The sequence below is a fragment of the Balneola sp. EhC07 genome (assembly GCF_001650905.1).
Classification (GTDB): domain Bacteria; phylum Bacteroidota; class Rhodothermia; order Balneolales; family Balneolaceae; genus Balneola.
In genome coordinates this window covers 115,343-173,013 of the sequence record NZ_LXYG01000018.1, presented here as the reverse complement: position 1 = coordinate 173,013, position 57,671 = coordinate 115,343, and the positions used below count along the sequence as shown (strand labels likewise).

The following is a 57,671-nucleotide window of genomic DNA, read 5'->3' as shown; positions in this document are numbered from 1 at the left end:
TTGTGAACGGAGCTCTGAGAGTAGCTCTTATAACAGGTCATATTCCTATCAGTAAAGTTGCATCTTCTCTAAATCAGGAACTGATTATAACTAAAGCCTCAATTCTGAGTGAAAGTCTGAAGCAGGATTTCGGGATTTCCAACCCTAGAATTGCTGTCTTTGGATTGAATCCACATGCCGGTGATGGTGGGGTTTTAGGATCTGAGGAAAATGAGATCATAACTCCGGCTATCGGTAAATTAAAAGAATCTGGTATTAATGTTGACGGTCCATTCCCTGCAGATGGATTTTTCGGACAGAAAAAACATCAGCAGTACGATGCAATTCTGGCTATGTATCACGATCAGGGGCTCGCTCCTTTCAAGCTTTTATCCTTTGGTAAAGGAGTTAATTTTACTGCAGGGCTTCCTATCATCAGAACTTCACCTGACCATGGAACGGCCTTTGATATTGCAGGAAAAGGAATTGCAGACCCTTCATCTTTTATCCAGGCATACCAACTTGCAGTTGAACTTGCACAAAAGAAATCAAGGAATGAAAGAAACAGATAATTATTCCAATCTCGCTCCTCTGTATGATAAGTTGATGGAAAATGTTGATTATGAATCCTGGGCTGACTATATCGATGAAATTATACAGGTACATCATCCGGAGTGTGAAAAAGTACTGGAGTTAGCTTGCGGAACAGGATCAGTTGCTATTTCTCTCGATGAATTAGGCTATTATGATATACTTGCCAGTGACCTCTCCCCTCAAATGATCGAAGTGGCTAAGCAAAAAGCGATTGAGCAAAATGCTGATGTCAGGTTCCAAACTCTGAATTTTTTGAATATTAACATTGAAGAAAAATTTGATGTGATATTTTCAGTTTTTGATAGTGTGAATTACTTACAAACAGATTCAGAAATAATAGCAATGCTCGAAGAATGCGAAAAAGTTCTAAAGCCGGACGGGTTATTTATTTTTGATTTCTCAACACCATTGAATTCTCTTCAAGCGGTAGAATATCTGAATAATGAAGAAGCTGAAGTAAAAGATCTAAGATTTTTCAGAACAAGTGAGTATGATGCCATCAACAAAATACACACCAACACTTTTGAGATTGAACAATTATCAGAAGACAAAAAAGAAATATTATCTACGTTCAAAGAAGTTCACAAGCAACGTATTTATACTTTAGAAGAAATGTTATCAATTTTGAAACAAACGCCCTATCATTTAGTTGCAAAATATGGCGATTTTGATCTTATTGATGCCGACGAAAACAGCGCACGTATAACAATAGTACTTAAATGTCAGAAACATCTGTAATTGAATTAAGAAATGTAAGTTTAAGCTTTGAAAACCGAAGAGTTCTCAACAATATCGATTTCAAGCTTCACAATGGTGAGTTCACCTACCTTATCGGAGCTACAGGAATTGGTAAAAGTTCTTTCTTAAAACTTCTGTACAGAGATATTGTGCCGGATACCGGAACTGTTCGGGTTACAGATTACCCTGTAAATAAGATCAGCATGAAAGAAGTTCCTATGCTTCGACGCCGTTTAGGTATTGTATTTCAGGATTTCCAACTTCTTCAGGACCGGAATGTATTTGATAATGTGGCTTTCGCACTTCAGGTAACAGGTGAAAAACCCAAATTTGTTAAGCAAAGAGTTTTAGAAGTTCTCACTATGGTCGGCTTAAGTCATAGACGAAAGCATATGCCAAAAGATCTTTCAGGCGGGGAGCAACAAAGAGTGGTTATTGCCCGTGCTTTAGCAAACGAACCCAGAATACTGCTTGCAGATGAACCTACGGGAAATCTTGATCCTGGTGCAAGCAAAAGCATCATGGACCTTCTAAAGCAAATCAATAACCGTGGAATGGCCGTGCTTATGGTCACTCACGATTATGCATTGGTGAAAAAATATCCTTTCCGCACTGTTCGCATGATCGAAGGCTCATTACAAGAGCTTCAATGGAAAGGCGATAAATTGGTTCCTGTAAAATAAACTCATTATGGATTCTAAGAATCTGACTGAAGCTGTTAAAAATTACGCCTTACAGTTAGGATTCGATGCCTGTGGATTTTCAAAAGCTGAATTCCTTGAAACAGAAGCCCGTCGTTTGGAAGAATGGTTAGTTCAGCAGCGTCATGGAACAATGAGCTGGATGGAGAACAACTTTGACAAAAGAGTTGACCCCACAAAACTTGTTCCGGGTGCAAAATCTGTGGTTTCAGTTATTGGAAGTTATTATTCCCCGGAGCATGATCATCAATCATCAGGGAATCCAAAAATCGCCAAATATGCATTGGGTAGAGATTATCATAAAGTTTTTAAGAAAAAACTGAAAGATCTCTTTAACTATACAGAGTCTTTGGTTGGTAATATTGAAGGCAGGTTTTTTGTTGATTCAGCTCCTGTTTTGGACAAAGCATGGGCTGTTCGTTCAGGACTAGGTTGGATGGGTAAGAATTCAAATATTTTGAACAAGGATATCGGATCTTTCTTCTTTATTGGAGAAATGATTTTGGATGTGGAGTTCAATTATTCATCCGGAACTACCGATCATTGCGGCACTTGTACCAGATGCATCGATGCCTGCCCTACAGATGCCATTTACGAGCCTTACCGTATTGATTCGAACAAGTGCATCTCCTACCTCACGATCGAGCTTAAAGAGCAGATTCCGCAAGAACTCCAATCCTCTTTGGGAGAATGGATGTATGGCTGTGATATCTGTCAGGATGTTTGTCCATGGAATAAAGATCCTTCTTTAACTCAAATGGCAGATCTGAAACCCAGAACAAAGTTATTGAACAAGAATATAGATTTCTGGAACGAAATAGATAATCCACAATACGATGCACTTTTTGAAGGAAGTGCGATTCGCAGGGCTAAATTTGAGAAATTTAAAATGAATGCAGGGATCGTTTACAATAACTTGAAGTAATATCCCTTCTAAAGGAAATTATATTCGCTGTTCTTTTTCACAAGCTTGTCTTTTTGGATCGATACACACTCCATTTCCATTGCATTATCGGGATCAGACTTATCAACGAACTTCATATACATAGTTAAAGAATCCTTAATCTCCGAGGTATTTGAAAAGATATAAGCAATATTCTGGCCCGGTATAGCTGCATTTCCTGAAAATTTCACATCAAAATCTGATGTTACATAGATGATCATTGTAGACTCAGAAGTATCTATTTCATAACCTTTTGCTGTATATCCTAAAAACTCTTTATCAGGAAGCTCTGTTACATTAACAGCATCATTTGTACCAAGAGCATCGTTATTTTCAACTATTGAGTCGATGGGATACGAATACGACATGGCAAAAGATTTTCCCTCTTCTTCGGTATAAGATACAATTGCCTGATTTTCTGCATCAACAACTGAAAACATTTCAGGAGACTCCGGATTTGAATAAGCTATATAAGAATTCTCTGATGACAGCCAGTAATTCAAATTCATATCCTCAGAATAATTCCCGTTTGTTATCTTCATTTGATACTTCCAATCAAAGGAATATTCTTCAGGTAAATTTTCCGGCTTCGATATTTTTGTTCCGCCCCGATACGGATTTGAATCTAATTCAAATTTCTCAGTCATTTTACCCAAAATTGCTTCTGCTAATTTTTCAGATACTTTTTCAGCGACTCTATCTTCGACCTTTTGCTTAGTCTTATTTTTAATTTTCTTCCAGATTTGAGCATTTGAGCATTTGAGCTTTCAACAGGCAGAATTAGCAAGAAAGTAAAAACAGCTGAGTATTTAACGAGCTTCATAATCAAGTTTTTTGTTAATTAACTATTCAGTAGATAATACCCAAAAGAACAGATTTTAACACTGATAGTTAGCAAAACTAAGCCTTAAATGAGTGAATGGGATCTAAAAGCTTCCGCGCTTATCGATCAATGCTTTATATAAAAGCTCTCTGGCTCTGAAGATATGTGCTTTGACCGTCCCTAATGGAAGATCAAGTTCGTCTGCTATTTCATCGTATGAAAGTTCGTCCATATGACGCAATTGTATAACTGCTCTGTACTTTTCAGGAAGATTTTCGATAGCGTTTTGAACAATTTGCTTTCTCTCCTTCTTGATCACTGCTTTGTCAGTAGCGTAAGTTTCATCAGGAAGCTGGATCTCAAGTTCACCGTCTTTGGTTTTGTACGGGTCATTGATCGACAATGTCTGTAGCTTCTTCTTTCTCAGGTAATCAATGGTATGATTGGTCGCAATACGATACAACCAGGTTGAAAAAGCGTACTCATTGCTGTAAGTAGAAAGGTTCTTAAAAGCCTTCATAAATACTTCCTGAACAAGATCTTCAACAAGTTCTTTCTCTTTGATCATTTTCCGAATATGAAAATAAATCGGGCGATCGTATTTGTTCATCAGATCTTTATATGCACTTTCATCTCCTTTTAGAGCTCTTATAACAAAGCCGTCATCCTCAATACTACTTGCTGAGGCATTTTCTCTGGGTGATGAATTTTTTTCTGTACTGATATCTGACATTATCTGATTTTGTGCGAAGCTAAAATACAAAGCTTAGCGTAAATGAAAATCGGTTTTTTTGAAAAAATGATCTAAGTTTTATTTAGTTGATTCATTAATGCTCCGTGACGAATTCCTCCGGTAGAAACTCTGATCTCTTCTAAATCGAAATAATTTAGAAAACCTTCCAGAATAAGCAAACCCGCCAGAAATATATCTTCCCTTCCTTTCAGAACTTTCGGGCTTAACTCAAGTAGTTGCTGATGGGTATGTAAACTAAATATTTCGATTCCTTTTTTAAGTTTATCCCGAACTATCAAGTGCCCGTTCATATGTTCCGGATCATACTCATCAATCTGCAGATCTATAGCAGCCAAAGAAGTAAGAGTCCCTGCAACACCAACTGCTTGTACGTTCTTTTTGGGTTTGAATTTCTTAGTCTCCAGCATACTTTTTACAGCTTGTCTGCATTCTCTTATTTGTTCCTGAAAAGGCGGGTCTTGCACCAAAAATCTTTCAGTAAACCGAACACAACCCATATCAAAAGAATGAGAGTCTATAAGTTTTCCATCTCTGCCAAGAGCTATTTCTGTACTTCCTCCTCCGATATCCAATACAAAAACATCGCCGGCAACTTGCTCATCAAACACAGTTAAAGCACCTTTGTAAGTATATTCTGCTTCCTCTTCTCCTGAAAGTAACTGAACGTCAAAACCTGTTTCTTTTTTTACCAGATTGATTAGTTCATTTCTGTTTGAAGCATCCCGAACTGCACTTGTTGCGGTAACAATTACATCTGTTACTTTAGCAAACTGAGTACTCAGAATATTTTTATACTCTTTTATGGAAGTAATTACTCTTCCAATGCTTTCCTCTGAAAGAGTTTTATTAACGTCCACTCCTTTTCCAAGTCGGGGCATCCTTTGTTCTTCATGAAGCATCCTTAATCCGTCTTCATTTTCTTCGGCAATAAGCAATAAAACTGTGTTTGTACCTATATCTATAGCTGCTTTCATTTTTTTAGTAGAATTGCGATCCACTCTCCGTTTTGTCTGGTTTCAAGGTGCGTTAATCTCTTAACTGATTCTAAATTCATGATGGTTTGTTCATCACCTTCCAGTAAGCCTGAAAGTAATAAAGTACCTTCTTTCTTTAAATAAGAAAGTAATTCAGGAATTAATTCTATCAATGCGTTTCTATTTATATTTGCCAGAATTACATCAAAAACACTGTCTGCAGGAATAACTTCTGTAGATCCGAGTTTAACCTCAAATCCTTCAACATCATTTAAGGCAATATTCTCTTTTGAATTGTCTTCGCTCCATTCATCTATATCAAAGCCAAAAACTGATTCAGCGCCTAGTTTTAAAGCTGCGATTCCTAAAATTCCGGTTCCGGTTCCTGCGTCAAGAACTTTGTCTTCTTTGCTGATGATTTCCGAAAGCCAACCTAATATCAAACGTGTTGTTGCATGGTAACCTGTACCAAATGCCATCTTCGGGTCGATGAGTAATTCGGTCAAATCCGAATCTGAAGTTAACTCTTTTGCCCATGTTGGCCTCACGTAAAAACTGCCAATAGTCTGAGGTTCAATAGAATTCTCCCACTTTTCATTCCAGTTCTGGGGAGATACTAACTCTTCTTTTATTAACTCTGAATTTTCAAATGAATATAAAATTTTTGTGATCTCTTCTCTTTTAACATCATCGAATCTTGATGATGGAACCGAAGCAATTAAAAGATCACTTTCTTGTTCGAATCCTTCAAAATCCATCTCAAAAAGTTCAGCGATCAATAACTCATGCAGATCATCAGCTAACTCAATATGTAGTCGGATATAATCCATCAAATACGATTATAGATTAATTCAAGAAGTACGTTTCCAACTGCTTGAAGAGTATTCTTGTCTATAATTGGCAGATCATCCCGATGGGTATGCCAATGTGGAGCAAATTTTATATTTCCATCCGCACCTACAGAATGATTTATTATATCAATAACCGGGATTTCAGTGTTTTCATAAATGATATAATGATCATCCAAAACACCGGCTCCCCTCTGATTAGGAAAGATATCGGAATACCCTTTATCATCAGCTATTTCCCAAATTTCGTCCACAAGATTCGGAGCGTAACTTAAAGAGTAAGTTTCTTTTGGGAAAACAGCTCGTTCAGCACCAACCATATCCAATAAAATTCCAAATCTTGGATTGTACCCGGGAACCGGAGGATTATTTGACCAATGACGTGATCCTAAAAAATACTTTGCGAGATCTCCTGACGTACCATAATCTTCACCATCAAATAGAACAATATCAACACCAATTGGCGGTGGATTTTCAGAAAAGATCCTTGCCAGTTCAATCAGCACTCCTACTCCACTGCCGCCATCATCGGCTCCGGCAATGTATTCACCGGTTCTGCTAGTATCCTGATCCGCCCTCGGGCGTGTATCCCAATGAGCACATAACATTATTCTGTCGCTGGAAGAAGTATTAAAAGCCGCAATTATATTCGCCATTTCAAGAGTCTCACCATATCCTTCTTCAGTAAATTCCTGAGAGAATACTGCGTTTGCTCCTGCGTACTCTTTAAGTTTTCCTTCTAAAAACTCTCTGGTCTTAACATGTCCGTATGTGTTTGGAACTCTAGGACCGTAATTAACCTGTGTCTCTATATATTTAAAAGCTGAATCCGAAGAAAATTCAGGAACCTCTCTTCCTTTTTCAGAAAATTGAAGTCCTGCTCCTTTGTTGCAAGCTAAGACGGTAATAAAAGCAAATAGTAAAACTAGAATTTTATTCATCTCTGTAAACCATTGTTGGGGATGATTGTGAAACCGGATAGATAATAGTATCCATAATATTTACATGCTCCGGTCTGTTTGCAATAAATACTATTATTTCGGCAATATCGTCTGCTGTTAAAGGCTTAAATCCTTTGTAAACTGATTCCGCTTTTTCATTATCACCTTTGAATCGAACGTTACTAAACTCTGTTTCCACCATTCCGGGTGACACCATACTTACACGTACTTCCGATCCGTGAAGATCTTTCTTCGTAGATTCGGTGATCGCTTTAACTGCATGCTTTGTAGCACAATACACCACTCCGCCTGCATAAGCCTCGTGTCCTGCTGTAGAACCAACGTTTATAATATGCCCAACATTTCTCGCTTTCATTTGCGGCGAAATAAGTCTGGTTAGTTCCAACAGACCCTGAACATTTACAGCAAACATCTGATCAATATCAGATCGATCTAATTCATAAACAGCATCTTTACCTAAAGCCAAACCCGCATTATTGATTAAGATATCAATATCACAATTAATTGATTCGACAAAATGGTTACAGGCACTACGATCTGCTAAGTCAAAAGTGTACGTATTGATCTCTGAATCAGGATTTGTTTTTAACAGATCGCTTTTAATTTCATCTAGTCGTTCAGCCCTTCTACCGGTAAGAAACAAATTAGCTCCCAGTTCACAAAACTGATAAGCAGCCGCTCTTCCAATTCCTGACGTAGCTCCTGTTATGATGATATTTTTTCCACTTAGTCGATTCATTTATCCGATTTTCAGAACTTAACTTTTCTATTTATCCAGAAGTTCAACTAATCTTCCGGCGTTAAGAATTTTAGATTCCTGAAATGAATCCGCCAAAAATTGAATTCCAATTGGCAAACCGTTCGAATGAGAACCCGATGGAACACTTATTCCGCAAATACCTGCTAGATTCGCTGAGGTAGTATAAATATCATTAAGATACATTTGCACAGGATCGTCCAGCTTCGCTCCCTGATCAAAAGCTGTAGTTGGAGTGGTAGGACCGGCTATTACATCAACTTTTTCGAACGCTTTTTTGAAATCTTCCTGAATAAGGCGTCTAACTTTTTGCGCTTTTGCATAATAAGCGTCGTAATAACCTGAACTGAGCACATAAGTTCCTAGCATGATTCTCCGCTTTACCTCAGTGCCAAAACCTTCTGTTCGGGATTTTTTGTACAGTTTTATCAACGCACTATCCATTTTAGACAATGCCAGATCTAATTGAACCTGATCGTCTTTAAATTCTTCCCTTAAGCGACCTTCTTCTTCTTTTAACTCCTCAACAACGGAAGATTTTTCAGCCCTGTGTCCGTATCTAATCCCATCAAACCGCGCTAAATTACTGGAAGCTTCTGCTGTAGCAAGTATGTAATAAGTAGCAATTCCATATTTAGTATGTGGTAAACTGATCGGTACTAACTCAGCACCTTCTGATTCTAATTTTTTAAGAGTTTCATTAATATTAGAAGAAATCTCTGAATCCAGTCCTTCGCCAAAATACTCTTCCGGAACACCAATTCTAATATTTCTATTTGGCTGCTTAAGCTCTTCTGTATAATTCTGAACCGGTATATTTGCAGAGGTATTATCTTTTTCATCAAACCCGGAAATGGCTTGAAGTACTCTTGCAGCATCTTCTACATTATTAGCAAAAGGCCCAATACAGTCAAATGAAGATGCAAATGCGATTAGTCCCCAGCGGGAAACACGACCGTAGGTAGGTTTTACTCCAACAACCCCGCAAAATGCTGCCGGTTGACGAATTGAACCACCGGTATCTGACCCCAGAGATGCACTCACCATGTTTGATGCCACTGCAGCAGCACTACCACCTGATGAACCTCCGGATACTTTAGATGTATCAACCGGATTTTTTACAGCTCCATATCTACTGAACTGGTTTGCTGAACCCATGGCAAATTCATCCATATTGGTTCTTCCGATTAAAATTGCATCTTCGGCTTTCAAGCGCTCGATGACAGTAGCATCATATACACTCTCAAAATCACCAAGAATTTCAGACGCACAAGTAGCTTGGCGTCCTCGCTCACAAATCAGATCTTTTATACCCAGAACAGCACCCGCGAGAGAGCCCGCGGTTCCGTTTTTTATCTTTTTTTCAATTTTTTCTGCTTCAGAAAGAGCCTCTTCGAAATAAGTTGAGACAAATGCATTGATCTCCGAATCTTGATCTTCAATCGTGGCAATATAGTCAGTAACAATGTCTTTCAGGGAGAGGTTTTCGTTGAGAATTTGTTCTCTTATCTCAGCGATGCTGTTTGTAGACAATCTTCTATTATTTTGAGTTAGACTTTGTTTCTTTTGAATTTACAGCATCATCAATATCACGAGAACTGTCTTCAATTTCTTTTTTGATATCACTGGATGCTTTTCTGAATTCTTTAATTCCCTGACCTAATCCTTTAGCTAACTCGGGAATTCTTTTAGCCCCAAAAAGCACTAAAACAAGAATAGCGATGATAATAATTTCGGTTGTTCCAAAACTTCCCATAAAAAATAATCCTCTTTGGATTTAGTTGATGTAATTGTGCTAAGATAACAATATTTTCGGCACGATTTAAGATCAAAAATTATTTGGAACGATACTTGGAAAATTCAAGTAGAATTGTATCATTCACTCACTTAATTAACACAAAAAATTATATATGATTTGGACAGTAGAGTTAGCCGCGGCATTAGATGAAGCACCATTTCCTGCAAATAGAGAAGAACTCATAGAATGGGCAGAAAGAAATGGACTACCAACTCAGGTTATCACTAATCTTGAAGAGTTGGAAGAACTGGACGAAGGGGAAAATACTATCTATGAAAGCATAGAAGATATTTGGCCTGATTACATCCAGAAAGAAGACTTCTTCCATAATGAAGAAGATGAAGGTTTTGATTACGACGACGTTTAGTCTAAAAAAAGATTGGTTACGCACTTGGTCGTAACCTCCCCCATTGAGAAATACCTTATCCACAATATCATTTATTATAACATCTTTCCTATTCGTGATGCTTTTAATGGGCGTCACACAGGATAAGGTACTGGCTCAGAATTCTGCTGTATTAACCGACAGTACTTCTGAAAATGTTGTTAGAAGAATCAGGTTTTCAGGGAATAGAAACGTCAAAGACAGAACACTCGAAACTCTTATCAGAACTAAAACTAACCGGGAATTTTTAGGAATTCCCCGATTTACACCCTGGTATTATTTCTGGGAGCTGAGTAACGGGCGCTTTGGGGAAGATCCTATCTATCTTGACCGTGCAGTTGTTGCCAATGATATGGAGCGAATACGGCTCTACTACGAGTCTCTGGGATATTTAAGAGTCCAAGTAGACACTACTATCGTTGAATATAAGTCTGACAAAGTTGAAGTGTCTTTTATCGTAAATGAAGGTACCCCATCAAGAGTTGAAACAATTTCCTACCGTGGGCTTCCCTTTTTTGCAGATCAGGAAAAGCGAATCGACTTTTTGAGAAGTAGTCCTTTAACAAAAAACAGGATCGACGATTCAACATATACTGTAAACCGACAATACAATACCCAGGAACTTGGTACAGAACAGCAAAGGATCATTACTTTTTTGAAAAATAACGGGTATGCAGCTATTCAAAAAGATTCTGTTATTGCATTAGTAAAAACCCAGAAACCTGATCCAACTAAACTGGATATTCAATTCAGAATAAAATCAGGAAAAATATATCGCTTTGGAGATGTTCATGTAGATCTTGCAGACGGTACTCCACCTGATGACTATACTGAACAGGACACTCTGGCTAATAATGAATCCGTTTTAGATTCATCTAAGATCTATCTCAAAAAAGAACCTGCTACTCAGACAAAGTTCTCATTACTTACTGATCAGATCCTTTTTAAGCCCGGTGACATCTATAATCATGAACTGTATCTGAATACCATCCGTGAATACCAAAACCTTGGAATGCTTTTTATTCGCAGATTTGGGCAAAATCAAAGCGGTACCCTTCCGGACTTTTCCAATGATTATATTCCAACATACTTAGACCTGCAATCCATTACTAAGCATAGTGTTGGAGCAGAGATCTTTGGAATGAAGAGATATGGATTTGGTACCGGTTTAGGAGTTGATTACACCAATAATAACGCGTTCGGAAAAGCTGAAAATTTCTCACTTTCTGCCAATGTAAGTTTCGAATTTGTAAGCGAAAGTGTACTTGAAGAAATAGCTGACACCTCTACTCAATCTTCTATTTTCAGAAGTTATGAATTAAGAGGTGATTACACCGTTCCTCGTTTGAATTTCCCATTCGCTTTCCTTGATAACACGCGCTTCTTTACAAGTGGTTTAACACGATACTCTCTTTCTTACAGCAGATCAGATCAGCTGTTTTTTGACATTAATAGTGATGTGCAGTTCAACCTCAGATATGAAGTGCAGCATAACCCAAGATTTTCAAGTTTCCTTGACCTTATTGAATTTGATATAGTTGACCCTTCCCCTACTGATGAGTTTATTAATAACCTAAGAAATGACTTTGGATCAGATACTTTAAACGATGGAACCATTGTTGATCCAATTGAACTTACCAGAATATTAGAAGATTTCAGACCTCAGATATCATCGGTGATCAGATATACATTTCGAAGTCAGAATACCGACCTTATAAAGAGAAACAGAGGTTATTTCAGTGAATATTCATTGTCAGCCGGTGGTAATATTCCCTATGTATTGGATAAATTTGTAATTACCCCTGATACATTAGAACAAAGTCTTCCATCGTTATTCAGAGTTAGTGAAAATGAATTGAGCTACAGCAGATATATTAAAGCTACTGCAGATTATCGGAAGTACATTCCCATTTCAAATTCAGCTGTATTTGCCTGGAGATTGTATGCAGGGATTGCACAGCCTTATGGAAACAGTACCACAATCCCATTGAACCGACGTTTTTTTGCAGGAGGAAGTAATGATATACGAGGTTGGGGCCCATTTCAATTAGGTCCGGGTTCCATAAAACCAGATGACGTAAGAATTAACGGTGGAGAAATAAAATTAGCAGCTTTTACTGAAGCTCGTCAGATCTTTATTCGAGATCTATTAGGCGCCAATTGGCATGCAGCCTGGTATACTGATGCAGGAAACGTTTGGTATGGCCCTAAAAATGATGCTGCTCGTGACTCAGAGCTTGAAAAAGGACGTTTTTATATCGATGATTTCTATAATCAGATCGCAGTTGGTACCGGATTGGGATTACGGTTGGATTGGGAATATATAGTTGCTCGTTTTGATTTTACTTTCAGAGCTCACGATTTGGAAACAGGCTGGTTCAACAATAAAAAATTATACTTTAGTTTTGGTATAGGTCATTCTTTTTAACGTTATTTAGTCATGGGAAAATTCACAAATATAAAACAGCAATTGAGCATTGTATTCGGCTCCAAATTCTTAAAGAATCTCTCGACTTCTGAACGTTATGAGTTTCTGCAACTTTGCCATAAGCGCAACTATAAAGAGGGCGAGTATGTGTTTTACAGAAATGATCCAGGTACAGGAATGTATTTTATTCAGGATGGAAAAATTGAGCTTATGCTGAATGCAAATAATGAAGAAACTGAACATCCTGACGACACAAATAAGTTTATTCTAGACGCTCCTGACAGCTTTGGAGCACTTTCCATAGGATACAATCTACGAAGAAAAGCAACTGCACAATGTGTTACTGATTGCCAGCTTCTTGGTTTTTTTCAACCCGACTTTGAAGTTTTAAGAGATCGTCACCCACAAATAGCTGTTAAATTTCTTCAGTCACTGACCAACATTGCTCTGCGGCAACTGGAACGAGCGACTTATATAATTGAAGAGGTTGCCGGACAGGAAAAAGCTCTTCAAATACAATTTGATACTTACTACGAAAATTCTGAAGATTAATAATGGCATTAAAGAAAGGCGAAGAAGTCACCTTAGAAATTGAAAGTGCGGCTTTTAGAGGAAAAGGTGTGGCCAAAGTTGATGGGCTAGCAGTTTTCGTTTATGGAACAGCACCCGGCGATGTCGTAAAAGCCCGCATCATCAAAAAGAAGAAGAATTACAGAGAGGCTAAACTTTTAGAAGTTTTAGAACCCAGTAAAGATCGTATCGAACCAAAATGCCAGCATGCAAATGTATGTGGCGGATGTAGCTGGCAGCATGTTCCCTATGCCAAACAACTTGAGTATAAAGGGCAACAAGTAGCTGATCATATTACAAGACTTGGCGGTTTATCAGATACCATCATCCACCCTGCAATGGGTAGTGAATCTGAATTCTATTATCGAAATAAAATGGAATACAGTTTCAGTAACCGAAGATGGCTTACACGTGAGGAGATCAACAGAGATGAATTTGTTGACGATTCAGGTTTTGCAGCTGGAATGCATGCACCCGGTAGATTTGATAAGATCCTGAATTTGAACGAATGCCATCTTCAACGGAAAGAGTCTTTTGAAATCCTGGACTTTGTAAGAAACTACTGCATTCAACATGACATCCCTCCTTTTGATGCTATGAAACACGAGGGTTTTATGCGGCATCTGATGATCCGGAATTCATTCCATACCGATGACTTTATGGTTAATTTAGTTACTTATCAGGATGATCAGGAACTAATTAAGAAACTATCCGATGAGTTACTTGAGAAATTTCCGATCATCACAACTATTGTCAATAACATCAACGATACAAAAAGCCCTACTTCTATAGGTAGAATTGAAAAAGTGATTCACGGTCCGGGCTATATAGTCGATAAAATCGGGGATCATACGTTCAAAATTCATCCCAATGCCTTCTTCCAAACCAACACGGCTCAGGCAGAACGACTATATGAAACTGCGAGAGAATTTGCTGATCTGAAAGATGGAGAAATCGTTTATGATCTGTATTGTGGAGTAGGAACTTTGAGTTTATTCATGAGCCAAAAAGCTGAAAAGGTGTTGGGAATTGAACTTGTGGATGTAGCCGTTCAAAATGCCAAGTTCAATGCAAAAGAAAATAATATCGGAAATGTTTCCTTTATCAAAGGCGATATGAAAGATGTATTTACGCAAGAAATGGTTGATAAATTTGGCGCTCCTGATGTGTTGATCACCGATCCTCCAAGAGCGGGAATGCATCCTGATGTAGTTAAAAGATTAAAAGAGCTGAAAGTCCCAAAATTGGTTTATGTGAGTTGCGACAGTTCTACCATGGCAAGAGATCTGAAAGAGCTCGCGGAGGTATATGATGTACAGGAAGTACAACCTGTGGATATGTTTCCTCAAACGTACCATGTAGAAGCCGTGGCAAAGCTTCGGTTAAAATAATCCTAGAATTTTAGAGTAATTAAAAGATGAAGATCTTAGTTATAGGTGGAAACGGAACTATTGGTAAACCGGTAGTAAGTCATTTTATGGAAACTGATGATGTGATCATAGCCGGACGTAATAGTGGTGATATTAAGCTTGATATCGCAGATACTAGCTCCATTAAAGAAGCTTTAGAACAAACCGGAAAAGTAGATGCGATCGTTTGTATTGCCGGTGAAGCTAAATGGGACGATTTCCAAAACTTATCAGAACAGGATTACTATATCGGTATTAAAAGTAAGTTAATGGGACAGGTAAACCTGGTCCGGATCGGCCAAGATTATATTAACGATAATGGCTCTATAACACTTTCAACAGGTATTTTAGCAGATGATCCTGTCATCAAAACAACAAGTGCTGCAATGGTTAATGGAGCAATACATAGTTTTGTACAAGCCGTTGCTTTAGAATTGAAAGGCTTTCCCAGAGTAAACGCAGTATCTTTAGGCATGGTCGAAGACGCCTATGAAAAGTATAAAGGTTATTTCCCCGGACATAATCCCGTTCCTATGACCAAGGTAGTTAAAGCGTACGAACGCAGCGTAAAAGGACAAGGAAACGGCGAGATCATTCGTAACTATGAGTGATCATTGCTGAGAACCATTCTAGTTCTACCGTCTCGCTTGGACCAGTACCTTTCTAGTTCAAAAGTATAGTTTGGACGAGCGCTTTCCCGGAAATAAGTATCTACTTCTTTTCAGACTTTGAAGATCCTTCGTCCCGAAACTTCGGGATCAGAATTGTAGATGTCATGTAATTCGTTGACAGTTTTTGAACAGTAAAATATATAGGGTCATCCCGTCCGCCAGCTGGCGGATCGGGATGACCTGCTTGCAAAATTGAGGTTGGTATAAAGAAATTTTGTCAACGAATTATCTAACATCTGAAAGGATGACGTTAAATAGAAACCCATTCTACTTCAAGCGTTTCGCATGGACGACCTAAACCCTTTCACACCAAATTGCTCTTAAACCAACTGCTTCGGTCTCACAAAAGATCATAAATTCTTCTCCACCGTCTTTTAAACCGATTTTCTTTTTGATCTCATTTGCGCCCATGGGGAAATTTCTAACGATCACATTTGCAGTTCCGTTCTTAACTCTTTTCTTGATTTCCTTTTTCGCAGGACTTAACACTTCTTTGATCACTAATTTCTTTCCGGGAAAGCTTTCTATAAGTTCATCAGAAGTATATAAATGTGTATTCGGATGAAGTTTCTGAATTCCGAATTTTGAAGCGATCAATTTATAAGCTCCGGCTTTCATTAGTGCAGCATTTGGTTCATAGAGATATTTTTGAGGTTCTTCTATATCAAAACCACAAGATTCTTCATATGAATATTTGAAAGAGAATAGTTCCTCTTCCCTTTTATCTGAAATATTCCAGGCTTCAATGTCAGCTTCTTCATCATTGTCTTTGCGGAGATACAGTAATAACTCCCTCACTTCATTGTCTACGGCAACTATCTGTACTTTATAGCAGGAACTAAACTGTTGTAATGTCTTCTTGATGTCCAGCATTGGCGACGCTTTGATCAACACATTCTTCGCTGAATTCAACAACCGTTCTTCCAACACAATCACATTTGGCACACAATCTTCCAGTGCATACACTCTGTTTTCCGCATTATCGCGTCTGGAAGGATCTATAAATATCCAATCAGACTGAACAAGATTATGATTCAGTATCTCTTCAGCTGTAGAGTTTTGAACTTCTATATTTGCCCCAAGAACTTCGAAATTGTGTTTTGATACTGCGCAAAGCTCCTCGCTCGGTTCTACATAAACCGTCGATCCCATTTTCCGTGACAGATAACAAGTATCGACTCCGGTTCCTCCGGTCAGATCAACAAGCGAATCCCCTTCCACAAAACGAGCTTTAAACTTTGCCGTGATCTCCGAAGAAGCCTGTTCCAGATTTTGTTTAGGAGGTAATATCAGTTCATAATTACCAAACCATTCCGGTAATTTATTCTTCGCTTTTTGTCGTGATGCGATCTGAACTACAATATCTCTCATCGGCAGCTCCGGAAACTTCCGGGATTGAAGCATAATCTCAGCAGGATCATCATTAATATGATCTTTTATGAAATCAATACTTTCTTCAGAGAATTTATTTTTCATCGCTATCTTATTAAATAGGTAAACAGCTTATATATTTGGGCGGATGGCAATCCGCCGCTACATAGTCGGCAATTTTGTACGGACGGATCATGATCCGCCCCTACCGTCGACTGTTTTGTATAGGGCGGATGGCTATTCGCCTACGTTTTTTCGTACGGCAGAAATATCCACAACACCATTTGTACGGGCAAATTGAAATACGCCAAATAAAATTTTAATCGCATGAATATAATCATAATCGGAGCAGGAATCGGAGGATTATCCGCAGGTTGTTTGCTTGCCAAACAAGGTCATTCAGTAACCATTCTGGAAAAGAACGACAGCGTGGGCGGCAAGATGAATGAGATCACGGCAAATGGATTTCGATTTGATACCGGTCCTTCCCTGTTTACCATGCCTTATATTCTGGACGGATTGCTGCAGGATTGTGGCACTTCCCTCTCAAAAGAGCTTAAAATGGTTCCACTGGATATAAACTGCCGGTATTTCTTTCAGGATGGAATGCAGTTCGATAATTACAGCGACCGTGCGCAGATGTTGAGAGAGATCCGCAGAATGGCTCCTGCTGATGAGAAGTCCTACATCAAATTTTTGGAATATGCTGAGTCCCTGGACAAAAAGACTCGGAATGCCTTTGTATTGAATCCACTATACAACTTTTCGGATCTGAAAAACCTCAATCTGTTTTCTTTTTTAGGGATCGACGCCTTTACAACGGTCAGTAAACGTGTCGACTCCTATTTCGAATCTCCATACCTGCAACAGTTCTTTAAACGCTTTACTACCTACAACGGCTCTTCTCCTTATCAGGCTCCGGCTACGCTGAATGTGATTCCCCATATCGAACTGAATGAAGGCGGCTATTACATCAAAGGCGGATTATACAGAGTTGCAGAATGTTTACGTGATCTGGCGATCTCTTTGGGTGCTTCTATTGAATACAATGCAAAAGTAGACCGTATTCATGTTTTGGAAGGCAAAATTAAAGGAGTGGAAACCGAATCCGGAGAGTTGATGGAATGTGATCTTGTGGTTGCCAACAGTGATGCTTCAGAAACCATTCTGAATTTAATTGACGAGTTCAGTATTTCAGCGAAACGAAAAGAGAAACAAAAAGAATTAGAACCCTCCTGTTCCGGTTTTGTGATGCTATTGGGTATCGACAAAAAATACGAGCAGCTCATTCATCACAACATTTTCTTTTCCGCTGATTATGAACTGGAATTCAAACAGATCTTTGAAAATAAGATCATGCCCGACGATCCGACCATTTACATCGCTAATACTTCTTTCACTGATAAAGATCACGCTCCCGAAGATGGCTCCAATTTATTTGTATTGGTGAATGCTCCTTATTTGAGTGATTCTTATGATTGGAGTGATATTAATTATGGAGATAAGGTGATAAGGGAATTAGAAAACCGAGGTTTGGCCGATCTTTCGCAGCATATTAAATTCCGTTCAGAGATCACCCCAAAGAATTTTTATGAAAAATACCTTTCCAACAAAGGCAGTATTTATGGAACTTCATCCAACGATAAATTCTCTGCTTTTCTTCGACCCAGAAACAAATCCCGTGAAATTGAAGGTTTGTACTTTACAGGCGGCTCCACTCATCCCGGTGGCGGCATTCCATTGGTGATACAAAGTGCGGTTAATGCGGTGGAGTTGATAGAAAGATTCGAGTGAGTTTGGGACTTATTCAGGAATTTTAGAAACCATTTTCATCATGATAAAATCCTGACTTCATTGTTTACTAGTATTTTAGAGTCAATTTTTAGATTTTATCGGGACAAGCAAGGAAAATCCTTGTTTGGATAATATCATGTTATATGTTACAACTATGAAATATGATGATGCAGAATGGCATTCTGGAGGAGAATTTCCAAAAGATTCACCCTCTGAATATGGAGCAACTCATATAGCTCTATTCTTAAAATGGTGCTTTCTTAAAGGATGGATTGGAGAACTACATAAAGATGAAAGACAATCTGAAGATCTAGAACTTTTATTAAATGATAAGCTTTCAGCAACTGAATTTTTCTTAAAGTACTGTGACGGAAAGCTAACTGATGAGGACTTCGATGAATTTGGTAATGACTTCGCTAGTCAATATTACGGTGATGATGGATTATATTTTGATGATTATGTAAAACACTTTGGACATTTAATTTACGTAGCACCGGAAAGTGAACATGATTTTAAAGAATATTCTGCTGTACTTGAAGATCGATACCAAACTGGGATTTTAACTAAGACCCAAAGAAAAGCTGAAAAACCTTGGTGGAAATTCTGGTAACATATAACAAGCGTTTCAAGCGGACTCGAACGCGGTTCGGGTCTTTAATTTTAAACCCCAGACTCGCCGCTTAAACGCGGGGTCGTTATGTGCAAAGTCATACTTCAGATGTTGAGATTCAAATTTATTGCTTTTGTTTTTTTAGTTCCTGTTTCGGCTTTTGCTCAAATTGATAGTCTTTCTGTTTTACCAGGGAGAGGTTTGGTTATCAAATCAGATACAATATTCATTAATAAGACAACCATTGAAGAAACAATGAATCTTTTGGAAATTAATGAACTTCCTCCGTTAGGCTATGCCACGGTAAGCGGAGTAAATTTAGATACAGGTGAATTTTTTTGCGAAGCTTTTGTTACGAGAGAGTTGAAGTTTTTGGGTATCAATTTTGACTACGAAGGAGAAACAGAAAAAGATTTAAAACTAAAATGGATTCGAATTTCAGTTTCAGATAGCTATTTCGCAAAATTCTCAGAAACTTTATTTCTTGGGCAGTTCAATCCAAAGATAGATTCATTCTTTCCTGAGGTTTCTAAGTATGATTATGTATCTGAAGACAGCTTAACTTATAATCTATATAGCTCTGGAATAAGTTTTAGTCTCAAAGGAAAGGAGCAAAAGATTTTAAATGAAATATCAGTTCACTATAAAATCAAAGAATAAAAATACCTATTTGCACATAACAAGCGTTATGTGTATTCACCTTAATGAGAGAATTAATGAAATATCTTTTTTTATGCTTCCTGTTAACCTTTTCTGTAACCACATACAGTCAAGTAAGATATATCGAAGTAAATGGTACATATGAGTCTGTTCTCCCTGCTGATCGGGTTAGCTTTTCTATTCAATTAAAAACAGTTCTGGAAACTGTTGAGGAAGCTAAAAATGTGAACACTCAAAAACTGGATAATCTCCTTAAGCAATTAACTGATATTGGAATATCTCAAACAGATATTAATGTGTCTCCTATCACTATTGGGAAGAATTACACATACGTTAATAACCAAAGGCAACAAGAAGGATTTTATGTTCAAGTCAATCTATCGGTTCTTTTACAGGATTTGAATCTTTATACAGAACTAACTGATGCTTTTGTTTTAAATAATTCAATCGAAAAAATTCAATCGAGCTATAAAATCTCTGATTATGAACACCAACATCAATTAGCCTATGAAAAAGCTCTTCAATTAGCTAAGACCAAAGCCTCTTACATGGCTAAAGTTTATGAAATGAGCCTTGGAGAAGTACTCGAAATTGAAGAAAACTCTTCTTGGTCATCATACTCTATTCCATTTAATTCTGTGACGACAGAAAATTCAAAAGAAGAAAATGATTTTGGTAAAGTTACAATTCGCAGAAGTGTTCGCGTCAAATTCATATTAAATTAAAACATCCATATAACAAGCGTTTCAAGTGGACTCCCCTAATGCTCGGGGCAGGCTGGTTCGGAACTTTAATAACTAAAACTCGACTCGCCGCTTAAACGCTGGCCCGTTTGTTTGCCTTCATTATGAGTAAAACTATAGAAGCTTTAGAAAACGATTTTTGGGATGACCCAACTTATCCAGCAAGTTTTGTCTTAAAAACTCATGAGCTTCGTAAAAAGCCTATTGATGATTTTACAATTGAAGACTTAAGGTTCATGATTGGTGAAAATGAAGGAACTGACATTTTATTACCGATCACTTTAGATCGACTTAAAGATTCTCCTTTAGCTAAAAGTTATGTTTATCCAGAGTTTCTACTTTTCAGTGTTATTTCACTCCCAAAAGAATATTGGGAAACAAAAAAGAACGAGCTACAAAGCGTAAAAACTATTGGAAATTTAGCTTTAAAGGAGCTCGAGTTAACATGGAAACAAAGACAAAGTAATCTAAAGCGAGAATACAATGCTGAGATTGATCTTAAAGATTGTATTGAAGATCCTGAAGACAAACTTGCTGAATTAGTAAAAAAATTCTTAGAGAATCATACATAAAATCCATGTAAATTTCGCAACCGGCAAACTAACAAGCGTTTCAATTCGGACTCCCCGAATGCTCGGGGCAGGCTGGTTCGAAACTTTAATAACTAAAACTCGACTCGCCGTTTAAACGCAGGGTCGTTATGTTCAACTCTAGTAATGAAATACGATCAACAACTTGAAGAATTGATTTCCTTACTTTTACAATCAAGTGAAAACCACTGGGCAAATTATTTTACCGAAGCTCTTTATTTGTACAATTCTGGAGAGAAAAATAAATCTTATAAAAAAGTTCTCGGAGCTTATGGTGGAATGGGCAGTTTTAATGACATTGGTTTAAACTTCATTACAAACGAAGAAGTTGAACGTGTTTTAGAAATTAAAAAATGGCTGTATAGTTACAGTAAAAAACACAAAAAAAATATCTTTGGTTTTTAAAGTCAAACATAACAAGCGTTTCAAGCGGAGTCGTTCGTTCAGTTTAAATTTTTTATCAATATTTATTTAGTAGAGTTTGAAACATAGATTATCACCCTTCATTTTTATTCTCACAACTGTATGTTTAACAGCATCCTGTTCTATATTTAAATCACAAATATGCTCAAATTATTACGGTATCGGTTATGATCAGTTTGATAGCAACTGGAATGAACAAATAATTTTTGAAGATCAGACATCTACCGTGTATTCAGATTCTCTTCGGATAAAAGGCTATGCATTTGACCTGTATTGCAATAGAACTGTTCAAGGAGTTACTGTTTACATAACAAATTCTCCGAAAAGACCTTATCAAATATTAGGAGTTACTGACTCGCTTGGCCGATTTGATTTTTCTTACAATAATGCAATGCCAGATGATTCGTTGTGGTTTTTGGGCACCCTTGAAGGACCTTTAGGATTTGAATCTATGTTTTTAATAGATTCAATTCTAGCAAGAAAAGATTCAATGCCAAAACCAATTAGGTAAATAGATAAATAGTTAAAATTAATTTTCTTAACTATTTTAGTGACTGCTATAATAACATTTCATCAATTATAACCATACTCGCCGCTTAACAGCGGGGTCGATAGTTGTTCTAACTTACAAAGGAAAATGAAATATATTATTCCAGTTCTATTCATAACACTTTTTTTTTGTCTGTACTTCTTGTGAGCCTGATTATTCCACTCCAGATTCTAGCCAAATGATTGAATACGATTATGGCCTAAAAATTGTGACTACTTTCGAGAACGGTCACTCTGGAGATTCTTACAAATATTATAATGCTAATGAAAAGTTAGTAGAGTCTGTAGGTTATGAATCTAGGAATAAGTTCAAATACGATTCCCTTGGTGTTTTAAAAGAAGTTTTCCGATGTAGAATGTATAATTGTGAGTTTGGAATAAGAGAATTATTGATTTATGACAACTCAGGCAACAATATTGGGTCTTACACTACCACTGATAGTTTAGTAAATGTAGATACTGCCGATTTTATACAGACTAAGTTCTATAATTCAGATAACCAACTCACTCATGAACTGACAGATAGAGGTATGAATTACCACACTAAAGAAAAATTTGAAAAATGGAGTTTCTATGAATATGAAGATGACTTGATCAAAAAGGAGTTCCAAAAAATAAATTCTGATACAGAATGGACAGGTTTATACTTCTATAACTCGAATGACTTACTTAGAAAAATTGAATATTGGAATGATAAACAATATAGGTTTATTACATATCGCTATAATGAGGATGGAAAACTTATTAGCAAAATTCTCGAATCAGGCCCTGAGGAATTAGCTGATAATGTTGCTTTCAATGTGAACAATAATAAACGTAAAATTGAATATGACAATCTGGGGAGGATAAGTGTGATAGAACTTTTTAACCATAAAGAAGAATTGCAATGGCATAAAAAGCACACTTACTTTAAACACTAAATCGTGATACTAACTAGATTTTTATGCAAATACTGAATCAAGTTCATCGCATGCTCGTTTGTGGCTTTTAATTAAAACCTTAAATTGTAACGTGTCGCTTAACCGCCGGGTCGTTAGTGGGCTTAACCACATGAGAAAACTTCTTTCAATATCTCTATTCCTATTGCTCTACTCTTGTGGGCCAATTTCTCTGGAAGAAGATCCTATTGTTCAGAAGCATTTTTCGGAATCTGAAATAGCTTATCTCGATTCAATTTTAACGTTCTTTGATAATGAAGTAATTAATCAGACACCCGACATTGAAATTATTCCCAGCTATAAAGAGCTCTTTCAAGTTGTTAAGGATTCTGTAAAATCCGGTCCTGTGATTGCAATAGAGCTTGATCAAAAAAAATATCAAAGGCTCTTTTCAACACTGCCCGATTCATTTCAACAAAAGCTTTGGTATACAGGTTATGCTCATGATTCCAGAACTGCTGATTCAACTTTTTTTAGAGACCTTCGATCTTCGGGAAATTATGCAGCTTTTTTGAAAACAGCTTCTAAAAAGAATGATTTTCTATTTGAATACTATGATACATTAGAGCATGGTGGATTAATTACTCCAAGTATGAATGCCAACATGCTTCTATTTCCAGAGAAATTAGATATTGAAAAAGAACGAGAGCGTTTGATTTATGCAATACACTTTATCACTTTGCGAAGGCCATCAGCCAACTCACAAGCGTTTTAAATCGGACTCGGGTATTGGCTTCGCATAATTTAACTTTCAGCTAAGTAATTAATTTGGTTACTTTCAGAAAAACCGAAAACCCTCACCGCTTAAACGCAGGGTCGTTATACGTTTAACAAATTACCTCATGAGTGATAAACATCGTTTGTATTTAAGAGACTTGGGTTTTCTCATTAAAGAAAGAGCCCTTGAAGCCAAAAATGAGTATCAAAATCCTGAGGCAGACGGCAAGGAATATAGAGAAGGCTATTTAGCTGCTTATACAAGTATTATAAATACGATGTTAAATCAAGCTGTTTCTTTTGATATAGATGAAAAAGATATTTGTCTTAATGACTTTGATCCTGAAAATGACCTTTGGAACTAAACGTATAACAAGCGTTTCAAGTCGGACACTGAATCAAGTTCAGCGCATGCTCGTTTGTAGCTTTTAACTAAAACCTTAAATTGTAACGTGCCGCTTAACCGCCGGGTCGTTAAACGTCATCACCCTTTATATGTAAAACTTAGTTTACAGAATATATATAGGCCCTGTTTCTCCTGAAATACATTCCATGCAAAATTTTACCAGAGTAATATATTTAATCGTTGCGATATCTATTTCAGCTATTACCTTATCAGGGTGTAATGGTGAAAGAGCAACACCAAAAGAATTTAAATACAAGTCGTCTGTTCAAGATTCTTTATATCAAAGTGATTTAGAATCATTGACTGATTTAGTAGATTCGTTAATTGTCAAAAAAGAGGGGCCTTTCTTTCCACAAAGATTTCAACAAACACAGAAAGTTTCTATAGACACGATTCTGTATAGCCCGGAGTTGTTACAATCATTCTTAATCGTAGTAACTGAGAACACGAATCAGTCAGTGCACTTAACCGAAAATCCAGAAGGGATTCACTATAATGCTAGAGCATTTTTAGGAAATAGAGATTCTTTGAACTCACCTTGGAGTATAGATTGGTTCATAATTATCAATCTAAATTACTATTCATCCTACGGGGAAATTTCTGATAAAATGAAAGATTTATATTTTTATGATTTGAAAACTCTTAAAAATAGAGCAGGAGAAAGCAGATATAAATATAATGTAAATGATATACGTTTTTGGGATGGTCCCGCTTGGGATGACGGTAACCAGATGCTAGAGCACCATATTTCAGGAAACGGAGGATAGCTTGTAAATTTCTAGAACGCTGTTGAAGAATTTAACCTCCTTCCCAAGTTCTTTCTTGGGAAGGCATAGGAGGAGCTCCTGCTCCCAATAGCTTACCTAACTTACTTCAGGCACTGCGGACTGAAGTCTTTGCTTGTTTACTTTAAAAGAATTTGTATCAAACTTTATCCAGTTTTAAACACCCTTGTCTTTGTAATATATTTTTAGATTTCTCCCTCCCGTCGAAATGACAAAAGGTTAAGAGATAATGATCAAAGAAAAATAAACTGAATCCCGGGTATTCCTTTCATTTAAACTCCTTGCATTTTTTTACAAATCATTGTTAATTAATAGGTAATCCCTGTATTGGTCTCGTATACAAGTGATAAGTTTCTTCTACGGGTTATTAGATTGGTTTTCCGGAGCTTTTCTATTTAAAATTTGAACTACAAATGCTTTTATTATGAAATCATTACTATCTCTTACAGTGTGTTTTGTCCTGCTCTTTGTTGGATGTCAGGAAGTTGTTCTCGATACAGGAAAAATTGATTACAGTCGTATGACGGTGGTTGAATTATCAGATGCACTTTATGATGACCCGGTTTTTGTTGCTCTTCATAATCAGTCTAATTCTGAGTTCAGTAAAATGGCGACTATGATAGAACTTGAGAAGAATTCTGAACAGACTAAAAGCTTATCCAAGAAAGAAATCTTTGACCAGTTAGGCCTGAATGAAGGTTATTGGGAAAACATAGAAAAAGATATTGTCGATAAAGCTCGCTATATAAACGATAAATTTATGCTTGACGAACGATCAGAAGAAGAAGTAAAAAGGTTGTTCGAGTTCCTTTACAACAGAAGATTTTCACAAGAATTTTTATTCGATCTTCATAGTGATAGTGAAACTAGTTGTCAGCTTAAATTTAAAGAAGATATAGCGGAAGCACATTCACTGTATGATTTTTCATTCGCTTTAAAATGTCCGGTTATTGCAAATGGTGAAGGCAGTGGAAACTATCCGGCTTGTTCATCAAACTCAGCTTATAATACAGTTGTAGCTATCGTTAATGCAATTGATGATTATAATGCCGAGATGAGCGTGACAGGTAATTAATTATAGTTTTTTAGATTTCTGAGACATATTTTTTTTGAAATCCAATCACCTTCCCAAATTTCTGTTTGGGAAGGCAAAATAGGAACTCCTGCTCCTTATAGCTTACCTAACTAACTTCAGGCACTGTGGACTGAAGCCCTTGCATGTTTACTTGAAGATTGTATCAAAACTCTACTGCAGTTTAAATGCTCGCGGCTTTGTTAACGAACTTCAGATTTCTCCCTCCGGTCGAAATGACAAAAGTTAAGAGATCATGATCAAAGAAAAAGTCTTTAACTCAACTACACATTCAGCAACTTCTTAACCTCTTCCCTGTACGTTTGTCCGATGGGCAACGCGTGACCTGAAATATGGATCTGATTTCCTTCGATGCTGTTAATTTTGTATCTGGAAACAATAAATGAACGATGAATTCTCATGAAGTTTTCTTTCGATAACCTCTCCTCAATGTCTGACAGCTTTTGCAGCGTTACGATCTCTTTATCTGCCAACACTATTTTGGAATAATTTCCGGATGCTTCCACAAAAAGAATCTCATCTTCTAATATCTGATATTGTCTGTTCTCCCCTTTCTCTTTCACAAAAAGTCTGGCTTTTGTAGTCTCGGATGGGTTTGAGCCTACACGTACCCGCTTTTTATCATCCAACGCTTCCAATACTTTATTCACCGCTTTCATAAACCGCTCGAACGAGAACGGCTTCAACAAATAGTCGCTTACATTCAGATCAAATCCCTCGATAGCGTATTCCTGATGAGCGGAAGTCACGATTATTTGTGGAGGATCAGACAATGAACGCAAAAATTCAAAACCGGAGATCTCCGGCATATTAATATCCAGAAAGATGAGATCCACTTTTTCCTTATAAAGCAAACTAAACGCCTCTTTAGCATTGTAACAACTTCCTCTTTTGGTCAGATGCGGCAGGTTCTCGCAATACTTATCAATGATCCCATGAGCAATGGGTTCATCATCTATGATCAGGTAAGAAATCATTTCAAGTCTATCATGAGATTAGCAGTAAACAGTTGGTCGTCTTTTTGAAGTCTCAGTTGATGCTTTTCAGGATAAATGAGTTTCAATCTTTTCATTAGATTAGTTAAACCAATCCCCTTTTTAATAGATTCTGTATTCTTTTTGAAATCATTCTTTACTACAAAATGGAGTATTCCATTCTCAACAGTAAGCTTGATGTCTATAAAAGCATTTTCAATTAGCTTTTCGGCTCCATGTTTGAATGCATTTTCAACTAGAATACTGAGTATTAAAGGAGCTACTTCTTCATTCTCATTATCGATGTTCTTTGAAAATGAAATATCAACATTCTTATGAAAACGAATTTTAAACAGTTCAATATATTTTTTCAGGTACTCTACTTCCTTTTTTAAAGAAACGCGGTCATCACTCCCATCGTAGATCACGTATCGCATAATTTCTGAGAGCTTTAAAATTACATCCGGAGCTTGATCTGATTTTTCGACCGTCAACCCATACAAGTTATTCAATGTATTAAAGAAAAAATGCGGGTCGACTTTACTTTTCAATAACGCTAGCTCAGCCTTAGCATGTTCATTCTTTAGCTGCTGATATGATTCCCATCGATCGTATGTTTGCGTAATAATTACGCCGGCAAGCGTTCCCCAGAAAAGAATCGCAAAAGCCCAGAAATAAAATTCATACTGTATCAGCTTTTCCTGTTCCAGCTGCTGCTTGTACTCAGCCATCCCAATAATTGAAATAAGCAGGAATACAATCGTAAGAATTGTTCGACGGTATTTAGACCAAAATTTCATCTCACTAAGTTACTTCTGAAATCCTATCGGGGCAAACATTATGGACGAATCCACTCTGTAAGTTGACGAACCACTCATCCATCGTGTTTAACCATATTTAAAAGGTAGCGGATGCTTTCCACCCTGCTGTAAAGCATGTCTGTCCATAATAATTTTTGCTGTGATTCGAAGCATTTATCATTTGGCGAAAACATGAATCAAACCGATCAAAATGAACTTATTAAGTCCTGCAATTATGCTGCTTCTAATTGCTTTACAGGGAATCATCAATAATCCAACTAGCATAAACGCGCAATCCATACAACATAGAATTAATGAAATTATCCCTGACCTAATGAAGGAACATCGCGTTCCGGGAATGGCAGTTGCTATTATTGATGATAAACGAGTCGTTTTAAAAAGAGGCTACGGATATGCTGATGTGAGCAATGAAGTTTCTACTACTTCGGAAACCGGATTTAATATTGGATCTGTTTCCAAACTATTTACTGCATGGGGAATAATGACGCTGGTTGAATCCGGTAAATTAAATCTGGATAAACCGGTTGAGCACTATCTGACACGCTGGAAGATTCCGGAATCAGAATTTAATGAGTCTAAAGTGACGGTTCGAAATCTCTTGTCTCATACTGCAGGATTTTCGGTTCATGGTTATCCGGGCTTCTCTCCTGACGCCGAATTGCCTTCTCTTGAAGCTTCTTTGAACGGAGATAACGGTCCTGTAAGAGCCGATGAACCTGTTGAGTTGATCTATGAACCTAATACCGATTTTAAGTATTCAGGAGGTGGATACACCATTCTTCAACTGCTTATAGAGGAAGTGACCGGTTTATCATTTGAAGAGTATATGGAGAAAGCAGTTTTTGCCCCTCTTTCGATGGAGAACACCAGTTTTAATCTTTCCACGGACATACTGAGATCATCGGCTAAACCTTATGATGAAAATGAAAAAGAGATCTATCTGGAACGATTTACTGCAAAAGCGGCCGCGGGTTTACACGCTACCGTCGATGATCTTGTACTGTTTACAGAAGCAATACTCAAAGAAAAGCAGGTCATAACAGATGAAAGCATGTCTTTTATTATGACACCTACCAAACTTTCAAAAGGTCAATTCGGATCGGGGTTTCGAATTATGAACATGGGAGGTTTTACCGTAAGCGGACATACAGGTTCGAATGATGGCTGGGAATCGGCTTTACTGATCCATCAGCCTACAAATAGTGCCCTGATCATGTTGACAAACAGTTCCAATGGAAAAGATCTTATGGTAACTATTCTGAGGCAATGGGCTTCTTTGATATTGAAGCGTGAAAAGGAGAAATAACCATGCGAATCATTTTTATACTGATTTATTTTGCAATGACATTGATCTCTTGTCAACTTAATGAAGCCAATCAAACACTTATAGCTACTGAACTTTCAGATGAAAAAGCGGAGTATCAACGTCAAATTATTGGTCATTTATCGGGAGCTTCAGCATTGAACAACAATACGATCATAGGTAGCAGATGGTCTGAAGAAGAGCGGGAGTTAGCAGCAAAATATTTAAAAGAGTTACTGCTACAATTAAATATCGAACCTAAGAAACAAACCTACATCTCTGCCAATCTGAATCCGGCTATTGATCTACTTTTTGGTCCATATAGAGGCACCAATGTGTACGGTATTCTTCCTGCTACCAATCCGAGTGATGAATATATTATTCTTGGAGCACATTACGATACAGGCAAAAGAAATGCCCCGGGCGCAATTGATAATGCTACGGGAATAGCTCTCATTTACAGTGTCGTTAAAGAAGTCGCTGAAATGAAATCCAGAGACAAGAATATTGTGGTCGCATTTTTTGATCAGGAAGAAGAAGAATTGATCGGGAGTCAGGCTTTCCTGAATCTAATCAAAGACAAAGGCTGGAATGTCCATTCGGTGCATTGTTTTGATATGGTCGGCTGGGACGAAAACAAGGACAAAGCAATTGAAATATTCTCCCCCACTGAATCACTAAGATCGATCTATAAAGAAACAGCTTTAGCCCACAATATCCCAATTTATGAAATTGTCATTGACCCAATCGGTTACGATAGAAGTTCAACAGATTTTGACGCTTTTGTACCAAGTGGCTACAATGTGATCGGAGCAGGAGAACTTTTCTACCATCGCGATTCAACACCGTATAAAGACTCACCAGATGACACCTTTGAGACGGTAGATTTCAACTACTTGTTGTCGACTTCTAATCTGATTTCAGATATAATTAAAAAACTGGTGATAAAATGAAAAGCCTAACGATTCCACTTTTCAAAGCTATCATTAAGAACCGGGTTTTTAGCATTTGCTTAAGCATAACGCTGATATTCTTCATTTGTAAAGGGATACTCTATGCATTGATCGGGAGTTTTGTACCACTGCTATTTATAATTACGATTCTATGCTTATTCTTATTTAGCATAACTAAGTCACCTGGCGCTTTTAAAAGGACTCTTACAATGTGGTCGGTTTTACTAATTCTTTGGTCTGCCACACGACTTTTCCTTAGCATCATTAACAAATTTGTAAAACATATCCCCGAAGGACATATTGATGGTCAACTTGGTTTGATGAGCGTTTTGCTTAGCATGACCTTTTTAATTTTCAGCTTCTATATGTTAAAGAACAGAAAAATAATTTTGCAGGAATAACTCTGAAACAAAATAAAATTAGAAACTTTAAGATCTGAGGTAAAATCATGGAAAAAAATAAAGCTGTAAATGACCCAAAGGTTATTCTATCTACGCTATGGATATTTTATGTACTAAATATTCTGTACGCAGATGTACTAAATTTAATGAGTGAGGCTGTTGCTACAACATCAGAAGCTGAGGAATTAATCAATACACTACTCTCCCCTGAAATGTTACTGAGTACTGCCATTTTTTTAGAACTTGCGATGGTAATGGTTATCCTTTCACGTTTATTAAAATACGGTATGAATCGCTGGGCTAATATAATCGTCGCCTCGTTACATACTCTAGGTTTGATAGCGTCTGTTTTCGTAGGCACTCCTATGATATTCTATATTTTCTTTGTGGTTGTTGAAGTGAGCGCCTTGTTGTTTATCATTTGGTACGCTTGGAGCTGGAAAGAGACTCAATATGAGTAATTTCTAGTAACTCACATAGCTTCTGGCTTTTCAGGATGTAGATGTTTTAAAATTCGTTGACAAAATTTCTTTACTCAAACTCAACATTGTAAGTAGGTCATCCCTGTAGATGTCAGGTAATTCACTTACAAAAATTGTCTTGTTTATAATCCTGACGATTTCAGAAAAAGATTCCAACTACACCGACCTTTAGAATTATTTCCACTAACTCCATCACCCCGCTTTCAGCGAAATGATGGATAGTTAATTCTCCGTCTGTCGGGCATTGCACGGCTGACGGATTTTGGTTGCTGAAAAAGGAACAAGACTTAGGAGTTAACGCCAATTATTCTTGTCGGGAGCTTTTGGTACTTTTTATTGGAACAAAAGTACATTACCAAGTAAATGTACACACGATCCTTAAGAAAGACCTCCTCTGTCTCCTCCTGCAACAGGAGGAGGACTCGTTGATAAAATTAGAATCAAATTTAGAATTCCCCTCCTTATCCAAGGAGGGGCGGGCTACTCAGAACCAAAGAATCTATTTCTTAGCCGGGGAGGTCCGTTTCCAACGCATAAAATTGGGACAAAAGATCAAACCGAAGTATTCTAGGATTATCACTATTAAACTGTCATCGAATTATCTAACATCTACAATCCCAAGCTTGTTCCGGGTTGACCCTGGGTTTCAGTATTAAAAAACTGAGCAAACTATTATTGATTTACTCAATAAGACCTAGAATAAAGGCTTTCTTGATCATTCCGGCAGTGTTTTTTACATCCAGTTTAGCCATGATGTTTTTACGGTGAGTTTTGACAGTATGCTCGCTTAGGAAGATCTTATCAGCAATTTCTTTCATTGTCAGCTCTTCACCAATTAGCTTTATCAACTCAACTTCTCTGTCGGTAAGTTGACCCGAAATCGTATCCCGTTTCTGAGAATCCTTAGATTCTGAAGAATCTTTATATCCTCCCACAATTACTTCCATCACTTCCGGACTAAAAGCAAAACTCCCTTCAGCCACTTTCTTGATGGAGTCTTTCAGTTCGGTAAATCCTGTGCTTTTTAAAAGGTAACCGGAAATTCCACTTTCCATTAACCGGCTTACAAAATCTTCACTAAAGTAGGTACTCAACATGATCACCTTAACCGAAGGGTATTGAAGTAGTACATTTTCAGCAACCTCTACCCCGTTTGTGGCTCCCATTTCAATATCAAGAAACAACACATCCGGTAGATCACCATCTGCTAAAAAACGCATTAAGTCTAACCCGCTATTGAAGGTTTTCATCACCTCAATATCATTCGATCTTGAAAGCAAGGCTTCCAATCCCTGTACAAATACTTGATGATCGTCAACGAGAATAATTTTAAGCATATTAATTTAGTGGAATCTGAATTTCTATATCCACACCCTTCCCTTTTGCTGTTTGTAACTGAAACTTTCCATCAAGTAATTTAACTCTGTTTTCCATATTTCCGACACCATAACTTTCCTTATCTGTGTCAGAAATTTCAATCTGTTTAGGATCGAAACCTATACCATTGTCTTTGATTTTTAATGTCAACGTTTCTCCATCACTTAACAATAATTCAATTACATTTGCCTTAGAATACTTAAGTGCATTACTCAGTGCTTCCTGAATTATTCTGAAAACATTAATTTCAACATGAGTTTCTAGATCCATACTTAAGTTGATATTACTTTGTACGTCCACTCCTATTTTAGAGACTTTGGATAACAACTCATTAACATCATTTTTCAAGCCATCTCCGGAAATTTTTCCTTCATGCATTTCTTTAATAATGGCGCGAACTTCCAGGAAAGCATCATCTAAAAACTTATTACCTTCTTCAAAATGATTGTAAAGTTCCGGTTGTTTGTCTTTGATGTCTTCATTTAAGGAACTGAAATATAGCTTAACCAATGAAAGAATACTCCCCAGGCGGTCATGCAGTTCCGATGCTAATCGTTTCCGTTCTTTATCTTGACCTTCAAGCATTGCACCAATAGTTTTCAACTGTTGATTATCGAGTATCGCGTCAATCTCTTTTTGGTAAATATCTTCTTTCTGGGAAGCAATAATTCGTTTCTTTCTGGTATGGTAAATAAACCAGGAAACAATGCCAATAATAGCCCCGAAAAGAGCTATTAAACCAATCACTAACAGCTTATTTTCAGCGTTCCTTTGTTGAATAAGTGCTTCGTTTTGAGCTTGTTCAGCAGATAGGACTTTAATCTCAGCATCTTTCTTTTCGGTTTCATATTTAGTGATGAGCTCTTCGATTACTTTGGTTTTTTCAGAATTCAACAAACTATCTTTCATCGTGTTATGCCTGGCTAAGTACTCATACGCTTTCGGAAAGTCATTTTTGATCTTATACACATCTGAAATAGCAGATAATGCTTTAGTTTCAACACTCAGGTTATCTGTACGAAGAGCATTCTCCAGGCTTTTTTGGAAAAAGGAAAGAGCTTGATCAAAATCAGAGCGAAAGTAATAGTTGGAACCAAGATTCAGATAGACTTCAGCGAGCTCTCTTTCATTGCTTGATTTCTCATACGTATCCAACGCTTTTTCAAAATACTGAAGAGCAGTGTCATACTCTTTCTGCACATTGTAAATTACTCCAATATTATTATATACAAACGCTCCTAGTTCCTTGTTATTCAATGCATCATATTCAGAAATAGCAAGGTTATAAAAATAGAGAGCAGAGTCCGGTAAATTTAAGTTCTCATAAATTGTCCCGATATTTTGAAATATACTTCCCTTTCTCTCAGGATCTTCGTACTTCTCATATACCAATAAAGCTCTATTAAAATAACTTATCGCCTGACGAGAATAGCCCTGTTTATCATAAACTAATCCGATATCTTCCAGTTTAGATGCCATTAATCTATCGTCGTTTATTTCAGCCTGCTGAAATAAAGAAAGGCTTTCCAAATAATTTTCCAGGGCTGATGCGTATGCACCTTGGCTAAAATGAATATTTCCTATGTTAGAAATAACCATAGATAAACCTACAGTATCTTTTACCGACTTCATCAAATCACTAAACTTTTGATAATATATCATGGCATTTTCATACTCAGCTTCTTCTGAAAGCCAATTACCTAAATTCAGATAAGCACCACCAACACTAAGTTCATCTCCTAATTCTTCCTTTATTTCAATACTTTTTAAATAACTCTCATAAGCCTTTTCTTTCTCGCCCATAATACGGTATAGGCTCCCCAAGTTATTTAGAGTCCCGGCGGCACTTAGTATATTCTCATCCTCTTCTTTAAAGGCTATACTTTTTTGGTAGCTTTCTAGTGCTTCATCATATCGACCTGTTCCCCGGTATAGCAAACCAATACGATTGTATGAGTCCCCAAGCTGCTTAACATTATTTTTTTGTTGACTTAGCACAATGCTCTGTTTAAAGAAATCTTCCGACTTTTTAGGTTCTCCCAGTCTTCTGTAAATCCTGCCTTGTAAATCCAGCATTTGTTCTTCAAACGGGGAATTCAGGCCTTCGGATTTAATCAGAGAATACAGAAATTCCGCATAGTAGATACTTGAATCCATGTTTGCAGGATAGAAGTCTTCGGCTTTGGTAGCCAAATACTCAATTTCACCCTGTTTTTCCTGTGCATATCCTGATTGCATCAAGGCTACAAAAAAAACCAACCCTGCTACGATCCATCGAATAGCTTTTCTTACCCCCAATACATACTTAATTTGAGGATTATATCTTCTCATTATTCCTCTTCAGCATCTTCATAAGTAACTTTTGAACTACCATTCTCTACCGGAGGATCTCCACCGCCATCTTCATCAGTTACTGAAGGATCATTAGTTATATTTACAGTTATTATAGAGTTTTCAGTAATTGTATCACTTACATCAGGTAATGCACAAGAAGTAGAAACTGCCTTCCAAGGGCCTGAAGAACCGGAACCGGTTACAGGTATATCTACCGTTACTGCTGAATCAGTATGACTTACGCTGCAATCCCCTACTGAATAATTGTACGGAACAGTCACCAAAATATTCAAAGTGTAAGTAGTGCCACTAACAGTTAATCTTAAGTATGGTACAATTTCATTCGGGGTTGTACCTTCTTCGGCTATTTCAAAAGAATTATTTTCGCTCATGGTTATGATAGAGTTTTAAAGTTTGGTCCTAGATCAAATTAATAAGAAAGGTTCCATTATAAAACTAAAGTAACAAAATCCTCTGAATTGCAACCAGATAATATACCTAAAAGTGATTTACTTAAGATATACGTTATACTTTTAGGTAATTGTATAATATACATTTATAGACAAACAAATATAAAACAACATTACGTGTACTTCCTGCAGTTAGGAATCACTAAAAAGTGGTATTCATTAGTATACTTTTTAGTGATGTTAATGAAGGTTTATTGCCGCACTTTAAAGCCAGAGTTAAATGTTGTAGCCTCAGTAATAATAGCAAGATTCTGAGAGTTTGATTATCAAATAGATGATCGATTTGGGAGCGAAAAGAGAAATGAGGGAAACTAACCTCCTTCATTGCCTTCCGGGACGTATGGTGTAGAAGCCATACGGTTCCTTATAAGAGTTGTCCTTCGTGTCGCATGGTTTAGTCGCTGTGCGATTCTTACAGAACTAATAAACCTCAACCCTTAACGGAGAATAGAATGTTTCTTTTTTGAACTGGATAAGAAATACTTTTAACGTTACTCTTCATAACTTCCTTCTGCAATCTAATCGAAAGAAGAGCAATCAAAGCTTATACTTATGTATAGCCCCTTACAATTCAATCTGCACTGTTTCAGATGGATTTTATGTGTTTGCCTAATTTACTTGCCTCTCTACTTCTTGGCTGAAAGATTTAGAAACTGAGACCCAGTTTTTGATCCTAAAATTACCTTCTAATTTTTCTTGGAAACAAAATGTCTGTTTTTTTGGTTAGAACTAAAGACAGTAAACTTCTATGCTGCATAAATTTAGAAAAGGAATAGATTTTGGGGAATTTAAAAAAATATAAAGAGCTTGCTCTTTTTTTATGGAAGTACGGTAACAGTGATCTGGTTAAAAATGCAGGTCTGAATGATTCATTGGCCAATGAACTTTCTAATGAGGACCAACAAGATGAAGTAACTCCTCAAGATATGGTCAAAGATTTGCAAGATATGGGGCCGGCTTATATCAAGCTGGGGCAAATGCTTTCCACTCGCCCTGATCTCCTTCCTCCCAAATACATTGAAGCACTGACAAGCCTGCAAGATGAAGTTGATCCATTCCCTTATGAGGAAGTTGAACAGATCATACAGGATGAACTGGGAATTCGTATTTCGAAAGCTTTTAATTGGTTCAATAAAGAACCGTTAGCGTCTGCTTCGTTAGGTCAGGCTCATTTGGCTGAACTTAGAAATGGAGAAGCTGTAGTGGTTAAAGTGCAGCGTCCTAATATCAGAAAACAAGTATTAAAGGAACTTGAAGTTCTTGAAAAGAGCACGAGTTTTTTAGAGGAAAACACTGATTTTGGAAAACGTTATGGGATAAACAAGCTTTTTAATCAGTTTAGAAGAACTCTTGTCAGAGAGCTAAATTATTTAAAAGAGGCAGAACATATCAAATTGCTTGACAAAAATTTGGCGGAATTTAAAAACATTGTAATGCCTGCCCCAATTGATGATTACACCACCGACAAAGTGCTTACCATGAAGTACTTAAAAGGTAAAAAGATCACTAAGGTTTCTTCATTGAAGAAATTAGAGTTTGACGGACATGCATTAGCTGATGAACTCTTCAAAGCATATTTAAAGCAAATTGTGATCGATGGCTTCCTCCATGCAGATCCTCATCCGGGCAATGTTCATTTAATGGATAATGATAAAATTGCGCTCCTTGATTTCGGAATGGTTGCTCATATCTCTCAGGATATCAAAGACAATTATCTTAAACTTCTTTTGAATTTAGGAAATGGTGAAGCAAGTGAAGTGGCTAATATCCTCATTGAATTAAGTGAAGAACTTGAAGACTCTGATGAAGACAAATTCCGATCAGAGCTTAGTACTTTGATCATGGAAAATCAGCATGCTACCATGAATGAACTACAAACCGGAAAGGTGTTTATGTTTATGATCCAGGTAGCGGGGGAAACAGGCTTTTTGCTTCCCGTCGAAATGAGTTTGATTGGGAAAGCATTACTCAATTTAGATCAGGTTGGCCGTTCTTTAGCTCCTGATTTTGATCCAAATGATTCTATTCAACGTCATTCTATGGACTTAATGAATCAGCATATGATCAAAGACCTTACTTCCCCTCATTTGATGTCAGCATTACTAGAAAGTAAAAAGCTAGTAGAAAAGCTGCCTGAGCGTGTCAATAAATTCACCTCAAATCTTGCTGAGAATAAAATTAAGATCGAAGTCGATGCATTGGATGAAAAACATTTAATGGAGGGGTTTCAAAAAATTGCCAATCGTATTACTGCAGGGCTTATTTTAGCCGCGTTAATAGTTGGCTCAGCCTTATTAATGCAGGTTGAAACCGAGTTCACCTTATTCGGTTACCCCGGATTGGCCATGACCTTCTTTCTGATTGCCATTTTGGGAGCCGGATATCTTGGATTCAAAACATTCCTTACAGATGAAGATTCTAACTAAGATACAGATTGAAATAGTTTGCTTGTTAGTTAGTACATAAAGCCGCTTTTATAACCATTATTTAATTAGTTACGGATTTAAATCCCTTTCTATTCAATTGGTTATTAATCACAGAGTAAAAACTGTTTATGTTATTTACTAACAAGCTGCCTAACGTTCTATGCAAACAGTTTTAGTGTATAAAAATTTTAAGTTTATACTTCGAGCTAAACAATGCCTATTTTCAAGTTAGAGTATCCTAAATCTAGATCATATAAAAGATTCGCCCATTGTTAAGAAATAAATAATTACTCCTGTAACTATTAAATTGTTATCATCACGCTTCAATTTTACAACTCACATCAATATTCCTTAAGCAATGCAATTTGAAGATATTAGAGATAATATTATAGGTGTTCCATTTATCAATGTGGTTAATGCAAAATATATTTACAACCTTATTTTAGAACATAAACTTGAAAATATATTAGAACTAGGTATAGCTCATGGAACTGCTACTTGCTATATGGCAGCTGCTCTTGATGAGTTGGGCAAAGGTAAAATTACATCAGTTGATCTCTTAGAGGCAAAGGATCACTATCAACCTACGCCTGAAGATTTACTCGAACAAAACGGTTTATCTAATTACGTTGATATTATCCGAACAAAGACCGGTTATAGTTGGTTTCTGCATGATGACATAAAAAATAATACCACTAATGATATATGTGAACCCAAATATGATCTTATCATTATAGACGGTCCAAAAAACTGGACAATTGATGGACTAGCTTTTTTCCTGTCAGACAAACTTTTAAAACCAAACGGTTGGATTATCTTTGATGACTACTTCTGGACGTATGCATTAGCTGATAACAAACGAGATAAAACTGATGGAGTAGCACACCGTTCACTTTCTGAAGATGAAATGAATCTGCCTCATGTTCAAGAGATATTTGAACTGCTGGTTAAACAACATCCTAATTATTCTGAATTTTATTTACATCCCAATGAAGACTGGGCGATTGCCCGTAAAGTTAATATTGAACCACGAGAGTATACTATTCGGTATATAGAAAAAGGACAAGATTTCTTACAATTACTACGCCAGTTGGTCACCAGAATAGTGTTTATGGTGTCTTTTAAAATTCTAAAGTAACAGAGTTTTATCTCTTTCTATTTAATTGATGTAGAATCATTCCTGAAATGCTCAAACAACCCCGGAATCACTTGAAGTGGATAGCTTGAATTAGCGTTGATCAAAACACATATCCCGATTCCATTAGCAGGGTCAAAAGCTATTTCACTTCTGTATCCGTTCACATATCCGCCGTGATAAACAATCTTTTGCCCTTCGTTATCCAGCACTCTCCACCCCATTCCGTAATGTGATTTATTTACTCCATCCCAATACCGACTGAATCTCTTATTATTAATAGTAGCGACTGGTTCGAATATCACATTAAGAGTCTCTTCAGAAATAATTTCGGGGTAATAACCGGTCAACAAACGCAACCATTGTCCCATATCAGAAGCAGAAGCGTTGATTCCACCGGAAGAAATTGCATTGTAATACTTTTTGGAAATTTTAACAGGAACTCGACCTTTTGAACGCGAATACCAAACATGCGGAGAGGCTTTGTTTTCTGAATGCCTGATACTGTCGTAGCTTGCAGAAGAATTTACCATTCCCAACGGTTCAAATAATTTCTGTTGGAGCAATGAGTCGAAATCCAGCTCTGCTTGTGCTTCCAGAACTTTTTCGATCACAGAATACGTCGCATTTTGATAGGCCAGCTGCTCTCCTTCTTTAGCGATCAAAGGAACTCGTTCTAATCTCGGAATTATTCGGTCTAAAGAAAGTCCGTCTTCAACTAAATTTGTATAGGCGTGTCGGGGTAATCCTGAAGTATGGGATAAAATATGCTTGATCTGTACACGGTTGGTTTGTATTGGATCATGTAGTTTGAATGTCTCAAGGTAATCGGAAACCGGTTTTTCCCAACTTAACAGGCCTTCATCTACCATTACTCCAGTCAAAACCGAAGCAAAGCCTTTGGAAACACTTCCTAGTCGGAATACAGTATGTTCATCTACTTGTTCTGTTTTCCCACTTTCTTTCACCCCAAAACCTTGTTGAAAAATTACCCGACCTTCTTTTACAATTACAACTGCCCCACCGGGAATTCGTTGATTCTTGAGACCTTCTTCGAATTCAGATTTGAATTCATCCAGATAGAAAGCGGTGGAATCATCTAGCGCCCATTCTTCAGGTTCGGACAAAACAGTTTTAGGTTCTGATTTGATCTCCGTACAAGCCTGAAAAGTTGAAATAGTGACCACGGATAAAAGAATTAACAAAAAGAATCGGATCACTGGCTGGTTGGTTTTGGCATAAATACAGTTTCAGTTTTGTTTAAAAATCCTTGGCAAGGATACAAAAAACTGGCTACGATTTAAAAAAGTATTCGTTACATAAAAAGTTAAGGTCTGATAATTTCCACATGCTTAATTTTTAAAACGAAGTTCTTATCTGTATCAAAACTTTTTTACCTTTTGGTTCACTCACTCAAATACAGATATACATGACCACATCAGGAGATCAACTTTCCTATCCAAAAGACAATATTAAAGTATTATTACTTGAAGGTATTCACGAAACCGCAGTAGAGAACTTTAAAAAGCATCATTTTCTAAATATTGAAACGTATGATGTTGCCTTTACAGAAGAAGAATTACTCGAAAAGATCGAAGACGTACAGATCATTGGTATTCGCTCTAAAACCCAATTAACCAAGAAAGTCATAGAAAAAGCTTCGAAATTAAAAGCTATAGGTTGTTTTTGTATAGGCACCAATCAGGTAGATCTTGAAGCTGCTATGAAATCCGGAGTCACCGTATTTAATTCTCCGTATTCAAACACGAGATCCGTGGCTGAGTTGGTTATTGCTGAAGCGATCATGCTTAAACGTATGATCCCACTAAGAGACAGAAAAGCACATGAAGGAATGTGGCTCAAAGACGCAACTGAAAGTTATGAAGTACGAGGAAAGAATATGGGCATTGTAGGTTATGGTCATATTGGTTCTCAAGTATCTGTATTGGCTGAAAACATGGGTTTTAATGTTCTATACTATGATACAGAGCCAAAGTTACCCATGGGAAATGCTACTCGCATTAATTCACTTGAGGAGCTTTTAAATCGATCAGATATAGTGACTTTACATGTCCCCGGTAACCCTACTACTAAAATGATGATGGATGCAGAACGCATTTCCCAAATGAAAAAAGGGAGTGTTCTTCTTAATCTATCAAGAGGTTCTGTAGTTGTAGTTAACGCATTAAAGGAAGCTCTTGAATCCGGGCATCTATCCGGAGCCGGTATTGATGTATTTCCTGAAGAACCTGAATCAAAAGGTGACTCCTTCAAAACAACATTACAGAATATACCGAATGTGATTCTGACTCCACATATTGGCGGCTCTACTATTGAAGCTCAGTATAACATTGGTGTTGATGTGTCATCAAAACTTATTGGGTTGATCGATAACGGTACTACTGTTGGTTCACATACGGTTCCTCCATTGAATTTACCGGTTCAGAAAAATGCTCATCGTATTTTGCATATCCATGAGAATAAACCCGGTGTTTTATCTGAGATCAATCAATGCATATCCGGTTCTGATATCAACATACTGGGGCAGTATTTGAAAACGAATGAACATATTGGTTATGTAGTACTTGATGTAGATAAAGAGTATGATGATGAACTCATTGAAAGAATGCAGAATGTAAAGCATACCATAAAGACCAGAATATTGTATTGACCATTAGTAGCTAAAAAAGTTAGGCTTGTTAGCATTTTTCTTACAAAACTCACCGTTTATAATTTATTAGGCCAACAGGTGAACGTTTTTGATCAATGGAACTATTTTAAAAATCGAGTCTAGTTCACCCCGCTCTGGATCCTAAGTTGATAACTTCAACGTTTTCGATCTTACCGGCATGAATAGTAAAACGCATGATGGTTCGTTCCGTTTGAAAGCCGTGACGACCTGCTGCACCCGGATTCATATACAACATTTTATCCATTTGCTGATCCCGGGCAACTTTCAGAATATGAGAATGTCCACAGATAAAGAGTTCAGGCGTGTTGCTCTCCATCTCCTGCCGAATAGGAATACAATATCTACCCGGAATACCTCCAATGTGCGTCATCCAAACATCCACACCTTCACAATCAAACCGTTGGTGAAGCGGATATTCAGCCCGTATATCCTGTCCATCAATATTTCCATATACTCCAACAAGCGGAGCTACTTCTTTAAGCTGATCAGCTATTTTAATAGTCCCGAAATCACCAGCGTGCCAGATCTCATCACAATCTGCGAAATAATCCAGTGTTTGTGGATCCAGATAATTATGTGTATCCGAAATAAGCCCGATTTTCATCATTCTTTTTTGCTATCATCTTTATTCAAAAACAATGGAATCAAAGAAACCACTTTTTCTTAAATTCTCCTATATATACTCAACACTTTCTAAACAAACTTCATTCTTTGAAAGGATTCAGCATCATTATCGTCACCTGGAACGGACTTCATCACCTGAAAACCTTCCTCCCTTCGGTTTGTGCTACGGATTATCCTGATTTCGAGATCATACTTGCTGATAACGCCTCTGACGACGGAACCGTTGAATGGGTCAGTGAACACTTTCCTGAAGTTATTATCTCCACTTTTGATGACAATTACGGGTATTGTGGCGGAAACAACAGAGCGGTTGCAACGGCATCCAAAGAAATCCTTCTATTCCTGAATAATGATGTTAAAGTAGATTCTAAATGGCTTCATGGTCTTAATGAATGCTTCAAGTCTGATGAAGCGATTGGAGCTGTTCAACCCAAGTTATTGTCTTATAAAGAGCCTGAGTACTTTGAGTATGCGGGAGCTGCCGGTGGATTTATTGACAAATACGGTTATCCTTTTTGCAAAGGAAGAATTTTTGAAACGGTTGAAAAAGATGAAGGTCAATATGATGAGATTTCAGAGATCTTCTGGGCAAGTGGTGCGGCATTAGCTATCAAAAAGGATCTGTTTGAAGAACTAGGTGGCTTCGACGAAGATTTCGAATTCCATATGGAAGAAATTGATCTTTGTTGGAGAGTTAAACGATCCGGACAAAAAGTAATGTATACTCCTGAAAGCACGGTTTACCACTTAGGTGGAGGATCTTTAGCTATGGGCTCTCCACGAAAAGTGTACTATAATTTCCGTAACAATCTGTTTATGATCTGGAAGAATTATTCTACTTCCGAATTGATTCTCGGATTCCCTATAAGATTATTTTTGGATGTGGTAGCAGCTTATAAATCATTATTAGGTGGAAAGCCTAAAGAATTTGTAGCTATAGCGAAAGCACACTTTCACTTTTTTCTGAATTGGATTAAAGTTCAAAGAAAAAGAAAAGCTAATACCAGCCCAAAGGTAAAATCATTATTGGGAAAAATGCCCATTTCCATAATCTGGAATTACTTTCTGAAAGGAAAAAAGAAATTCGATCAACTTCTCTGAAATGGATATGAACACGTTAAAGGAAAAAGCTCTCCCCTTTCTTAAAACGTATTGGTTTTCCATTATTTTGATTTTCTGGAGCTGGTTCATAGTTAAACAGTTTTACATGACTATCGAATATAACATCCTGCTTGCTGTAAGCTATAAGCACGTTTTCGGATTTTCGATGATCTACTTTGTGATGGATAACCTGACCTTGATCATTCATGAAGCCGGTCATACCATTTTTGGAATATTCGGATGGCGATTTCTGACGGTATTGGGAGGCACCATTTTACAGATTCTGATCCCTTTTGTGCTATTCATTGTCAGCTGGAGAGGCCGAAAGATATTTGTGTCTCAGGCCTCATTATACTGGCTTGGCTTCGCTTGGCTTGATAGTGCTGCTTACTGCGCTGACGCTTACACCCAGGATCTTCCATTGATCGGAAATTTACCAAAATCCTCACATGATTTTCTTAACATTCTATCTGATCTGAATATATTAAATCATTATATGACAGTAGCTTGGGTTATGTTCTCCATTGGCTTTCTGATCTTGCTTACAGGCATTCTATTACCGCTATTTAAAAGTCAACGAACAAAATATGTCGATCTTGACCTGAAGCTTTAGTCTTCCGGATATACGAAAACTGGAGCTTGGTCAAACCATTGAGTACGGGTTAATCTCTTCAATTCCGTAACATCCGATTTCATAATATAAATGTCGTAGTTACCGACCATATTTGTGGCGTTGAACGCTATATATTTTTTGTCTCTTGACCATGAATGCCAACCCTCATTAGAATAATATCCATTTGAGGTTGAATCCGGTGTCAATTGTTTAACGTTCGTTCCTCTTGGTGAAATAGAAAAAATACTGTAGTTATAATTTTGTTTGGATATATAACTGATACGGGTAGAATCAACCCACTGTGGAGGACCTGCATGATATTCCCATTCAAGTGCTGATTCATCATCTTCCGGAAAATCTGTTAACTGCCTGATTCCGGAGCCATCATCATTCATGATATACAACTCATCGTATTCTGAACGATTAGACCGGAAGACAATTTGTGACCCATCCGGAGAAAAATGAGCATCTGTATTTTGAAAGTCATCATCAGTTAATTGTGTAATGATCTCCCCTTCTATATTTATGATATACAAATCACGTGTATCATAATCATCGTCTTTATTTATGGCCACCACAAACTCAGTTCCATCTTTGCGGGAACTCATCCATGAGTCATGAACTAAAAAATCGGTAATTCTTTTGACTTCAGTTCCATCCCATTTCATTTCGTAGAGAAAATACTTTCGGGATGTAGAATCCCTGTCTGATACAAAATATAAACGATCTTTATGGGCATAGTACACCCAGTCTACTCCAGGTCTGTTTGAAATATTTCGTTGTTCAGAACCATCTGCATTCATCACAAAGATCTCGTAATTATCAACATCAAGATCGTAAGCTACATTGTAGGCTATCTTGAAATCAGCTGAATCTTCAGGTTGTGGTGTGAGTTCTTTTTTATTGTTCGTCTTTTCAACATAAGAAGAGCAAGCCAAAAGACTTGCTCCCATAGTTAAAACCAGTAAATAATTTTTAATTTTTACCTCCAGGCTCCGATGATCAATCCCATCAGCGTAAATACAACTGTCCAGAATCCACCATTAATGAGCATATATTTAAATGATTTCTGTTCATACAATCCGGAAACACCCATAGCTAATGCCACCCATGCAAAACCGGTTAAAAAGCCGTACATAGCTCCCGAAGCAGCATCAACTTCGTTTCCAAAAAACATAGCTAAACAATAAGCCATTATAAACTGAAATACAGCAGTTAATCCAAAGATCTTAGCCATGTTGCCGTTTTCAACATCTTCTTCGGATAATCCGGCTTCTTTCATCCACGCCTTACCGAAAAGAGGTCCATACCAAACAAATCCAATTGCAAACCCTACCAGAGTAGCAGCACCCACTGCTAACCAGTTAATCATAACTTCTTCCATAATTGTATCCTTTTTAATTTTAATAACTCTACACTACTCAGTGTACAGCAACGAATTAACGGAATAATTGTGAATGGAGCAATTTTCACATTTCCGACAAAAGATAAAACAATTGAAAAACGAGACTTCTAATTTAAATTCTTGAATTTAATTCCCGCTATAAAATCTTATATTCAGTTAAATAAATTATATGATTTTGAAAGAAAAATTCGAAGTAGTTCCAATAGACCGTGTAGCGGTTGAAGAACGTGTTGGAAGACTTAATAAACGAAGTATTAAAAAGGAATCGAAAGTACAGGCTCTAAAGCTTGCACTTAGCATGGTTGACTTAACCACTTTAGAAGGCAAAGATTCCGAAGGCAAAGTACGCCAATTATGTCAAAAGGCTAAAAGCCCACATCCAAGTTTACCTGATATCCCAAGTGTTGCTGCAGTTTGTGTCTACCCGAATATGGTACGAATTGCTAAAGAAAGCTTACGTGGTACTAAGATCAATGTAGCGAGTGTGGCTAGTGCATTCCCAAGTGGAATGGCTCCTCTTCCTATCCGAATCGAGGATACTAAGTATGCCGTGGAAGAAGGCGCTGATGAAGTGGACATGGTTATAACCCGAGGAGCTTTCCTGGAAGGTGAGTATAACTTTGTGTTTGATGAAATTGCGGCTATAAAAGAAGCTTGTGGAGATGCTCATTTAAAAGTAATTCTTGAAACCGGGGAACTTCACACGTATGAGAATGTAAGATTAGCTAGTGATATAGCTATGGAGGCCGGTGCTGATTTTATTAAAACTTCTACCGGAAAGATTTCTCCGGCTGCAACTCAACCTGTTACATTGGTTATGCTAGAAGCGATCCGGGATTTTTACTACAAAACAGATAAAATGGTGGGAATGAAACCTGCCGGCGGCATCAGAACAGCTAAACAAGCTATTCAATATTTGGTGCTGGTAAAAGAAACTTTAGGTGCTGCCTGGCTAAACAACGAGTATTTCAGATTTGGTGCTAGTTCTCTAGCAAATGATCTGCTGATGCAAATTGTAAAACAACAAACGGGGCACTATCAGGGTCCTGATTATTTTTCCATTGATTAATTGATTAAACGTAAAAACACATATCAATCTAAAAACTCATTGAGGCTTAAGGGTTATGATTACTCTGCTGAAGGAGTTTACTTTATCACAATCCTTACTAAAAACAGAATTTGTCATTTTGGTGAGGTTGTAAATAAAAAAATGAACCTTTCTGATGCCGGTAAGATCGTAGAGATGGAATGGAGAAAAACTGAAGAAATCAGAAAGGAAGTTGTTCTTGGCAACTGGATTGTAATGCCTGAGCATTTTCATGCTTTGATAGCTTTTAAATCAAAAGAAGAACAAGATAGAAATCTCACTTCTGTAAAAGCGCATGGCCATGCGCTTTTACAGGGCAAAAAATCTATTGCTTATAAAAATACATTTGGACCTCAATCCAGAAATTTATCTGCTTTAGTTAGAAGTTTTAAAGCTACATGTACCAGTAAAATACGCTCTCAAGTAAACCCAAACTTTGCCTGGCATAGAAGTTTTCATGATAGGATTGTACGAAATCAAAAAGAACTGATAAATATTGAAAACTATATTATTTCAAATCCAGCCAGGTATGTTCAACAATTTTCGAATACCTAAGGTCAATTATTATGTCTGAAACAAAAACAAAAGAGACCACTTACAAACCAACTTCTCCTAATTCAAAGTTAGACTTTGCTTCATTGTGGGAGTATTCTGCAGCTCCTGAAAGTTCTGCTAATCTGGAGATCAAAAAGAAATATGATCTTTTCATTGGAGGAAAGTTTGTAAAACCATCGAAGGATCGATATTTCAAAAGTGTTAATCCATCTAGTAACGAAGAAGTAACCCAATTTGCGGAAGCTACTCAAAAAGATGTAGACAAAGCTGTTAAAGCAGCACGAAAAGCTTTCAAAGGCGAATGGTCTGACTTGAACCCGAGTTCTCGTGGAAAATACATCTACAGAATTGCCCGAATGCTGCAGGAAAGAGCCAGAGAATTTGCGATAGCTGAATCGATTGATGGCGGTAAACCAATTCGTGAATCCAGAGATGTGGATATTCCTCTAGCCGCTGCTTATTTCTTCTACTATGCAGGATGGGCGGATAAACTTGAATATGCTTTCCCCGGAAAAAAACCTGAGGCACTTGGCGTTTGCGGACAGATCATTCCATGGAATTTCCCTTTGTTGATGTTATCATGGAAAATAGCCCCTGCCCTTGCTTGTGGAAATACAGTAGTGCTTAAACCTGCTGAAACCACTTCACTCACTGCTATGATGTTTGCTGAACTCGTTAAAGATGCGGGCTTACCTGACGGAGTGGTTAATATAGTAACGGGAGCAGGTCAAACCGGTGCTGAAATTGTAAACCACAAAGATATTGATAAAATAGCGTTTACAGGATCTACTAATGTTGGAAAGATCATTCAAAAATCACTTGCAGGAACCGACAAGAAATACACGTTGGAACTTGGTGGTAAAGGAGCTTTAATTTTATTTGAAGATGCCCCGATCGATCAGGCTGTGGAAGGAATTATTAATGCCATCTATTTTAATCAGGGACATGTTTGCTGTGCCGGTTCACGATTATTAGTTCAGGAAAACATAGCTGATAAAGTGATCATGAAATTGAAAGACAGATTGGAAACTTTAATAGTTGGTGATCCTCTGGATAAAAACACAGACATTGGCGCTATCAACTCCAAAGAGCAATTTGACCGAGTAAACAGTTATCTGGAGCTAGGTGTGGAAGAAGGTGCTGAAGTTTATCAGAGTAAATGTTCTGTTCCTGAAAACGGTTATTTTATCCGCCCTACTTTATTTACCAATGTGTCTCAATCAAACCGAGTGGTTCAGGAAGAAATATTCGGTCCGGTTCTCACTGTTCAATCGTTCCGTACTGCTGATGAAGCCATTGAGAAAGCAAATAATACACCTTTTGGTTTAGCCGGCGGAGTATGGACTGACAAGGGTTCAAAAATCTTTAAAGTGGGTAGTGCTTTAAGATCCGGAGTTGTTTGGGCAAATACATACAACAAATTTGATCCTACCTCTCCTTTTGGTGGTTATAAAGAAAGTGGTGTTGGTCGCGAAGGTGGATTACATGGATTATCTGCTTACCTGAATTTGAAATAAGGAATTATTATGAGTGATAGAATAGAAGTTCAAAAAACATACAAAACCTATGTGGGTGGATCTTTTCCACGTAGCGAATCAGGGCATTATTATAAAGTATTTGACAGCGAAGGTGACTTTTTAGCTAATGCATGCCGATGCACTCGAAAAGATTTCAGAGATGCCGTTTTAGCTGCTCGTGCTGCTTTTAAAGGATGGAGTTCAAGAACATCATACAACAAAGGTCAGATTCTCTACAGAATCGGTGAAATGATGGAGAACCGGAGAGATCAGTTTGTAAAAGAACTGGGACAAATCGGTTTTACAAAAGAAGAAGCGAATGCTGATATTAACGCATCGATCGATAGACTGATCTATTATGCCGGCTGGACTGATAAATACCAACAGGTTTTCGGTTCTGTAAATCCGGTAGCAAGTGCTCATTTTAATTTTAGTATTCTGGAACCAACAGGAGTTGTCTCTGTTTTGGCTCCGGAAAACAGTCCTTTATTAGGCTTAGTGTCAGTAATTGCCCCAATTATAGCCGGAGGAAATACTTGTATAGTTCACGCTTCGGAACAATACCCTCTTCCTTCAATAAGTTTTGCTGAAGTATTAAACTCTTCTGATGTTCCGGGCGGTGTTGTGAATATACTTACCGGAATACGATCTGAGTTAGTTGAGCATTTCAGCTCACATATGGATGTTAATTCCATTCTTTATACCGATAAACTGGATAAAGAAACCAAGGTTAAAATTGATGAACTATCGTCCAATAACATCAAAAGAGTAGTGAAGAAAAATATTACTGATTGGTACGAAGCAGATTCAGCCAGCCCATATTTTGTCGTTGATTTTCAAGAGACTAAAACAACTTGGCATCCCGTTGGATTTTAATGACATATTTTTCAAAAATAGCATTAATTCTTTTGTCAAGCTTTGCCCTTTTTCTGGCTTGTTCATCTTCCCAGCAAACAATTTTTGAGGAAGAAGATAGTAGCGACGAAAATACGGAACAGGCAACAAACTCTTTTGACAATTCTGAAAGCTCCTCTACACTTTTAAGCCGTTTATCAGATACCTATTCTTCGAATAGTAATGATATACCGGAAGAGTTTGCTCGGATAAAAAAAGAAAAAGAAGTTGAAGTAGACCTTACCAAAGGTTATCGGATACAAGTGTATTCCGGGCAGGATGTATTTGAAGCTGATACAGTTGCTTCCAGATTCAGAGCTTGGTCAGACACTACTATTGTTGGTTACCAGGCCGAAACTTATACTTTCTTCAAAACACCTTACTACAGAGTACATGTGGGTGATTTTCATGACAGGGATAAAGCCTTCGAATTCTCAAAACTTGTTAAACGCTTATTCAGAGATGCCTGGGTTGTTTATGATACTGTTGATCCCTATTTGGTTCCAGCCGATACTACCCAAATCAGGTTACAGAAGCTTTAGAAAAGCTGCCCTGATTTACTATATTACTTACCAATCCTGAGCTTAATAGTTTACGTATTCAGATATAAAAAATGGGAAAATATATACTAGCTTTTTCGGTGGTTTTATGTATTACAGGTTTTTCACCTATTAAAACAGATGAACCTAATACAAATATTTCTTTCACTCATACAATTGATAATATTACCGGTACAGTAACCGGCACTGTTACAGTTCCACAACAAGCTACAGGAAGAAGGCAATTTCGTGGATCCAGTTATCGGAGCAGAGGAACTTCGACATCAGCTTCATCATCGGATTCAAATACCGAAGAAGATTCTAAATATAAAAATACAATTATAAGTGCTCATCCATTGTCATATTCAGTTCCCGATGATATGAGCGGAGAACCGGTAATAATTGGTCAAAAAGATGCTACTTTTTTCCCTAATGTAACACCGGTAACAGTTGGTACCATTGTACAATTTGTTAATAATGACCCCTTTTTCCATAATGTATTTTCGCTCACACCTGGTTCTAAATTCGATATAGGGCGCAGACCAACAGGTTATGTTTATTCCAAGCAGATCGAGGCACCCAAATGGAAAGTAACCGGAATTGGACCTATTACTCTTTTTTGTGACATTCATTCACAAATGAAGGCAACAATATTGAGTTTGGACACTCCATATTTCACAAGGTTAAGTGAAGATGGCACTTACGAACTATCTGATTTACCTGAAGGAGATTATGAAATCAGAGTATATAATCCTTCTTTTGATATTATTTCCAAAACAATCTCAATACAGTCTGATAATTCCACTGAAACAAATTTCAACTTAGCTAACTGATCTTGAGTTTAAGAATAAGCACCAAATTAATCATTCTTCTGATCGGTTTAACACTGATCGTACTTGTCACAGTTTTAACTGCTGTTAACAACACGTTTTCCAAAACACTGAATGAAGATATAGTCCTGGATTTTAGCCAACTCCAGGGATTCTTTAAACAACAGCAAACTCTTCAGTACGACCGCTTAGTTGAATCATCTTATCTTATAAGTGAAAATTCAACATATAAAGCTAATGTTGAACTGAATGATCCTGCTTCAGTTAATTTTACAGTTAATGAATTTGCTCTGTTCATTAAAACAGATCTTTTTGTAGTGACAAATAATGATGGTGAAGTTCTCGCATGGCTGAATAATCAAGAACGAGCTGGTTCAAATATCTCATCCCGTAGAAGTGTTCAAAATGCACTAAATGGAATTGAACCCCCTTTAAATATTGAATGGCCTAGACTATGGGCTGTGGATGGGGAGCTATTCCAGATCGTAACTATTCCCATTTACGCCGGAAATACAATTATTGGAACAACAACATTGGGTACTAAATTTCAGGATTCTGAAGCCCGTTTGCTCAAGCAAAATACACCACTTGATGTGATCATGTTTTTGGATGAAAACCCAATTGCTTATTCCAATGTGAACGAGAACATGACTATCTACAGCCTATTTGTTAATTCAAAAAAAGAGTTAGTTGATTCTCTTACCACAAATTTAGAAATAAGCACCCCTTTTAGAGCAAACTTGAATGATAAGGAAGTGCTCGCATTTATTAGTCCGTTAGGAACTGAAGAAAGAGCATACTATCTCGCTTATGTTCCGGTTGATGTACAATTCCAAATTTTAGGTACCATTCAACAAAATATTCTATTGATTGCAGCTTCTAGTTTTCTGGTTATTGTTCCTATTGCATTCATCATTGCTGGAGCTTTTTCCGGTCCAATTCAAAGGCTAACTAAAGCGATGCTTAAAGTAAGAGAAGGTGATTTGGATGTTGAAGTACAATCAAATTCTCACGATGAAGTAGGTATTCTTACAAAAACGTTTAATGAGATGATACAGGGATTACGTGAACGTTTCGCACTCACTAAATACGTAGGTGATCACACTTTAAAAATGATCCAGGAAAAACAAACCGTAGATCTGGACGAAAAAGCTTCCTTCCAGGAACTAGCAATTCTTTTTACTGACATAAGAGGCTCTACATCTAAAATTTCAACTTCAACTCCTGAGGAATTTCTAGAAAAACTGAATAAAACCCTTGGAAAACAAGCTGATACTGTACTTTTACATAAAGGGTCAATTGATAAGTATGTCGGAGATTCTTTGATTGCATTGTTTGCAGGTGTGGATTCATTAAAAGCAGCAATTAATGCAGCGATTGAAATTCAAAAAGATTTTAAATCCGATAACGAGCTCAACGAGTTCTTTGATGGGATAGGAATAGGCATAAATTATGGAAAAGTGATTCTTGGGAATATGGGAGCCAAGGAACGTATGGATTATACTGTAATTGGCTCTGAAGTAAACTTATGTGCCCGCTTATGTTCCGCTGCTAAAGACGGCCAAATTTTAATTCCAAAAGAGTTAATAAGCCAATATAGCCATGAAATAGAGGGGCTTAGTTTTAGAGGCATCGGAACTCAGGAATTAAAAGGATTTAAAGATTCCATTGAAGTTTCAGAGGTTCTTTATCATTTACAACAACACCCACTATAGTTTTTTACTAAAATTTTAGACCAAAACTTTTCTGATATGAATTCAATGAAAATCTTTATTGGTACATTTTTTTTACTCTTCATTTTATCTGTACCAAATTTCGCTCAGGTTCAATTGAATGGAGCTTTAGATCTGGAGTTATCAGGTGGTGGAGAAGATTCAAGATTTATTGGTAATGGGATTCCCAAGAAGTTTCAAAACCATAATTTCTCTGTAACACAACTGAATGCTTTTCTTTTCGCTCCCATTAATGACCACATTTTCTTTGAAAGCAGAATCCAATTAGATACATGGGGAAGCGGAAAACTTAATCCACCTCGAATTTCACTAGCGAGTCTGACTTGGGATAACCCTGACAATCCATATGTGATCAGAGTTGGTAGATTTATATCTCCATTCGGGTTTTATACAAAAAGACAGTTGTCTACTGACAGAGTTTTTGTTCAACATCCTTTGGCATACAGTTACTTTACTAACATTTCGGATATCAGAGGATTTTGGCCTGAGGCCGGTAATAATACAAATGCTGAATACGAAGAAGGTGATGTGGGGCTTCCTACTCTCTATTTTGCGGGATATACAAATGGTATTGGCGCATCATGGGAGATCAAAAAGGATAAAATGTTTCTGGATGCTGCAATTACGAACGGCACACCAATGACTATTCGTGACCGCTCTACCCTGCCGAATCTGGCTTTAACATCAAGACTGTTTTACAGAACCTCAATTTTTTGGGAGCAAGGGCTTTCTTTCAGTTTTGGAAATTTCATGCAAGCTGATCCTCTCAATAATTCTGTAAGAACCGACGAAAGCTTTCAAAAATACTATCAGTTGCTACTTGGTACCGACACAAAGATAGCTTTTACTTACTTTGAAATAATTGGTGAGATCATTTACTCAAAATGGAAAACCACCGGATTTATATCTAACCAGTTTGATGAAAGTTGTGGCGGTAATTTATGTGATTATGATCTCAGTAATATTTCAGGGAATATTGATTTCAAATACGAACTACCCGGTGTTACCGGAAGCTACATTGCTTTGCGAGCTGAACATCTTGCCTTTTTGGATGATGTCGCATTTGATAACCCCAATTATGACGAAAACCAACCTGATGATGAACCTGAATTTATTTTCAGAAATTGGGATGAAGATGTATCAAGACTGACAGCTGTTTTTGGCTATAAATTAGCTCCAAACGTATTACTGAAAGCTTCTTTTTCAGATCAGAGAGATTTTGATCTTTCTGAATATGCCTTAAGAATTCAGTTGTCCTCCTTTTTTTAAACAAAAAAAAGGGACGCTTTGAAGCACCCCCTTTATTACAAAACAATTTATTATTGTGCTATATGTTAGTTAGCTAAATAAACAGCTGCAGCTCCGGCAAAGTTTTGAGAGAACGTTGGAGAAGGATTTCCATTTGTTGAAGGAAGATCAAATTCAAGAAGCTTTCCTTCATCAACAGCTCTTTCTGCTACATAGATCTTTTGGTTATCAGAATCGTAAGCCAATCCAACAGGGTTACCTAATTCAGTATCACTACCTTCAATAACGATTTGATCAGATGATGAAATCGTTCCGTTGTTACCTGCAGCGTTAAACTTAGTACTAAAATTATTTATTACATGTATAGCTCCATCACTGTCGCTAGTTGCATCACCGATATCACTTAAGAACATTATATCTGCAGAAGCTGAATAGTATAATGCATGAGTCCGAACAATTCCTTCAATCTGCACTTTCATACTTGGTGATACTAAACCATCTGAATTACTGAGAAAATTATTATACACAGCAAGAGTGTCTGAATTATCCTGAATGGCATATAAACTATTTCCCGAAAATTGAATGTCCCAAAGATGAATATCAGTAGTATATGTATTTGATAAAGTAGCTGCATTATCTCCTACTTCATATACATAAAAAGCGTTAGTTTGATTGTTTGCATCAGAGGCATCTTGTGAAACTACAACTTTACTTCCTGAGGAAGCCAATTTTCTAGCGTTTGCAAAATCCTGACTACTGCTAAAAGCCAGATTAAGATTTAATGATGCTTCTGTTTCTTTTAAATTGGTATATACTTCAACTCTGTTATTAGTTCTTGAAGCCATATACAATTCATCTGAGACAGAACTATATATAATGCCATCAGAATCTGTAGAACTCAATCCAAACTGTATAGAACTTACTGTTGACGATGAGAAATCATATATACCAACCACCGGAGTTGTGTTACTTGATACAAATACAGCTCCAAACTCTGTAGTTATATCTCCGTCATCATCCCCACTTCCACATGAAAGGAATGAGATTCCTAGGACTAAAATGATTAAAGTTTTTAGTTTATTAGTTTTCATAGTGTCCTGATTTTTTGGTTTATTAATCTTTTTTAATATACGTATTAAAAGAAATTTTAGATTTTTTATCTTATTGATTTATATAAAGATTTGAAATCCCATCATAACTAACCGAATAAGAAGGAGTTGAATCAAATATATTTGAGTTATCAACTTGTTCCGGGTATTCAAATGCTAGAAGCATACCTCCATTTGTAGCTCTTTCAGCAACTATGATTCTATTCGCTGTGGAATGATATACTACATCAACCGGATTTTGAAGAGTTGTGTTTGCTCCATTAATAAAGAGCATGTCAGTACTTGAAATGGTCTTTTCCGGTTCTTGAAGTGCTGCTGAGAGTTTCAGATTAAAGTCTTCTATTAATACAATTTGACCATCTCTGATTCCGGAAGCCGGATCCCCAATATCAGTCATAACCATCAGATCTTCCGTGAGCGAATAGTATAAACCATGAGTTCTGACAATTCCCTCAATCCTTATCTTAAAATCCGGAGCAACTTGCCCATCCGAGTTTGCCAAAAAATTATTAAACACAGCTAAACTATCTGTTCCATCTTGAACAGCGTAAAGTGTATTACCTACTAATTGGATATCCCATAATGCAAAATCAACAGTAAATTGATTTCTAAGAATAATCTCATTAGCGCTTATGTCATACATAAGTAGAGCATTCTGTTGCCCGTTTTCCTCAGAGGCATCCTGTGCAACAATAGCAATATTTTTGTCCGATGTGAGTCCTCTTGAATTACTAAAATCTGAAGTGCTTATTGCACTAGGCAGTATACCTGAGCTTGCTTCATTTGTAGACAATCTGTTATAGGCATTAATCCTGTTATTTTCTCTATCTGCCTGGTACACAATATCTCTGGTATTATCATAATATATTCCTTCAGCATCATCAGTAGTAGTTTCATATTGAATGAGAACTTTATTATCGAGATCAGAAAAGTTAAATATACCGATCCTGGATTGTGTATTACTGGATACAAAGACCTTTCCAAGATCAATTATGATTGTATCGTCCTTGGTTGGCTCGCAACTAACGATCAAAAAAAGTAAAAGTAAATAGCTAAGCGTTTTTGCCATGTATTGATATTAATTCATTCTGAAAATAATGTTTATATGGTTTCTAAACATTAAATCTAAATAACATTACATCTCCGTCACTAACCACATATTCCTTGCCTTCCTGTCTCATTCTACCTGCTTCTTTAGCAGCTTTCTCGGTTTCATATTTTTCATAATCATCATATGAAATGGTCTCTGCCCTGATAAAACCCCTTTCAAAATCTGTGTGAATAACACCGGCGGCTTGTGGAGCTTTTGTTCCTTTCTTAATCGTCCAGGCTCTTGCTTCCTTTGGTCCGACAGTGAAATAGGTTATTAATCCAAGTTCTTTATATGCAGAATTTATTAAACGGTCTAAACCGGCACTTTTTAATCCAAGTTCTTCAAGAAACATTTCCTTTTCATCAGGATCTAATTCTGCGATCTCTGCTTCAATTTTAGCACAGAACATAACGATCTCATCGTCGTGCTTTGCAGCAATAGACTTCACAGTATCTACATATTCGTTTCCGCTATCCAGATCAGTTTCTGAAACATTGCATGCATATAGCACTTGTTTACTTGAAAGCAGCATCAGATCATTATATGCTACTTTTTCTTCCGGAGTTACTTCGAACAAGCGTGCTGATTTACCATTTTCTAAGTGTTCCCTGAGACGTTCTGCAACTTCAAGCTGAGCTTTCATAGCTTTGTCTCCGCTTTTGGATTGCTTCTTTAGATTCTCAACTCTTTTTTCAATGCTTTCAAGGTCTTTAAGAATGAGTTCCTCTTCAATAATGGTGACATCCCTATCCGGATCAATCCCGCCTTCTACATGAATAATGTCATCGTCATCAAAACAACGAACAACATGAATTATCAGATCCACTTCCCGAATATGAGACAGAAATGCATTTCCTTTTCCTTTTCCTTCAGAAGCTCCTTTTACCAAACCCGCTATATCAACAAACTCAATAGTGGTAGGAATTACATTTGCAGAGCTAGCCAGATCAGCAAGTTTAGCTAATCTGTCATCCGGTACAGGAACTAACCCTACGTTTGGATCGATTGTACAAAACGGAAAATTAGCGGACTCAGCCCCTGCATTACTTAGTGCATTAAAAAGCGTTGATTTTCCAACATTTGGCAAACCAACTATGCCACATTTTAAACTCATAGTATTTACTTGTGTAAGTTAGATCTTGATCGAAGGGTTATTTGACAGTATGATCGATTAAGCCCCTGCCCTTCTTATTAATTCTGTCAGAATCTGACAGGTCTTCTAATGAAGCATCTAAAATTCCATTCACAAAACGACCGGACTTTCCTGTCGAGAATTTTTTTGCGATCTCGATAGCTTCATTAATAGTTACTTTAGTAGGGATTTCATCGAAATAAAGAAATTCACACAAGGCCATTTTCAGTATCAGGCGATCTATTAATGCCAATCGTTGAATTTCCCAGTTTTTGATATGCTTAATGATCACCTCATCTAATTCAGGTTCATTTTCTAAAGTTCTGAAAAAGAGTTTTTCTGCGAAACGTCTAGCTTCTTTTTCGGTTCCAAGTGCATCTTTTATAACAGAATCAGTTATATATTGAACTGAATCGCCACTCTGTTTGAGTGCGTAAAGTGCCTGAAGTACAGTTTCCCGAACGTGTCTGCGGTTGATCATGCCAAATAACAATTTTAATGAGCTGTAAAGATACGAAAACTAACTTTTACCTAAAGCATAAATCTCATTATATTTGTTCGCTTTCAAAAGCGTCCTTAGCTCAGTTGGTTAGAGCGTTGCATTGACATTGCAGAGGTCACTAGTTCGAATCTAGTAGGACGCACATTATCCTTTCCTTTGCATATCTTATGACCTCCTAAGCATCCTAAATTTATTTACTTCGATGAACTCATATTCAAAGCTACGGGCTATATCCAAAAACATTTTCAACCTTCAGAAGCTAGTATTTCTCTCTCTCCTTTTATTAGGAACTTCTGAAATTCTTCTTG

General features: G+C 37.1%; 60 protein-coding genes and 1 tRNA gene (2 of these 61 running past the window's edge). 39 read left to right on the top strand and 22 right to left on the bottom strand.

What is annotated here, in order from left to right; all coding sequences use genetic code 11:
• The 4 genes in view from pdxA to queG are tightly spaced (at most 7 nt apart) and all read left to right on the top strand, a layout consistent with a single transcriptional unit that may run on beyond the window.
• Nucleotides 1-551, top strand: the 3' portion of a protein-coding gene (gene pdxA, locus A8B79_RS12620; protein ID WP_066223312.1) for a 4-hydroxythreonine-4-phosphate dehydrogenase PdxA. 451 nt of this gene lie to the left of the window's left edge; the window shows 551 of its 1,002 coding nt (coding positions 452-1,002); the start codon falls outside the window, past its left edge; the stop codon is at nucleotides 549-551.
• Nucleotides 535-1,311 carry a class I SAM-dependent DNA methyltransferase gene (locus A8B79_RS12615; protein ID WP_066223311.1) on the top strand — a complete coding sequence of 259 codons (777 nt, stop codon included), beginning with the start codon at nucleotides 535-537 and terminating at the stop codon, nucleotides 1,309-1,311. The genes pdxA and A8B79_RS12615 overlap by 17 nt, the downstream gene beginning before the upstream one ends.
• On the top strand, nucleotides 1,293-1,994 hold the full coding sequence (gene ftsE, locus A8B79_RS12610) for a cell division ATP-binding protein FtsE (RefSeq protein ID WP_066223309.1): 702 nt from the start codon (nucleotides 1,293-1,295) through the stop codon (nucleotides 1,992-1,994). The genes A8B79_RS12615 and ftsE overlap by 19 nt, the downstream gene beginning before the upstream one ends.
• A gap of 7 nt (nucleotides 1,995-2,001) precedes the next feature.
• Entirely contained in the window at nucleotides 2,002-2,937 is a 936-nt protein-coding gene (gene queG / locus A8B79_RS12605; RefSeq protein ID WP_066223307.1) for a tRNA epoxyqueuosine(34) reductase QueG, read from the top strand.
• Nucleotides 2,938-2,945: 8 nt separating this feature from the next.
• Here queG and A8B79_RS12600 read toward each other — a convergent pair whose 3' ends face one another.
• The 8 genes from A8B79_RS12600 to A8B79_RS12565 all read right to left on the bottom strand — a co-directional run bounded on the left by A8B79_RS12600 (nucleotide 2,946) and on the right by A8B79_RS12565 (nucleotide 9,829).
• Nucleotides 2,946-3,602 carry a hypothetical protein gene (locus tag A8B79_RS12600; RefSeq protein WP_066223305.1) on the bottom strand — a complete coding sequence of 219 codons (657 nt, stop codon included), beginning with the start codon at nucleotides 3,600-3,602 and terminating at the stop codon, nucleotides 2,946-2,948.
• A 279-nt stretch (nucleotides 3,603-3,881) separates the two neighbouring features.
• Nucleotides 3,882-4,511, bottom strand: coding sequence for an RNA polymerase sigma factor (locus A8B79_RS12595; protein WP_066223303.1), 630 nt, complete (start codon nucleotides 4,509-4,511; stop codon nucleotides 3,882-3,884).
• A gap of 71 nt (nucleotides 4,512-4,582) precedes the next feature.
• Nucleotides 4,583-5,506, bottom strand: a complete 924-nt coding sequence (locus A8B79_RS12590; RefSeq protein ID WP_066223301.1) for a Ppx/GppA phosphatase family protein — start codon at nucleotides 5,504-5,506, stop codon at nucleotides 4,583-4,585.
• Nucleotides 5,503-6,336 carry a 50S ribosomal protein L11 methyltransferase gene (gene prmA, locus A8B79_RS12585; RefSeq protein WP_066223299.1) on the bottom strand — a complete coding sequence of 278 codons (834 nt, stop codon included), beginning with the start codon at nucleotides 6,334-6,336 and terminating at the stop codon, nucleotides 5,503-5,505. Before prmA ends, A8B79_RS12590 begins: the two co-directional genes overlap by 4 nt.
• Nucleotides 6,336-7,295 (bottom strand): M28 family peptidase, encoded by a 960-nt coding sequence (locus tag A8B79_RS12580; protein ID WP_066223297.1) that lies wholly within the window; start codon nucleotides 7,293-7,295, stop codon nucleotides 6,336-6,338. Before A8B79_RS12580 ends, prmA begins: the two co-directional genes overlap by 1 nt.
• Nucleotides 7,288-8,055, bottom strand: a complete 768-nt coding sequence (locus tag A8B79_RS12575; protein ID WP_066223295.1) for an SDR family NAD(P)-dependent oxidoreductase — start codon at nucleotides 8,053-8,055, stop codon at nucleotides 7,288-7,290. Before A8B79_RS12575 ends, A8B79_RS12580 begins: the two co-directional genes overlap by 8 nt.
• Nucleotides 8,056-8,082: 27 nt before the next feature.
• Nucleotides 8,083-9,606 carry an amidase family protein gene (locus A8B79_RS12570; protein WP_066223293.1) on the bottom strand — a complete coding sequence of 508 codons (1,524 nt, stop codon included), beginning with the start codon at nucleotides 9,604-9,606 and terminating at the stop codon, nucleotides 8,083-8,085.
• A 7-nt stretch (nucleotides 9,607-9,613) separates the two neighbouring features.
• Nucleotides 9,614-9,829, bottom strand: a complete 216-nt coding sequence (locus A8B79_RS12565) for a Sec-independent protein translocase subunit TatA/TatB (RefSeq protein WP_066223291.1) — start codon at nucleotides 9,827-9,829, stop codon at nucleotides 9,614-9,616.
• 154 nt (nucleotides 9,830-9,983) lie between these two features.
• On the opposite strand from A8B79_RS12565, the gene A8B79_RS12560 reads away from it, so the two are divergent.
• The 5 genes from A8B79_RS12560 (at nucleotide 9,984) to A8B79_RS12540 (ending at nucleotide 15,274) form a co-directional block, all read left to right on the top strand.
• A complete protein-coding gene (locus A8B79_RS12560; RefSeq protein WP_066223289.1) occupies nucleotides 9,984-10,238 on the top strand; it encodes a DUF2795 domain-containing protein in 255 nt (84 codons plus the stop codon).
• A gap of 106 nt (nucleotides 10,239-10,344) precedes the next feature.
• Complete coding sequence (locus A8B79_RS12555; protein WP_235603690.1) at nucleotides 10,345-12,684, top strand: BamA/TamA family outer membrane protein; 2,340 nt, start codon at nucleotides 10,345-10,347, stop codon at nucleotides 12,682-12,684.
• 12 nt (nucleotides 12,685-12,696) lie between these two features.
• A complete protein-coding gene (locus A8B79_RS12550) occupies nucleotides 12,697-13,236 on the top strand; it encodes a cyclic nucleotide-binding domain-containing protein (RefSeq protein WP_066223285.1) in 540 nt (179 codons plus the stop codon).
• A gap of 2 nt (nucleotides 13,237-13,238) precedes the next feature.
• Nucleotides 13,239-14,645 (top strand): 23S rRNA (uracil(1939)-C(5))-methyltransferase RlmD, encoded by a 1,407-nt coding sequence (rlmD, locus tag A8B79_RS12545; RefSeq protein WP_066223282.1) that lies wholly within the window; start codon nucleotides 13,239-13,241, stop codon nucleotides 14,643-14,645.
• Nucleotides 14,646-14,671: 26 nt separating this feature from the next.
• On the top strand, nucleotides 14,672-15,274 hold the full coding sequence (locus A8B79_RS12540) for a short chain dehydrogenase (RefSeq protein ID WP_066223280.1): 603 nt from the start codon (nucleotides 14,672-14,674) through the stop codon (nucleotides 15,272-15,274).
• Nucleotides 15,275-15,628: 354 nt separating this feature from the next.
• Here A8B79_RS12540 and A8B79_RS12535 read toward each other — a convergent pair whose 3' ends face one another.
• On the bottom strand, nucleotides 15,629-16,810 hold the full coding sequence (locus A8B79_RS12535) for a THUMP-like domain-containing protein (protein ID WP_066223278.1): 1,182 nt from the start codon (nucleotides 16,808-16,810) through the stop codon (nucleotides 15,629-15,631).
• 222 nt (nucleotides 16,811-17,032) lie between these two features.
• Here A8B79_RS12535 and A8B79_RS12530 point away from each other — a divergent pair, with 222 nt between their 5' ends.
• The 12 genes from A8B79_RS12530 to A8B79_RS12475 all read left to right on the top strand — a co-directional run bounded on the left by A8B79_RS12530 (nucleotide 17,033) and on the right by A8B79_RS12475 (nucleotide 25,995).
• Entirely contained in the window at nucleotides 17,033-18,499 is a 1,467-nt protein-coding gene (locus tag A8B79_RS12530) for a phytoene desaturase family protein (RefSeq protein WP_066223275.1), read from the top strand.
• Between the two features lie 154 nt (nucleotides 18,500-18,653).
• Nucleotides 18,654-19,109 (top strand): DUF7832 domain-containing protein, encoded by a 456-nt coding sequence (locus tag A8B79_RS12525; RefSeq protein ID WP_066223559.1) that lies wholly within the window; start codon nucleotides 18,654-18,656, stop codon nucleotides 19,107-19,109.
• A gap of 108 nt (nucleotides 19,110-19,217) precedes the next feature.
• Complete coding sequence (locus tag A8B79_RS12520) at nucleotides 19,218-19,769, top strand: hypothetical protein (RefSeq protein ID WP_066223273.1); 552 nt, start codon at nucleotides 19,218-19,220, stop codon at nucleotides 19,767-19,769.
• Nucleotides 19,770-19,825: 56 nt separating this feature from the next.
• A complete protein-coding gene (locus tag A8B79_RS12515) occupies nucleotides 19,826-20,494 on the top strand; it encodes an SIMPL domain-containing protein (protein ID WP_066223271.1) in 669 nt (222 codons plus the stop codon).
• Between the two features lie 122 nt (nucleotides 20,495-20,616).
• Nucleotides 20,617-21,084: a contact-dependent growth inhibition system immunity protein gene (locus tag A8B79_RS12510; RefSeq protein ID WP_066223269.1), complete on the top strand. Its 468-nt coding sequence runs from the start codon at nucleotides 20,617-20,619 to the stop codon at nucleotides 21,082-21,084.
• Between the two features lie 144 nt (nucleotides 21,085-21,228).
• On the top strand, nucleotides 21,229-21,507 hold the full coding sequence (locus A8B79_RS12505; RefSeq protein ID WP_066223267.1) for a DUF6966 domain-containing protein: 279 nt from the start codon (nucleotides 21,229-21,231) through the stop codon (nucleotides 21,505-21,507).
• 76 nt (nucleotides 21,508-21,583) lie between these two features.
• On the top strand, nucleotides 21,584-22,036 hold the full coding sequence (locus tag A8B79_RS12500; RefSeq protein WP_066223265.1) for a hypothetical protein: 453 nt from the start codon (nucleotides 21,584-21,586) through the stop codon (nucleotides 22,034-22,036).
• A gap of 217 nt (nucleotides 22,037-22,253) precedes the next feature.
• Nucleotides 22,254-22,994 carry a hypothetical protein gene (locus tag A8B79_RS12495; RefSeq protein ID WP_066223263.1) on the top strand — a complete coding sequence of 247 codons (741 nt, stop codon included), beginning with the start codon at nucleotides 22,254-22,256 and terminating at the stop codon, nucleotides 22,992-22,994.
• Nucleotides 22,995-23,124: 130 nt separating this feature from the next.
• Nucleotides 23,125-23,727 (top strand): hypothetical protein, encoded by a 603-nt coding sequence (locus A8B79_RS12490; protein ID WP_066223261.1) that lies wholly within the window; start codon nucleotides 23,125-23,127, stop codon nucleotides 23,725-23,727.
• A gap of 127 nt (nucleotides 23,728-23,854) precedes the next feature.
• On the top strand, nucleotides 23,855-24,094 hold the full coding sequence (locus A8B79_RS12485; RefSeq protein ID WP_066223259.1) for a hypothetical protein: 240 nt from the start codon (nucleotides 23,855-23,857) through the stop codon (nucleotides 24,092-24,094).
• 187 nt (nucleotides 24,095-24,281) lie between these two features.
• Complete coding sequence (locus A8B79_RS12480; RefSeq protein ID WP_066223258.1) at nucleotides 24,282-24,902, top strand: hypothetical protein; 621 nt, start codon at nucleotides 24,282-24,284, stop codon at nucleotides 24,900-24,902.
• A 442-nt stretch (nucleotides 24,903-25,344) separates the two neighbouring features.
• Entirely contained in the window at nucleotides 25,345-25,995 is a 651-nt protein-coding gene (locus A8B79_RS12475) for a hypothetical protein (RefSeq protein WP_066223256.1), read from the top strand.
• Nucleotides 25,996-26,276: 281 nt separating this feature from the next.
• Here A8B79_RS12475 and A8B79_RS12470 read toward each other — a convergent pair whose 3' ends face one another.
• The gene (locus A8B79_RS12470; RefSeq protein WP_066223254.1) at nucleotides 26,277-26,990 is read right to left on the bottom strand and encodes a LytR/AlgR family response regulator transcription factor; all 714 of its coding nucleotides are present in this window, start codon (nucleotides 26,988-26,990) and stop codon (nucleotides 26,277-26,279) included.
• Nucleotides 26,987-27,787, bottom strand: a complete 801-nt coding sequence (locus A8B79_RS12465) for a sensor histidine kinase (protein WP_066223252.1) — start codon at nucleotides 27,785-27,787, stop codon at nucleotides 26,987-26,989. The genes A8B79_RS12470 and A8B79_RS12465 overlap by 4 nt, the downstream gene beginning before the upstream one ends.
• Nucleotides 27,788-27,998: 211 nt before the next feature.
• On the opposite strand from A8B79_RS12465, the gene A8B79_RS12460 reads away from it, so the two are divergent.
• The 3 genes from A8B79_RS12460 to A8B79_RS12445 all read left to right on the top strand — a co-directional run bounded on the left by A8B79_RS12460 (nucleotide 27,999) and on the right by A8B79_RS12445 (nucleotide 30,926).
• Entirely contained in the window at nucleotides 27,999-29,114 is a 1,116-nt protein-coding gene (locus A8B79_RS12460) for a serine hydrolase domain-containing protein (protein ID WP_066223250.1), read from the top strand.
• A 2-nt stretch (nucleotides 29,115-29,116) separates the two neighbouring features.
• Entirely contained in the window at nucleotides 29,117-30,064 is a 948-nt protein-coding gene (locus tag A8B79_RS12455; protein ID WP_066223248.1) for a M28 family metallopeptidase, read from the top strand.
• A 448-nt stretch (nucleotides 30,065-30,512) separates the two neighbouring features.
• Nucleotides 30,513-30,926 (top strand): DUF6326 family protein, encoded by a 414-nt coding sequence (locus A8B79_RS12445; protein ID WP_066223245.1) that lies wholly within the window; start codon nucleotides 30,513-30,515, stop codon nucleotides 30,924-30,926.
• A 701-nt stretch (nucleotides 30,927-31,627) separates the two neighbouring features.
• Here A8B79_RS12445 and A8B79_RS12440 read toward each other — a convergent pair.
• The 3 genes from A8B79_RS12440 to A8B79_RS12430 are packed head-to-tail and all read right to left on the bottom strand — an operon-like array spanning nucleotide 31,628 to nucleotide 35,050.
• Nucleotides 31,628-32,284 carry a response regulator transcription factor gene (locus A8B79_RS12440; RefSeq protein ID WP_066223241.1) on the bottom strand — a complete coding sequence of 219 codons (657 nt, stop codon included), beginning with the start codon at nucleotides 32,282-32,284 and terminating at the stop codon, nucleotides 31,628-31,630.
• Nucleotide 32,285: 1 nt separating this feature from the next.
• The gene (locus A8B79_RS12435) at nucleotides 32,286-34,655 is read right to left on the bottom strand and encodes a tetratricopeptide repeat-containing sensor histidine kinase (protein ID WP_066223239.1); all 2,370 of its coding nucleotides are present in this window, start codon (nucleotides 34,653-34,655) and stop codon (nucleotides 32,286-32,288) included.
• A complete protein-coding gene (locus A8B79_RS12430; RefSeq protein ID WP_066223238.1) occupies nucleotides 34,655-35,050 on the bottom strand; it encodes a hypothetical protein in 396 nt (131 codons plus the stop codon). Before A8B79_RS12430 ends, A8B79_RS12435 begins: the two co-directional genes overlap by 1 nt.
• An 857-nt stretch (nucleotides 35,051-35,907) precedes the next feature.
• Here A8B79_RS12430 and A8B79_RS12425 point away from each other — a divergent pair.
• Together A8B79_RS12425 and A8B79_RS12420 are read left to right on the top strand one after the other, a co-directional pair.
• Entirely contained in the window at nucleotides 35,908-37,554 is a 1,647-nt protein-coding gene (locus A8B79_RS12425) for an ABC1 kinase family protein (RefSeq protein WP_082894176.1), read from the top strand.
• A 358-nt stretch (nucleotides 37,555-37,912) separates the two neighbouring features.
• Entirely contained in the window at nucleotides 37,913-38,692 is a 780-nt protein-coding gene (locus tag A8B79_RS12420; protein WP_066223234.1) for a class I SAM-dependent methyltransferase, read from the top strand.
• Nucleotides 38,693-38,709: 17 nt separating this feature from the next.
• Here A8B79_RS12420 and A8B79_RS12415 read toward each other — a convergent pair whose 3' ends face one another.
• On the bottom strand, nucleotides 38,710-39,909 hold the full coding sequence (locus A8B79_RS12415; protein WP_066223233.1) for a serine hydrolase domain-containing protein: 1,200 nt from the start codon (nucleotides 39,907-39,909) through the stop codon (nucleotides 38,710-38,712).
• 209 nt (nucleotides 39,910-40,118) lie between these two features.
• Here A8B79_RS12415 and serA point away from each other — a divergent pair, with 209 nt between their 5' ends.
• Complete coding sequence (gene serA / locus A8B79_RS12410) at nucleotides 40,119-41,360, top strand: phosphoglycerate dehydrogenase (protein WP_066223232.1); 1,242 nt, start codon at nucleotides 40,119-40,121, stop codon at nucleotides 41,358-41,360.
• A gap of 124 nt (nucleotides 41,361-41,484) precedes the next feature.
• On the opposite strand, the gene A8B79_RS12405 is transcribed toward serA, so the two are convergent.
• Entirely contained in the window at nucleotides 41,485-41,988 is a 504-nt protein-coding gene (locus A8B79_RS12405) for a metallophosphoesterase family protein (RefSeq protein ID WP_066223230.1), read from the bottom strand.
• Nucleotides 41,989-42,092: 104 nt separating this feature from the next.
• Between A8B79_RS12405 and A8B79_RS12400 the strand changes: the two genes are divergently transcribed.
• Together A8B79_RS12400 and A8B79_RS12395 are read left to right on the top strand one after the other, a co-directional pair.
• Complete coding sequence (locus tag A8B79_RS12400) at nucleotides 42,093-43,106, top strand: glycosyltransferase family 2 protein (RefSeq protein ID WP_066223227.1); 1,014 nt, start codon at nucleotides 42,093-42,095, stop codon at nucleotides 43,104-43,106.
• Nucleotides 43,107-43,113: 7 nt separating this feature from the next.
• Complete coding sequence (locus A8B79_RS12395; protein ID WP_153038436.1) at nucleotides 43,114-43,719, top strand: hypothetical protein; 606 nt, start codon at nucleotides 43,114-43,116, stop codon at nucleotides 43,717-43,719.
• On the opposite strand, the gene A8B79_RS12390 is transcribed toward A8B79_RS12395, so the two are convergent.
• Nucleotides 43,716-44,672, bottom strand: a complete 957-nt coding sequence (locus tag A8B79_RS12390) for a TolB family protein (RefSeq protein WP_066223223.1) — start codon at nucleotides 44,670-44,672, stop codon at nucleotides 43,716-43,718. The genes A8B79_RS12395 and A8B79_RS12390 overlap by 4 nt on opposite strands.
• Nucleotides 44,673-44,701: 29 nt before the next feature.
• Nucleotides 44,702-45,103: a DUF1761 domain-containing protein gene (locus tag A8B79_RS12385; protein WP_066223221.1), complete on the bottom strand. Its 402-nt coding sequence runs from the start codon at nucleotides 45,101-45,103 to the stop codon at nucleotides 44,702-44,704.
• A 196-nt stretch (nucleotides 45,104-45,299) separates the two neighbouring features.
• On the opposite strand from A8B79_RS12385, the gene deoC reads away from it, so the two are divergent.
• The 8 genes from deoC (at nucleotide 45,300) to A8B79_RS12345 (ending at nucleotide 53,548) form a co-directional block, all read left to right on the top strand.
• Complete coding sequence (deoC, locus tag A8B79_RS12380; protein WP_442855485.1) at nucleotides 45,300-46,193, top strand: deoxyribose-phosphate aldolase; 894 nt, start codon at nucleotides 45,300-45,302, stop codon at nucleotides 46,191-46,193.
• Entirely contained in the window at nucleotides 46,194-46,766 is a 573-nt protein-coding gene (locus A8B79_RS12375) for a transposase (protein WP_153038435.1), read from the top strand.
• Nucleotides 46,767-46,777: 11 nt separating this feature from the next.
• Nucleotides 46,778-48,283: an aldehyde dehydrogenase family protein gene (locus A8B79_RS12370; RefSeq protein WP_066223218.1), complete on the top strand. Its 1,506-nt coding sequence runs from the start codon at nucleotides 46,778-46,780 to the stop codon at nucleotides 48,281-48,283.
• A 9-nt stretch (nucleotides 48,284-48,292) separates the two neighbouring features.
• The gene (locus A8B79_RS12365; protein ID WP_066223214.1) at nucleotides 48,293-49,159 is read left to right on the top strand and encodes an aldehyde dehydrogenase family protein; all 867 of its coding nucleotides are present in this window, start codon (nucleotides 48,293-48,295) and stop codon (nucleotides 49,157-49,159) included.
• Nucleotides 49,159-49,719, top strand: coding sequence for an SPOR domain-containing protein (locus tag A8B79_RS12360; RefSeq protein WP_066223212.1), 561 nt, complete (start codon nucleotides 49,159-49,161; stop codon nucleotides 49,717-49,719). The genes A8B79_RS12365 and A8B79_RS12360 overlap by 1 nt, the downstream gene beginning before the upstream one ends.
• A 71-nt stretch (nucleotides 49,720-49,790) precedes the next feature.
• Nucleotides 49,791-50,549, top strand: coding sequence for a hypothetical protein (locus tag A8B79_RS12355; RefSeq protein ID WP_066223210.1), 759 nt, complete (start codon nucleotides 49,791-49,793; stop codon nucleotides 50,547-50,549).
• Nucleotides 50,550-50,551: 2 nt separating this feature from the next.
• Entirely contained in the window at nucleotides 50,552-52,261 is a 1,710-nt protein-coding gene (locus A8B79_RS12350) for an adenylate/guanylate cyclase domain-containing protein (RefSeq protein WP_066223208.1), read from the top strand.
• A 36-nt stretch (nucleotides 52,262-52,297) separates the two neighbouring features.
• Nucleotides 52,298-53,548 (top strand): hypothetical protein, encoded by a 1,251-nt coding sequence (locus tag A8B79_RS12345; protein WP_066223206.1) that lies wholly within the window; start codon nucleotides 52,298-52,300, stop codon nucleotides 53,546-53,548.
• Nucleotides 53,549-53,613: 65 nt separating this feature from the next.
• Here the strand turns inward: A8B79_RS12345 and A8B79_RS12340 are convergent, their stop codons facing one another.
• From A8B79_RS12340 to nusB, 4 genes are all read right to left on the bottom strand, one after another.
• Nucleotides 53,614-54,618 carry a hypothetical protein gene (locus A8B79_RS12340; RefSeq protein WP_066223204.1) on the bottom strand — a complete coding sequence of 335 codons (1,005 nt, stop codon included), beginning with the start codon at nucleotides 54,616-54,618 and terminating at the stop codon, nucleotides 53,614-53,616.
• Between the two features lie 70 nt (nucleotides 54,619-54,688).
• Nucleotides 54,689-55,705 carry a hypothetical protein gene (locus A8B79_RS12335; protein WP_066223203.1) on the bottom strand — a complete coding sequence of 339 codons (1,017 nt, stop codon included), beginning with the start codon at nucleotides 55,703-55,705 and terminating at the stop codon, nucleotides 54,689-54,691.
• A 43-nt stretch (nucleotides 55,706-55,748) separates the two neighbouring features.
• Nucleotides 55,749-56,843, bottom strand: coding sequence for a redox-regulated ATPase YchF (gene ychF / locus A8B79_RS12330; RefSeq protein WP_066223202.1), 1,095 nt, complete (start codon nucleotides 56,841-56,843; stop codon nucleotides 55,749-55,751).
• 37 nt (nucleotides 56,844-56,880) lie between these two features.
• Entirely contained in the window at nucleotides 56,881-57,342 is a 462-nt protein-coding gene (gene nusB / locus A8B79_RS12325) for a transcription antitermination factor NusB (RefSeq protein WP_066223201.1), read from the bottom strand.
• An 89-nt stretch (nucleotides 57,343-57,431) separates the two neighbouring features.
• On the opposite strand from nusB, the gene A8B79_RS12320 reads away from it, so the two are divergent.
• Nucleotides 57,432-57,505, top strand: a tRNA-Val gene (locus A8B79_RS12320).
• A gap of 60 nt (nucleotides 57,506-57,565) precedes the next feature.
• A protein-coding gene (locus A8B79_RS12315; protein WP_066223199.1) for a T9SS type A sorting domain-containing protein crosses the window boundary here: on the top strand, nucleotides 57,566-57,671 show its 5' portion. 2,057 nt of this gene lie beyond the right edge of the window; the window shows 106 of its 2,163 coding nt (coding positions 1-106); the start codon lies at nucleotides 57,566-57,568; the stop codon falls past the right edge of the window.

Coding starts and splice junctions, on each gene's coding strand:
- A8B79_RS12370 (WP_066223218.1), top strand. CDS start 46,778: ATGTCTGAAACAAAAACAAAAGAGACCACTTACAAACCAACTTCTCCT.
- A8B79_RS12335 (WP_066223203.1), bottom strand. CDS start 55,705: ATGGCAAAAACGCTTAGCTATTTACTTTTACTTTTTTTGATCGTTAGT.
- A8B79_RS12405 (WP_066223230.1), bottom strand. CDS start 41,988: ATGATGAAAATCGGGCTTATTTCGGATACACATAATTATCTGGATCCA.
- A8B79_RS12525 (WP_066223559.1), top strand. CDS start 18,654: ATGAAATATGATGATGCAGAATGGCATTCTGGAGGAGAATTTCCAAAA.
- A8B79_RS12430 (WP_066223238.1), bottom strand. CDS start 35,050: ATGAGCGAAAATAATTCTTTTGAAATAGCCGAAGAAGGTACAACCCCG.
- A8B79_RS12455 (WP_066223248.1), top strand. CDS start 29,117: ATGCGAATCATTTTTATACTGATTTATTTTGCAATGACATTGATCTCT.
- A8B79_RS12360 (WP_066223212.1), top strand. CDS start 49,159: ATGACATATTTTTCAAAAATAGCATTAATTCTTTTGTCAAGCTTTGCC.
- nusB (WP_066223201.1), bottom strand. CDS start 57,342: ATGATCAACCGCAGACACGTTCGGGAAACTGTACTTCAGGCACTTTAC.
- ftsE (WP_066223309.1), top strand. CDS start 1,293: ATGTCAGAAACATCTGTAATTGAATTAAGAAATGTAAGTTTAAGCTTT.
- A8B79_RS12580 (WP_066223297.1), bottom strand. CDS start 7,295: ATGAATAAAATTCTAGTTTTACTATTTGCTTTTATTACCGTCTTAGCT.
- A8B79_RS12555 (WP_235603690.1), top strand. CDS start 10,345: ATGGGCGTCACACAGGATAAGGTACTGGCTCAGAATTCTGCTGTATTA.
- A8B79_RS12615 (WP_066223311.1), top strand. CDS start 535: ATGAAAGAAACAGATAATTATTCCAATCTCGCTCCTCTGTATGATAAG.
- A8B79_RS12590 (WP_066223301.1), bottom strand. CDS start 5,506: ATGAAAGCAGCTATAGATATAGGTACAAACACAGTTTTATTGCTTATT.
- A8B79_RS12595 (WP_066223303.1), bottom strand. CDS start 4,511: ATGTCAGATATCAGTACAGAAAAAAATTCATCACCCAGAGAAAATGCC.
- A8B79_RS12485 (WP_066223259.1), top strand. CDS start 23,855: ATGAGTGATAAACATCGTTTGTATTTAAGAGACTTGGGTTTTCTCATT.
- A8B79_RS12540 (WP_066223280.1), top strand. CDS start 14,672: ATGAAGATCTTAGTTATAGGTGGAAACGGAACTATTGGTAAACCGGTA.
- A8B79_RS12470 (WP_066223254.1), bottom strand. CDS start 26,990: ATGATTTCTTACCTGATCATAGATGATGAACCCATTGCTCATGGGATC.
- A8B79_RS12465 (WP_066223252.1), bottom strand. CDS start 27,787: ATGAAATTTTGGTCTAAATACCGTCGAACAATTCTTACGATTGTATTC.
- A8B79_RS12510 (WP_066223269.1), top strand. CDS start 20,617: ATGAGTAAAACTATAGAAGCTTTAGAAAACGATTTTTGGGATGACCCA.
- A8B79_RS12495 (WP_066223263.1), top strand. CDS start 22,254: ATGATTGAATACGATTATGGCCTAAAAATTGTGACTACTTTCGAGAAC.
- A8B79_RS12505 (WP_066223267.1), top strand. CDS start 21,229: ATGAAATACGATCAACAACTTGAAGAATTGATTTCCTTACTTTTACAA.
- A8B79_RS12345 (WP_066223206.1), top strand. CDS start 52,298: ATGAATTCAATGAAAATCTTTATTGGTACATTTTTTTTACTCTTCATT.
- A8B79_RS12395 (WP_153038436.1), top strand. CDS start 43,114: ATGAACACGTTAAAGGAAAAAGCTCTCCCCTTTCTTAAAACGTATTGG.
- A8B79_RS12340 (WP_066223204.1), bottom strand. CDS start 54,618: ATGAAAACTAATAAACTAAAAACTTTAATCATTTTAGTCCTAGGAATC.
- A8B79_RS12490 (WP_066223261.1), top strand. CDS start 23,125: ATGAGAAAACTTCTTTCAATATCTCTATTCCTATTGCTCTACTCTTGT.
- A8B79_RS12445 (WP_066223245.1), top strand. CDS start 30,513: ATGGAAAAAAATAAAGCTGTAAATGACCCAAAGGTTATTCTATCTACG.
- A8B79_RS12475 (WP_066223256.1), top strand. CDS start 25,345: ATGAAATCATTACTATCTCTTACAGTGTGTTTTGTCCTGCTCTTTGTT.
- A8B79_RS12480 (WP_066223258.1), top strand. CDS start 24,282: ATGCAAAATTTTACCAGAGTAATATATTTAATCGTTGCGATATCTATT.
- queG (WP_066223307.1), top strand. CDS start 2,002: ATGGATTCTAAGAATCTGACTGAAGCTGTTAAAAATTACGCCTTACAG.
- A8B79_RS12385 (WP_066223221.1), bottom strand. CDS start 45,103: ATGGAAGAAGTTATGATTAACTGGTTAGCAGTGGGTGCTGCTACTCTG.
- A8B79_RS12365 (WP_066223214.1), top strand. CDS start 48,293: ATGAGTGATAGAATAGAAGTTCAAAAAACATACAAAACCTATGTGGGT.
- A8B79_RS12390 (WP_066223223.1), bottom strand. CDS start 44,672: ATGGGAGCAAGTCTTTTGGCTTGCTCTTCTTATGTTGAAAAGACGAAC.
- A8B79_RS12420 (WP_066223234.1), top strand. CDS start 37,913: ATGCAATTTGAAGATATTAGAGATAATATTATAGGTGTTCCATTTATC.
- serA (WP_066223232.1), top strand. CDS start 40,119: ATGACCACATCAGGAGATCAACTTTCCTATCCAAAAGACAATATTAAA.
- A8B79_RS12550 (WP_066223285.1), top strand. CDS start 12,697: ATGGGAAAATTCACAAATATAAAACAGCAATTGAGCATTGTATTCGGC.
- A8B79_RS12520 (WP_066223273.1), top strand. CDS start 19,218: ATGTTGAGATTCAAATTTATTGCTTTTGTTTTTTTAGTTCCTGTTTCG.
- A8B79_RS12565 (WP_066223291.1), bottom strand. CDS start 9,829: ATGGGAAGTTTTGGAACAACCGAAATTATTATCATCGCTATTCTTGTT.
- A8B79_RS12515 (WP_066223271.1), top strand. CDS start 19,826: ATGAAATATCTTTTTTTATGCTTCCTGTTAACCTTTTCTGTAACCACA.
- ychF (WP_066223202.1), bottom strand. CDS start 56,843: ATGAGTTTAAAATGTGGCATAGTTGGTTTGCCAAATGTTGGAAAATCA.
- rlmD (WP_066223282.1), top strand. CDS start 13,239: ATGGCATTAAAGAAAGGCGAAGAAGTCACCTTAGAAATTGAAAGTGCG.
- A8B79_RS12435 (WP_066223239.1), bottom strand. CDS start 34,655: ATGAGAAGATATAATCCTCAAATTAAGTATGTATTGGGGGTAAGAAAA.
- A8B79_RS12355 (WP_066223210.1), top strand. CDS start 49,791: ATGGGAAAATATATACTAGCTTTTTCGGTGGTTTTATGTATTACAGGT.
- A8B79_RS12575 (WP_066223295.1), bottom strand. CDS start 8,055: ATGAATCGACTAAGTGGAAAAAATATCATCATAACAGGAGCTACGTCA.
- prmA (WP_066223299.1), bottom strand. CDS start 6,336: ATGGATTATATCCGACTACATATTGAGTTAGCTGATGATCTGCATGAG.
- A8B79_RS12530 (WP_066223275.1), top strand. CDS start 17,033: ATGAATATAATCATAATCGGAGCAGGAATCGGAGGATTATCCGCAGGT.
- A8B79_RS12560 (WP_066223289.1), top strand. CDS start 9,984: ATGATTTGGACAGTAGAGTTAGCCGCGGCATTAGATGAAGCACCATTT.
- A8B79_RS12600 (WP_066223305.1), bottom strand. CDS start 3,602: ATGACTGAGAAATTTGAATTAGATTCAAATCCGTATCGGGGCGGAACA.
- A8B79_RS12535 (WP_066223278.1), bottom strand. CDS start 16,810: ATGAAAAATAAATTCTCTGAAGAAAGTATTGATTTCATAAAAGATCAT.
- A8B79_RS12440 (WP_066223241.1), bottom strand. CDS start 32,284: ATGCTTAAAATTATTCTCGTTGACGATCATCAAGTATTTGTACAGGGA.
- A8B79_RS12460 (WP_066223250.1), top strand. CDS start 27,999: ATGAACTTATTAAGTCCTGCAATTATGCTGCTTCTAATTGCTTTACAG.